The organism is Micromonospora sp. NPDC049004 (genome assembly GCF_040649315.1).
GTDB lineage: Bacteria > Actinomycetota > Actinomycetes > Mycobacteriales > Micromonosporaceae > Micromonospora.
In genome coordinates, this window is record NZ_JBEZFG010000005.1 from 325877 (window position 1) to 383547 (window position 57671).

Below are 57671 nucleotides of genomic sequence, written 5' to 3' on the forward strand. Positions count from 1 at the left end.
CCTGGAACGCCCAGGCCAACGAGGCGATGCTCAAGGTCAACGCGGAGCTGGGCTACCGGCCCGACCGGGACTGGTGCGAATACAGCGTCGACGTCGCCGAGCTGGTGCACCGCATCGACCCGCCGCGCTGAGGAATTCACGAAACTGTCCGGTGGGGGATGGACGATGGACGGTTACGCACCTTAACGTGCGTTGACTCCCATCCACCCATCGTGGAGGCCCTATGCGCCCGCGCCGCACGACAGCCGCGCTCGCGATCGCCACCGCCGCAGTGACCGTCACGGCTCTCGGCGTCACACCCACCGCGGCCAGCGCCGCGCCCACCGACCTGTTCATCTCGGAGTACGTCGAAGGCTCGTCGAACAACAAGGCGATCGAGCTGTTCAACGGCACCGGCGCCGCCGTCGACCTCACCGCGGGCGGCTACCAGCTCCAGCTCTACTTCAACGGCTCCACCACCCCGACGAGCATCGCGCTGGCCGGGACCGTGGCCGCCGGGGACGCGTTCGTGTTCGCCAGCGCCTCGGCCGGGGCGGCCATCCTCGCCCAGGCCGACCAGACCACCGGCGCGAGCCTGTTCAACGGCGACGACGCGATAGTGCTGCGCCGGGGCGTTACGGTGCTCGACTCGATCGGCCAGGTGGGCGTCGACCCGGGCGCCGAGTGGGGCACAGGCGCGACCAGTACGGCGGACAACACGCTGCGCCGGCTGCCCACGGTGACGTCGGGCGACACCGACCCGTCGGACGCGTTCGACCCGGCCGCGCAGTGGACCGGTCTGCCCGTCGACACCTTCGACGGGCTCGGCTCGCACACCGTGGACGGCGGCGGCCCGGTCGATGCGCCGGCCACACTGACCTGTGGTGGGCCGCTGGTCACCGCCGCCGGGACGGCCGCGAGCCGCGAGGTGACCGCCGCCGACCCCGACGACACGATCGTCGACCTGGCGGTGACCGCGATCAGCCCGAGCCCCGCCTCCGGCTCGATCACCCGTACCGCGTTCACCCCGGCCGATCAGGTGGGCGGCACCGCCCGCGCCACGATCAGCGCGAGCGCCGACCTCACCGCCGGGGCGTACACCGTCACCGTGACCACTACCGACGCGGGCGGTGGCACCGCCACCTGCGCGCTGGCCGTGCAGGTCACCCGGGAGCTGACCGTCGGCGAGGTGCAGGGTCCGACCACCGACGCCGAGTCCGGCCCCGCCGACCGGTCACCGCTCGCACCGGCGAGCGGCAACGGCACCAGCAGCACGATGTACGACGTCCGGGGCGTGATCACCCAGTTGACGCTCGCCCGGACGGCGGCCGGTGCGGAGCAGAACGGGTTCTTCCTGCAGAGCCGCAGCGGTGACACCGACGGTGACCCGACGAGCTCCGACGGCGTCTTCGTGTTCATGGGCACGTTCACCTCGCTGATCGGCGGCTACGTGCCGACGGTCGGCGACGAGGTGGTGCTCCGGGCCCGCGTGTCGGAGTACTACAACCTCACCCAGCTCTCCGGCGCGTCGCTGGTCCGCCGGATCGCCACCGGCCTGGACGTGGACACGACTGTCGCGGTGACCGACGCGGTGCCACCGGTCGAGCTGACCGAGGCGCAGCGCTGGTGGGAGCGGCACGAGGGCGCCCGGCTGCGCGTACGCGCGGGCAGCGGCGCGGTGAGTGGTCGGGATGTCTTCTCGTCCACGGCGGACGCGGAGCTGTGGGTCGTCGACCGGGACGACCCGCTGCTCGACCGCGCCGACCCGTACGCCCGACGCGTCTTTCGGGACTCCCACCCGCTGGACAACGACCCGAGCCGCCGCTTTGACGACGGCAACGGTCAGCGCGTGCTGCTCGGCAGCATGGGCGTGAAGGGCACCGCCGGGGACAGCACCGCGCTGCTCCCGCCGGCGCACACCTTCGACACCCTGCGCGCGGACGCGGTGGGCGGCGTCTACTACTCGTTCGAGAAGTACGGCGTGCAGGTCGAGCGGGCCGAGTTCGACGCCGGGGCCGACCCGTCGAAGAACAACCCGCCGAAGCCGGCCGACCGTTCCCAGGAGGTAGCGGTCGCCACGTACAACGTGGAGAACCTGTACGACTACCGCGACGACCCGTTCGACGGCTGCGACTTCGCCGGCAACTCCGGCTGCCCGGGCGTCAGCCCGCCGTTCGACTACGTGCCGAGCAGCGAGGCGGACTACCGGGAGCACCTGACGTCGCTCGCCGACCAGATCGTCTCCGATCTGCACGCGCCGGATCTGATCCTGGTGCAGGAGGCCGAGGACCAGGACATCTGCACGGTCTCCGGTGCGGCGCTGGCCTGCGGCGACACCAACAACGCCGACGGTGCTCCGGACAGCATCCAGGAGTTGGCGCTCGCGGTGGCGTCGGCCGGCGGGCCGGCGTACGCCGCGACCTATGACCGGACCGGCGCGGACGCCCGCGGTATCACCGCCGCGTTCCTGTACCGCACGGACCGGCTGTCGTTGGCGGCGGCGACGGCGAACGACCCGCTGCTCGGCTCGGCACCGACCGTCCAGTACCGGGCCCCCGGACTGCCGGGCAACGCCGACGTGCAGAACCCGAAGGCCCTCAACGCGGTACTGCCGGCCGATGTGGACACCTCCACCGGCAAGGACGGCAACAACGTCTTCACCCGGGCACCCCAGCTGGGCAAGTTCACGGTCGCCGCGGCGCCCGGTGCGGCCGAGCGGTTCACCCTGTACGCGCTGAGCAACCACTACTCCTCCGGCCCGGACGGCCGGATCGGGCAGCGGCGGGAGCAGGCGACCTACGGCGCGGCGATCGTCACCGCGATCGAGGCGTCCGATCGGAGCGCCCGGGTGGTCTACGGCGGCGACCTGAACGTCTTCCCCCGCCCGGACGATCCCATCGCCACCGCCGCGCAGCCGACGCCGTCGGACCAGCTCGCCCCGCTCTACGAGGCCGGCCTGCACAACCTGTGGGACACCCTCGTCGCGCAGGTGCCCGCGTCGGCCTACTCGTACAGCTTCGAGGGGCAGGCGCAGACGCTCGACCACCTGTTCGTCAACGACGCGCTCTACGGTGACCTGGTGCAGGTGCGGGCGGCGCACGTCAACGCCGACTGGCCGGCGGAGTTCACTGGTGACGGGTCACGGGGCTCCAGCGACCACGACCCGCAGGTGGCCCGTTTCCGGTCCCGGGCGTCGTTGACCGTCGCCGACACGTCGGTGGTCGAGGGCGACCAGGGCACCCGTCAGCTCACCTTCACGGCGACCGTGTCCCGCCCGCTGTCCCAGCCGGTGCTGCTCTGCGCCGCGACCGTCGGCCTCACGGCGCAGGCGGGCTCGGACTTCGAGCCGTACGCCGGCTGCAAGGTGCTGGCCGCCGGTGACACCTCGGTGGCTTTCCCGGTCACCGTGCGGGGTGACCGGCGGCGCGAGTCGGACGAGAAGTTGACCCTGCTGGTGGCCGGGGTGCCCGGCCTGCGGCTGGCCGACCCCCTGGCGACCGGCACGATCACCAACGACGACTGAACGACGGCACTGACGGCCCACCCTCCGGTTTCCCCGGAGGGTGGGCCGTTCGCGGTGTCAGTAGTATTCATCGATGATCGGGGGCGGTGGCAGGTGCCGATGCTGCGCGACCCGCACCTCCCACTGGCTGCGTCGGCGCCGCGCCTCGCGGTCCGCCGAGCTGCGGTGGTAGGTCTCCGGTGGCCGTGCCAGGCCGTAGATGTCCCCCCACCACTCCCCCGGCTCAGGATCGAGGATCGTATCGAGGTGGGCGGGGTAGCGGCGTCCGGCGCCGTCGTGAACGTCGTCGCGGTCGACCATCGGTTGAATCACCCGGCCCTCCTGGTCCACCACCACCAGATAGAGCCCGGCCGCGCCGAGTAGGCGCTCCAGCACCGCCAGACTCGGTATCAGGCTGCCGGCCTCGACCTTGCCCACGGTCGACGGTGAGACCTTGGCGAAGCGGGCCATCTGGCGTTGCCCCAACCCCTTCATCCGACGGGCTCGCCGGACCAGGCCGGTGATGGGAAACCGCCCGACGGTCGGGCCGGGTGGCGAAGGAGGAACGAGTGCGGAGGCCATCCGACAACCATTCTCGGCCGAGACCTGCCTCTCAACCCCTGTGGATAACCCTGTGGAAAGCTGGCCGGCTCAGGGACTCGCCGCACCCCGCACGCATCCTTTGCTCTGCTTCAACGGAGGCGACAGTGGGAGGCTCTCAGTGTTGCCTCCGCTGAAGCAGAGCAAAGGACCTCAAGGTGGGCCGTGGGCCGTGGGCCTTGCCGTGGGGCCGTGGGCCGTGGGCCTTGCCGTGGGCGGTGGGCCGTGGGCCTTGCCGTGGGCCTTGGGCCCGTGCCGGTGAGCTGCTCGCCGCCGTCATCCGGATGGCCGTGGTTGACCAGCCGGGGCACCTGCCCTGATCGTCAGGGCGCGCGGACGACGATCAGCGGACTGCGGACTGCGGACTGCGGACTGCGGACTGCGGACGGTCGAGGTCAGAGGTCGCAGAGGCGGCGGCCGGAGCCGATGTCGTCCAGTGCCGCGTGCAGGTCGCGGATGCGCCGCTCGGCCTCGGCGGTCAGCCGATCGTGCAGGCCCTGCCAGTCGGCCAGTTGGGGGTCGGGTGGCAGGGCCGCGAGCAGGTCGCGGATCTCGTTGACGGTCAGGCCGACGCGCTGGGCCACCCGCGCCACCCTGATCCGGCAGGCCGCGTCGGCGTCGAAGCGCCGCTGGTTGCCGCCGGTGCGGGCAGCCGTGATCAGGCCCTGCCGCTCGTAGAACCGCACGGCGGAACCGCTGACCCCGCTGTCGCGGGCCACCTCGCCGACCGTCAACGTGCCCATCGCCACTCCCCCGCCGCCATTGACTTCACCATTAGTTCAAGTCCTAGCGTCCGAGTCATGACTACGCAAGAGGACACCGCACCGCCGACCGTCGCCGTGCTCGTCGGGAGCGTCCGGCAACCTCGGGTGGGCCGCTCGATCGCCGACTGGTTCGTCGCCCACGGGAGCCGCCGTACGGACCTCGACCTGGACCTCGTGGACCTCGCCGAGGTGGCGCTGCCCTTCGCCGACACCCCTCCCGGGGGCAATTCGGCCAGCCCGATCAGTGCCCGGTTGGCTGCCGCCGACGCGTTCGTCGTGGTGACACCCGAGTACAACCACAGCTTCCCGGCCGCCCTGAAGAACGCCATCGACTGGCACTACCGGGAGTGGGCCCGCAAGCCGGTGGCCTTCGTGTCGTACGGCGCGGGCTCCGGCGGCATCCGCGCGGTCGAGCAGCTCCGGCTGGTCTTCGCCGAGGTGCAGGCCGCCACGACCCGCTCCGGGGTGGTGCTCCGGGCTCCCTGGGAGCGACTCGACGTCGCCGGTCGGCTGGTCGACGACGAGCCGCTGCGGCAGGCTGCCGACGCCACGCTGAGCGAGCTGGCCTGGTGGGCCGAGGCGCTGCGCGCCGCCCGCCAGGTCCGGCCCTGAGCCGCCGACATGGATGCGTCCGCGCGACGGCTCGGCTGGTACCTGACCCTGGGTGGTCTGCTCGCGGTGATCGACACCACGGTCACCGTGGTGGCCCTGCCGAGACTGGTCGACGACTTCGACACCGACCTCACCACGATCGGCTGGGTCACCAGCGGCTATGCGCTCGCCCTGGTCGCGGTGATGCCCACCGCCGCCTGGGCGATCGGCCGCTTCGGCGCCCGCCGCACCTACCTGACCGCGCTGCTGCTGTTCACCCTCGGCTCCGTGCTGGCCGGTGCCGCCTGGAGCGTCGGGTCGCTCATCGCGTTCCGGGTGCTCCAGGGGCTCGGCGGCGGACTGCTCAACCCGGTCGGGATGGCCGTCGCGCTCGCCGCGGTGCCGCCGGGGCGGCGCGGACGGATGATGAGCCTGCTCGGCCTTCCGGTGCTGGTCGGGCCCCTGATCGGGCCGGTGCTGGGTGGGCTGCTGCTCGATCACGCGTCCTGGCGGTGGATCTTCTGGATCAACCTGCCGGTGGGACTGTTGGCGATGGTGCTCGGCCGGTCGGTACTGCCGGTCGCCGACCCGCGACGAGCACCGGTCCGGCTGGACGTCCTCGGGCTGCTGCTGCTCTGCCCCGGTCTGGCACTGGCGGTGTACGGGCTCAGCGTCACCGGCGAGCGGGGCGGGGTCGTCACCGCGTCCGTGCTGCTGCCGCTCGTGCTCGGCGCGACGCTGGTGGTCACCTTCGCCTGGCGGGCCGGCCGGGTACGGCAGCCGCTGCTGCGCCTGGCCGTGCTGCGCGCGCCGGGGATGACCCCCGGCGCGGCGACTGTGGCGTTCTTCGCCGCCGGATACTTCGGCTCGTTCCTGATCATCCCGGCCTACGTGCAGGTGGTACGCGGTGACTCGGCCACCCTGGCCGGGGTGATCGGCATCCCGCAGGCGCTGACCACCGGTCTGATGCTCCAGGTCGCGACCCGGCTCGTCGATCGCGTCTCGGCGCGGCGGGTCGTCGGGCTCGGCATCGCCACCGCGGTGGCCGGCACTGTGGCCCGGGTGCTGGTGCTCGACGCCGACACGTCGTACCCGCTGCTGGCCACGCTGGGTGCGGTCATCGGCCTGGGCATGGGTGCGACCCTGATGCCGACGATGACAGCGGCCAGCCGGTCGCTTCCGCCCGACGACCTGCCGTCCGGCTCCACGCTGCTCACCACCGTGTCGCACACCTCGGTCGCGGCCGGCACGGCACTGATCGCCGCCGCCCTGTCCTGGCTGGCGGACCGGCTCGCCCCGAGCCTGGGCGGCGGGGGCATCACGGCAGCCAACCGGCTCGGCCCGGCCAGCCGGCTCGACCTCGCGCCGGAACTGGCGCAGGCCACCCGGCTCGCGCTTGCGGTGTCGGCCGTGCTGTTGGCGCTCGCCTGGCTGACCAGCCGGAGGCTCCCGGCCGCCGTCGCGGGCGCCGACGAGGTGGCCACCCCGACGGGACCCCCGGACCCGGTCAGTAGCGCTGGCGGAGCAGACCGGCGGCTTCGACCGCCCAGTAGGTGAGGATGATCTGCGCGCCGGCCCGCTTGATCGAGGTGAGCGTCTCCAGCATGACCCGCTCCCGGTCGATCCAGCCGTTCGCGGCGGCTGCCTCGACCATCGCGTACTCCCCGGAGACCTGGTAGGCGGCGACCGGGACGTCCACCGCGGCCCGCACCGCCGACACCACGTCGAGGTAGGGCAGCGCCGGCTTGACCATCACCAGGTCGGCGCCCTCGGCGACGTCGAGCGCCACCTCGCGCAGCGACTCGCGCAGGTTGGCCGGATCCTGCTGGTAGGTGCGCCGGTCGCCCTCCAGCGCGGACTCCACCGCCTCCCGGAACGGGCCGTAGAACGCCGAGGCGTACTTCGCGGCGTACGCCAGCACCGCCACATCCTGGTGGCCGGCGGCGTCGAGCGCCCGGCGGGCCACGCCGACCTGGCCGTCCATCATCCCGGACGGCCCGACCATGTGCACCCCGGCTTCGGCCTGGGCAACAGCCATCTTGGCGTACGCGGCCAGGGTCGCGTCGTTGTCCACCTCACCGTCCGCGGTGAGCACGCCGCAGTGCCCGTGCGAGGTGAACTCGTCCAGGCACAGGTCGCTCATCACGACAGTGCTGTCGCCCACCTCGGACACCACGTCGCGGATGGCGACGTTCAGGATGCCGTTCGGGTCGAGGCCACCGGACCCGGTCGGGTCACGCTGCTCCGGCACCCCGAAGAGCATGATCCCGCCGGCGCCGGCCTGGACCGCCTCGGTGGCCGCCTTGCGCAGGGAGTCCCGGGAGTGCTGAAGCACCCCCGGGAGCGACCCGATTGCGCGCGGCTCGGTCAGCCCTTCCTTGACGAACATCGGCACGACCAGCTCGGCCGGGTCGACCCTGGTCTCGGACACCAGCCGGCGGATCGCCGGGGTGCGGCGCAGGCGGCGGGGCCGGATCTCGGGGTACGACATGAAAGGGCCCTCCTGGAGACGACTACCGGAAGCGGAGGGCGGTCGGCCCCTGCACCTTCGAGCCACGGCGCTGCTTGGCCGGCATGGCGGCCAGCTTCTCGCGCAACTCGACGGCGTAGGCGGCGAGCGCCTCCACCAGGTCGGGCACCGAGGCGTGCGGTGGCTGGACGTCGACCCGAAGGCCGAACTCCGTCGCGGTCTCCGCCGTCTTGGGCCCAATCACGGCAACAACCGTCCGCGCGTGCGGCTTCCCGGCGATGCCGACCAGGTTCCGCACAGTGGAAGAAGACGTGAAGAGGACCGCGTCGAACCCGCCCGACTTGATCGCGTCGCGGATCTCGGCGGGCGGCGGCGCGGCCCGCACCGTCCGGTACGCGGTCACGTCGTCGACCTCCCAGCCGCGCTCGGTGAGCCCGGCGGCGAGCGTCTCGGTGGCGATGTCGGCGCGCGGCAGCAGCACCCGACCGACCGGGTCGAGGATCTCGTCGTGCGGCGAGAACTCGGCAAGCAGCCCCTCGGAGGACTGCTCCCCGGCGGGGATCAGCTCCGGCTGGATGCCGAACGCGCGGACCGCGTCAGCGGTCGCCTCGCCGATGCAGGCGATCTTGACGCCGCCGAAGTGCCGGGCGTCCAGGCCGTGCTCGGCGAACTTCTCCCAGACCGCGCGGACCGCGTTCACCGAGGTGAAGATCACCCAGGCGTACCGGCCGTCGACCAGGCCCTTGACGGCCCGCTCCATCTGGGCCGGGGTGCGCGGCGGCTCGACAGCGATGGTCGGCACCTCGCACGGGATCGCCCCGTACGCCCGCAGCCGGGCGCTCATCGCGCCGGCCTGCTCCTTGGTGCGGGGCACCAACACCTTCCAGCCGTACAGCGGGCGGTTCTCCCACCAGCTCATCTTGTCGCGCTGGCCCACACCCGCGCCGATGGTGAGCACCACCCGGCCGGTGAAGCCGAGCGCGGCGGCCACGAAGCTGTCCACGGTCGACGTGGTCGTGTACTGGGTCTCGCCGGTGCCGTCGCCGGTCACCCCGACGCCTGTGGTGCCGTCGACCCCGGCGGCCAGCAGGCCGTCCCGGACGGCGGCGAGGTCACCGGCGTCCACCGCGAGCGCGAGCGAACCCCGGCCGACGGCCGCGGCCAGCGCCTCGAAGTCCAGCGTGCTGACGTCCTCGACGTCGGCGGCGGTACGCACACCCGGCAGCGGGACCCCCGCGTAGGTGGCGACGCCCTCTGCCTGGCCGACACCCGGCACCACCTCGAAGTGGGCGGCGGTGCGGGCCACCGCCTGCACCTCCTTGACCACCGAGTCGTGGCCGAACGGGTCACCGGCAACCAGGTGCACCGCGTTCAGCCCGGACCGGGCGGCGGAGATCAGCACCTTCGCCACGTCCCCCGGCGCACCTTCGGCCGGGGTGAACTCGGCGTCCTCTCTGGCCTCGGCGCGGACGACGGCGAGCAGCGACTCGGGGACTCCCCGGTCGTAGATCACCTGGTCGGCGTCGACCAGGGCGTCGTGCGCCCGACGGGTCAGCAGGCCCGGGTCACCGGGGCCAGCCCCGACGAACGCGATACGGCCGACGGGCTTACGGGTGCGGGTCATTCTGTGCTCCCAAATTGCTGGGTCCCCGGGCCGGTGTGTCCTTCGTGGCCGAGGATCGAGTCGGCGCCGAGTTCGAGGAGTTCGGCGGCGAGTGCCTTACCGATCTCCGCAGCGTCGGCGGGCGTTCCGGTGCGGGACAGCCGGAGGTCACGAGTGCCGTCCGGGCTGATCACCGCCCCGCGCAGGTAGATCTCATCGCCGGCGTCACCTTCGGCGAGTTCCGCATAGGCGGCGACGGGTGCGCTGCACCCGGCCTCCAGGGTTGCCAGCAACGCGCGCTCCGCGGTGACCGCGGCGCGCGACGGTGCGTGGTCGAGCGTCCCGAGCAGCTCGACCAGTTCCTGGTCGTCGACCCGGCACTCCACGGCCAGCGCGCCCTGGGCGGGCGCGGGCAGCATGAGCATCGGGTCGAGCGTCTCGGTGATCGCGTCGGTCCGGCCGATCCGGGCCAGTCCGGCCCGGGCCAGCACGATCGCGTCGAGGTCGGCCTCGGGGCCGAGCACCCGCGCCAGGCGGGTGTCGATGTTGCCGCGGATCGGGGTGACCTCCAGTTGCAGCCCGAGGGCGTGCAGCTGGGCGATGCGGCGCAGTGCGCCGGTGCCAACTGTGGCGCCGGGCGGCAGCTCGGCGAGCGTCCGCCCGCCCTGGGCGATCAGCGCGTCGCGCGGGTCCTGTCGGGCCGGCACGGCGGCGATGTGCAGCCCGGCGGCGCCGGCCGTGGGCAGGTCCTTGTAGGAGTGCACGGCGAAGTCGATCGTCCGGGCGGTCAGCGCGTCCCGCAGCGCGGAGACGAACACCCCGACGCCGAGCCGGTGCACCGGAGCGCTGGAGCGGTCGCCGGCGGTGACCACCTCGACGAGCTCGACCGGGCGGCCGGTGGCGGCGGTCAACGCCTCGGCGACGTGGCCGGACTGGGCCATCGCCAGGGCGCTGCCCCGGGTGCCGAGGCGCAGGGGGGCGGTCATCGCGCACCTCCGGTGGGCGGGATCTGCTCGGTGGCGTCGGTGCCGGTCACCGGGGCGTTGGTGGGGGTCAGCACGTCGGGGACGGTGTCCACCGGCGAGGTCTGCGGCACCTGGAGGTCGAACAGCTCGCGCAGCAGAGCCGCGTACTGGTCGCCACCGGGCTCGGCCGCGAGCTGGCGGACCTTGACGGTGGGCTGGTGCAGCAGCCGCTGCACCACGCGGTGCACCGTACGGGCCACCTCGGCCCGCAGGTCGTCGCCGAGGTCGGGACGGCGCTGGGCCAGCCGACGCAGCTCAGCGGTGACGACGTCGTCGGCACGCCCGCGCAGCGCCGCCACGGTGGGCGCCACGTCGGCGCCGCGCAGCCAGGTGAGGAAGCCCTCCACCTCGCCGAGCACGATCCGCTCGACGGCGGCGGCGTCCGCCGCGGCCGGACCGTCGGCGAGCAGCGTCGCCATCCGGTCGATGTCGATCACCTCGACGCCGGGCAGGTCGGCGACGCCCTCCTCGACATCGCGCGGGACGGCCAGGTCGAGCAGGACCAGCGGGCCCCGCGCGGGGCTCCGCTCGGCGAGCGCGGCACCGACCACCGCGCGGGTGAGGACCGGTTCAGTGGACGCGGTGGCGGCCACTACGATGTCCACTGTGGAGAGCGTGGCGGCCAGCTCGGTCATCGGCGCGGCGTCCGCCCCGTACGACTCGGCGAGCCGGACGGCCCGGTCGATGCCCCGGTTGGTGACCGTGAGCGGCCCGGCGCCCTGCCGGGACAGCGTGGCCACCCCGAGCGACCCCATCGCGCCGGCCCCGATCACCAGGGCCGGGTGGCCGGCGAGGTTGCCGTCGAGGTGCCCGGCGGCCAGCTCAAGCGCGGCGGTGACGACGCTCTGGCCGGCCCGGTCGATGCCGGTCTCGGCGTGGGCCCGCTTGCCGACGCGCAGCGCCTGCTGCATCAGCTCGTGCAGCAGGCGGCCGGCCGAGTCGGCCCCGGTGGCCCAGTGGTACGCGTCACGCAGCTGGCCGAGGATCTGCGCTTCGCCCACGACCATCGAGTCCAGTCCGCTGGCGACCCGGAAGACGTGGTCCACGGCGGCGGTGTCGTAGTGCACGTAGAGGTGGCTGGCGAGCGCCGCCGGCGAGCTGTCGGCCTGCTCGGCCAGGACGGCGCAGATGTCACCGAGCCCGCCGTGGAATCCGGACACGGCGGCGTAGACCTCCACCCGGTTGCAGGTGGAGACGAGCACCGCCTCGCTCACGTACGGCTGGGCGACCAGGCGGTCCAGGGTGCGGGTGAGGTCGGCGGGGGGCACGGCCAGCTGCTCCAGCGTGGCGACCGGGGCGGTCCGGTAGGACGCGCCGACGACGAGCAGTTTCACGTGCCGATCGCCTCCTGGGTGTCGGTGGCCGCGAGCCCGCCGGGCAGGGCCGTGAGAGCGGACCCGCCGGTGGCGGGCAGCGCGGTCAGCGACGCCTTGCGGTGCTCGTGGAAGGACAGAATCTGCAGCTCGATGGCGAGGTCGACCTTGCGCACGTCGACCCCCTCCGGAACAGAGAGTACGCACGGCGCGAAGTTGAGGATGCTCGTCACGCCGACCGCGACCAGCTGATCGGCGACCCGCTGGGCTGCAGCGGCCGGAGTGGCGATCACGCCGATCGCGATGGATTCCTCCGTGGCGACCGCCGGCAACTCGTCGACATGCCGGACAACCAGGCCGTTGATCTCTTCGCCGACCCGGGAGGGATCGGCGTCCAGCAGTGCGGCGATCCGGAAGCCGCGGCTGGCGAAGCCGTCGTAGCCGGCCAGAGCGTGACCGAGATTACCCACGCCGACCAGGGCGACAGCGCGACGCTGAGTGAGCCCGAGCACGTACTCGATCTGCTCGATCAGCAACGCGACGTCGTAGCCGACGCCACGGGTGCCGTACGAGCCGAGGTGGGAGAGGTCCTTGCGGAGCTTGGCGGAGTTGACCCCGGCGGCGGCCGAGAGACCCTCGCTGGAGATCGTCTCGTGCCCGGCGTCGGCGAGGTTGTGCAGCGCGCGCAGGTATTCCGGGAGCCGAGCGACGGTCGCCTCGGGAAGATCCGGGAGCGCCGGTACGGCACCGGCGCGGCCGGGCGCACCTGGGTGACGGTGCTGACTCATGAGACTCCGTGCGGTGCGATCCTCGGCCAACTCCGCTGGTCGGCCGCTTATGGACTCCCGCTGGCGACCGAGGTTGCCGGCTGTGCTAGCAGGGCGCGTCGGAACTACAGAGTAGGCGCTTGTGAAGACGTGCACAAATCGCGATCTTGTCGCTCCGGGACGCGACCCCACCAGCCCCTCCATTCCACAAGATCGATTGAGCGGCCCTGCGCGCCCGCCACCCCTGGCGATTATTGCTCAATCCCGACTTCTCTGACCAATCCCGCGTCGGCCGGTCCCGGCGGTGGTAGGGCCTGGTCACAGGGGCGGCGGTAGGGACAGCACTACGGGGGAGAGGCGGGGCTTCGGGATGGGGACGCCGAGCCCCCATGCCTAGCCTTTGGGCTATGACCGCCGTTGCCGCCAGCGACCATCCGACGCTGGCACCGAGCATCCCCCGCCAGCTCTTCGTCGACTCCGGGTACGTGCTGCTCGGCCTCCCCCTCGCGGTGGCCAGCTTCGTCGTCCTCCTCGCGGGCCTCGTGGCCGGTGTCGGCCTGGTGGTCACCGTGATCGGCCTGCCGATCCTCAGCGGCACCCTGTACGCGGCCCGGGGGCTTGCCGACATTGAACGACTGCGGCTGCCCGCCGTGCTGGGACAACCCCGGATCCGGCCGCACTACCGGATGCCGGAGGCGGGCGCGAACGCCTGGCGGCGGATCTTCCTGCCGATGCGCGACGCCCAGTCCTGGCTCGATCTGGCACACGGCATCCTGCGGATGATCGTGGCGCTGGTCACCTTCGTGCTGGCGGTGGCCTGGTGGATCGCCGCAGCCGCCGGCTCCCTCTACTGGGTGTACGACTGGACGCTGCCGCACGGCGCGGACGACAGCGACCTGGCCCAACTGCTCGGCCTGGGCGACTCGACCACGGCCCGGATCGGGGTGACCACCGCGATCGGGGTGTTCTTCCTGATCACGCTGCCGATCGTGGTCCGGGGCTGCGCGCTGCTCCAGGCCAGCTTCGCCAAGGCCCTGCTGACCGGGGTGGCCGAGATGCGGGACCGGATCACCGTGCTGGAGGAGCAGAAGCGGGCCGCCGTGTCCGCCGAGGCGTCCGCGCTGCGCCGGCTCGAACGCGACATCCACGACGGCCCCCAGCAGCGCCTCGTCCGGCTCGCGATGGACCTCAGCCGGGCCCGGATGCAGCTCGCCTCCGACCCGGAGGCCGCCGGGCGGACCATCGACGAGGCGGTGACCCAGACCCGGGAGACGCTGGCCGAGCTGCGGGCGCTGTCCCGGGGCATCGCCCCGCCGATCCTGGTCGACAGGGGCCTGCCCAGCGCCCTGGCCGCGCTCGCCGGGCGCGGGCTCATCCCGATCGAGCTTCAGGTGGACCGGCAGCTCGGCACGCCGGGCGGACGGCTCGATCCGGCGGTGGAGAACACCGCGTACTTCGTGGTGGCCGAGGCGTTGACCAACATCGCCAAGCACAGCCGGGCCACCGAGGCAGTGGTCGCCGTGACCCGCCAGGACACCCAGCTCCAGGTGCGGGTGGGCGACGACGGGCAGGGCGGCGCCCACATCGCCAAGGGCCACGGGCTGGCCGGCATCGCCGACCGGGTCCGGGCGGCAGGCGGGGAGCTGGCGGTGGTGAGCCCGAGCGGCGGGCCCACCGAGATCCGTGCGGAGCTTCCGCTGTGAACCAACGGGAACGGGGCCGGACGTGGTAGACACCACAGCCATGCGCATCGTGATCGCGGACGACGCCGTCCTGCTCCGGGAGGGGCTGGTGCGGCTGCTGACCGAGAGCGGACACCAGGTGGTGGCCGCCGTCGGGGACGGCGACGCGCTGGTCGAGGCGGTGGTGGAGCACCGGCCGGACGTGTCGATCGTCGACGTCCGGATGCCGCCGTCGCACACCGACGAGGGTCTGCGGGCGGCGGTGGAGGCACGCCGGCTGGTGCCGCGTACGCCGATCCTGGTGCTCTCCCAGTACGTCGAGGTCTCGTACGCCGATGATCTGCTGGCCACCACCGGCGGCGCCGGCGGTGGTATCGGCTACCTGCTCAAGGACCGGGTCGCCGCGATCGACGAGTTCCTGGACGCGCTGCGCAGGGTGGCGGCCGGCGGCACGGTGCTCGACCCGGACGTGGTCGGCCAGCTCTTCGCCCGACGCCGCCGCGACGACCCGCTCAGTGAGCTGACCCCCCGCGAGCGCGAGGTGCTCGCCCTGATGGCCGAGGGCCGGTCGAACACGGCCATCGCCCGCGCCCTGGTGGTCAGCGACGGCGCGGTGGAGAAGCACGTGCGCAACATCTTCACCAAGCTCACGCTCCCGCCGGACACCGAGCAGCACCGGCGGGTGCTGGCCGTCCTCACCTACCTGCGGAACTGACCTCCCGGGCGGCCAGGGCCACCGCGTCGGTGAGGGTGTCGGCGACCGGGTGGCCGGAGGCGCGCAGCCGGGCCGGGTCGGTGAAGCCGCCGGTGTAGAGCACCGCCCGGCCGCCCACCGCGAGGGCCGCGTCCGCGTCGTCGATGGAGTCGCCGATCAGCACCACCGCGCTGCCGTCCACGCCCAGCTCGGCCAGGTGCCGCTGAAGCGACTCGGCCTTGCGGTCGCCGCCGACAGTGGCCCGCAGGCCGTCGACGCGGGTGAAGTGGCCGGTCAGGCCGTAGGTGTGCACGGTGGGCACCAGCTCCTCGTGGAACCACATGGACAGCAGACTCTGACTGCCCTCCCAGGCGGCCATCGCGGACTGCGCGTCGGCCGCCAGCTCGCAGGTCGTCAGGCCGCTGCGGTACGCGTCGTGGAAGATCCGGTCGAGGCGACCGAACGCGTCGTCGTCGACAGCCTGACCGAGCACCTCGGCGTAGTAGTCGGCGATCGGCCGGCGGAACCGCGTCCGGTGCTCGTCGAGGGTGACCGTCGGCCCGCCCACACTGGCGAACGCGGCGTTGGTGGCGGCCACCACCAGGCTGAGGTCGTTGAGCAGGGTGCCGTTCCAGTCCCAGACCAGGTGGGAGCGCGCAGGGGTCATCACAGCACCATAGGTGCCACTCAGAGCTGCGGGGTGGTCAGGTCCCGCAGCAGCCGGTCCTCCTCCACCCGCCAGTAGCCGTGCTCCTTGCCGTCGAGCAGCACCACCGGCAGGCGGTCGCCGTACTCCCGTTCCAGCCCCTCGTCGCCGGTGACGTCCCACTCGACCCACTTGTCGCCGGTCACCGCGACCACCCGGTCGAGCGCCGCCTTGGCGTCGTCGCACAGGTGGCAGCCGGGTCGGGTGATCAGGGCGAGTCGGGCGTCACTGGCCATCGGTTACCTCCGTGCGGTCGGTCGGCGTCGCCGACCGGAGCTGGGTCTTGCGTACCTTGCCGATCGCCGAGTGCGGCAGGGTGTCGACGAACTCGACAGCGGTCGGGCACTTGAACCGGGCCAGGTTGCGCGCGCAGTGGGCGAGCAACTCCTCGCTGGTCACCGGTCGGCCCTGCACCGGCACCACGTACGCCCGCACAGTCTCGCCGGTCCGCGGGTGCGGCACACCCAGTACCGCCGACTCGACCACCCCGGGGTGCCCGGCGAGCACCAGCTCGACCTCGTGGGGATACACGTTGAACCCGTTGACCAGGATCAACTCCCCGAGCCGGTCGACCAGGAAGAGGTCACCGTCGGAGTCGGCGTACGCGATGTCGCCGGTGCCCCACCAGCCGTCGTCGTCCGGGCCGTCGCGGCCGTCGGGCCAGTAGCCGTCGAAGAGATTGGGCCCGCGAACGACGATCTGCCCCGGGTCGGTGCCCGGGGCGACGTCGGAGATGTCCAGCTCGTCCGGGTCGTCGTCGGGGACCGCCTGGCCGTCGCGCCACAGGTCCTCCCCGGTCGCGCCGACCAGGCGCAGCTGCAGGCCGGGCAGCGGCCGGCCGATCGAGCCGGGCTTGACCACCGGACCGACCAGGGTGGAGGTGAGCACCGGCGCGGTCTCGGTGAGGCCGTACCCGACGTGCACCTGCTGGCCGGTGGCCTCGGTGAAGCGGGCCGCGACAGCGGGCTCCAGCGGCGCCGCGCCGCACACCGCCACCCGCACCGACGCGGTCGCCGCGCGGACCGCGTCGGCGCCGGCCCAGGCCAGGAACATCGACGGTACGCCGACCAGCACGCTGACCCGGTGCCGCGCGATCTCGGCGAGCCCCGCCGTGGGCCCCGGCTCGTCGAGCAGCACGCCGGTGGCGCCGTGGTGGACGACGGCGCCGAGCACCGAGTTGAGCCCGTACGCGTGGAACAGCGGCAACCCGAGCAGAACAGTGTCCGTCGGCCCGACGACCGGCGGCTCGATCTCCGCGACCTGTTCGTGGTTGGCCAGCAGCGCACGGTGGGAGAGCATCGCGCCCTTCGGACGGCCCTCGGTGCCGGACGTGTAGAGCAGTACGGCCAGGTCGTCGCCGCCTCGGCGCGGGCGGGGGCGTGGATCGGGCAACTCGGCGGTCGGCGGCGTGTCGTGCACGGCGGTGAGCGCGGGCAGGTCGGCGGCCACCTCGGCGACCAGGCGGCGGACCCGCTCGGTGCCGATGAGCAGCGACGCGCCCGAGTCGGCCAGTACGTGCCGCAGCTCCGGGGCGGTGAAGCCGGGGTTGACCGGGACGGCGACCAGACCGGCCCGCAGCGCCCCGAGCCAGCCGATCACGAAGTCGGGGGTGTTGTGCAGCGCGATCGCGACCCGCGGCGGCGTGCCACCCGGGTCGGTGGCCGGCGCGGCGGCGGCCAGGCCGTGCGCGGCGGCGGTCACGGCGGCGTCCAGTTCGGACCAGGTGACGCGCCCGTCCCGCCAGTACAGCGCGGGCCGGTCACCGTTGTCGAGAGCCGCCCGCTGGACCCGGTCGGCGAGGTTCGGCGCGGGGTCTGCCGAGAAGTCCTGCACGGTGGTCGAGTCTGGCACAGCGGCGATCGACAGGCCACGCCCGACGGTCGGGCCCCCAGGATCGCCGAGCGTCCCGTCAACGGGACACTCACCGTGCCGTCGATGCTCCGATCGAGTCCGGCCGATGGGACGGGCGACGGGTCGGACGGATGCCTCGACCCGGCCCACGCGGCGACCGGCCGGGGCGGCGCAGCCGACCGGCCACATTGCCCCCGACCTGGGGATCCACCCAGGACCACCGGCCCGGGCCAAAGTCAAACGCACACGACGGACAACCGGTCCGCCATCGGTGCGACACAGCGGGAAATACTTCCGCCCTGTGTAACGGACTTGCCACGCGCGGGTGACGTTGGCCCTATTATCACTCGGGTCGGCTCACCCCATTTGCCGTGAGTCGACACCCCTCAGCCCGAGGAGGCCCCCGTGCCTGTGAGCGCATTGGACCAGCACCTCAAGGGGAACTGCCGCCCGTCGGCACACCCCGGAACCGTCCTGCCCGACCGGTTGCCCGGTCGGTCCGCACCAACGACCCGTAAACCGGCCCGGCCGGCTACCAGCGGGACGGGGGCGGCGCGGTGACCACCTTCGGATACGCGGAACGCCCGGTCGGCCTGACTGGCCAGACGCCCCGCTCCCCGCTCAACGAACGACAGGCGGCCCGCGCGCCGCTGGGCGACCCGCACGCCGCGATGCGCGGCGACAACGCGGCCCAGCGGACCCGCAACCGCCCGCACACCAACGAGCCACCACCGAGACCGGCGGCCCCGGGTGCCAACGCGATGCCGACCGGTGGCCGTGTCGCCGCACCAGCCCGACCGACAATGCCCTCGCAGGGCCGTCGGGTCGGCGACGCGCCGGCGGCGGCCACCGATCCGACGGCTGGCGAGACGGCGGTGATCCCGGCGGTCCCGGCCGCCGCCACCTCGACCACCCCGACCGGTTTCCCCAGCCGCCCGGACCCGTCCGACCCGGCCACCGAGGTCTGGACCCTGGTCGAGCGGGCGCAGGCTGGCGAGTCCGAGGCGTTCGGCCTGATCTACGACAGGTACGTCGACACCGTCTTCCGGTTCGTCTACTTCCGGGTCGGCAACCGCCAGCTCGCCGAGGACCTCACCTCGGACACGTTCCTGCGCGCTCTCAAGCGGATCGGCAGCTTCACCTGGCAGGGCCGCGATCTCGGCGCCTGGCTGGTGACGATCGCCCGCAACCTGGTCGCGGACCACTTCAAGTCCGGCCGGTACCGCCTGGAGGTCACCACCGGCGACGTGCTCGACGCCGACCGCGAGGACCGGGGCCCGGAGGGCAGCCCGGAAGCCGCGGTGGTCGAACACATCACCAACGTCGCCCTGCTCACCGCCGTCAAGCAGCTCAACCCGGAGCAGCAGGAGTGCATCGTGCTCCGGTTCCTCCAGGGCTTCTCGGTCGCCGAGACCGCCCGCGCGATGGGCAAGAACGAGGGTGCCATCAAGGCCCTGCAGTACCGGGCCGTTCGCGCGCTGGCACGGCTGCTGCCCGACGGCTTCCAGCCGTGATTCTCGGCGGCGGGGCCGACCGGCGTCGATCAATGTCTCAGCAGCTCAGGGCTGCCGAGACCCGGTGATGGCGATCACTTTCTGTGATTTCGGCCCCGCCAGGCCCGTAACCCGTGCCCGGTCCGCCGCGTTTCTCCGGGTGCGACCGGTGGTTGTCCCGGCAGGCCCGGGGCACCGAGGTCCGACCGGCACGCCGGACGGCACCTCACCTCCGTGGTGTCACTTTGCCGCCCGGTCGCTGGCAACGATGGCGGCCGACCGGCCGTGACCAGCGAGAGGAGGTGCCTGCGGTGGACGACATCCTCTTCTCCCGCCGGCGTGCCGAGCGCTTCGCGCAGCTTCTCGACGAGGCCAACGGCGGCCGGCGGCACCACGTGCGGTCCCGAGTGGACAGCCAACTGGCTCCGCTCGTCGCAGTGGGCCAGCGACTCAGCGTCGATCCCCCCACCGCCGAGGTGAACCCCGACTTCCGCACCGGCCTGCGAGCGATGCTGCTCGCCACCGCCGAGCGCGAGGGGATGGGCACCCCGCCGGCGACCACCGAGCCGGCTGCCCCACGGGCTGCGGCGACGAGCCGCGGCTCCCTGCTGCCCGCCGTCACCGCCCGGCGGGCCCGCGCCCGGGGCGCGATCCTGGTCGGCATCGCCGCCGGCGCCATCGCCGTCTCCGGGATCTCCGCCGCCAGCGAGAACGCCGTTCCCGGCGACGCGCTGTACGGCATGAAGCGCTCCACCGAGCGGGCCCAGCTCGCCCTGGCCAGCTCGGACATCAGCCGCGGCCAACTGTTCCTGGACTTCGCCCGGACCAGACTCGGCGAGGCAGCCGAGCTGCGCGGCGACCGCATCGGCTACAGCGCCGTCCTCGACGACATGGACGCCGACACCCGGCAGGGCATTCGCCTGCTCACCGCCGCCGCAGTGCAGCGGGCCGAGCCGGCCAGCCTGGACACCGTCAACACGTTCGTCGCCAGCCAGCGCCGGGCGGTGACCAACCTGCTCGACGGCGCCAGCCGGGCCGACCGCGAACGGACCCGGAGGTCGCTGGCCCTGCTGGACAGCATCCGTGAGCGCTCGGACTCGGTACGCGCGGCGATCGCCTGCGGCCTGCCGGCACCGACCGGCAGCGACGCGCTCGGGCCCACCCCGACCACCTGCCCCGGCGAGCGCTGACCCGCCAGCCCCGGCACCGCCATACCGCACGTCCGACCGGCCGGGCCACAGTTCCCTGTGGTCCGGCCGGTCGACCGTGCGCTCCGGCTACCCTCGCTGGAGGCATCAGTCGTACCTGGTCAGGAGGGAGTCCCGTGGCGCGCAGCCGTAAGGTGACGGTCAGCACCGACGCCGACGGTCACACCGCCGGGTGGGCGGAGACCGCGCTGGCGCCGGTGACCCCACCCGCACCGGACCCGGGTGCCGCCGCGTTCTTCGACGTCGACAACACGATGATGCAGGGCGCGTCGATCTACTGGTTCGCCCGCGGGCTCGCCGCCCGGAACTACTTCACGACCGCCGACCTGGCCCGCTTCGCCTGGCAGCAGCTCCGGTTCCGGCTGCTCGCCCGCGAGCACGCCGGGGACATGTCCCAGGCGAAGGAGGCCGCGCTCGCCTTCGTCGAGGGGTGGCGGGTGGACGACGTGGAGCGCCTCTCGGAGGAGATCTTCGACGAGCTGATGGCACCCCGGATCTGGGCCGGCACCCGGCAGCTCGCCCAACGCCACCTGGACGCCGGCCAGCGCGTGTGGCTGGTCAGCGCCGCCCCGGTGGAGATCGGCCGGGTGATCGCCACCCGCCTTGGCCTGACGGGCGCGATCGGCACGGTGGCCGAGGTGCGGGCCGGGGCGTACACCGGGCGGTTGGTGGGCGATCTCATGCACGGGCCGGCGAAGGCCGAGGCGGTCACCCAGCTCGCCGCCGTGGAAGGGCTCGACCTGAGCCGCTGCGCGGCCTACAGCGACTCGGCCAACGACCTGCCGCTGCTCAGCTCGGTGGGCCGGGCGGTCGCGGTAAACCCCGACGGCACCCTGCTGCGGCAGGCCCGGCAGCACGGCTGGGAGGTGCGGGACTTCCGCACCGGCCGCCGAGCCGTCAAGATCGCCGTACCGTCGACGGCGGCAGCCGGCCTGGTCGCCGGCGCGGTCACCGCCGGCCTGGCGTTGCAGCGCCGCCGTCGCGCCGGCTGACTCAGGGGCCGAAGGGGTCGGGTCGCCGTTCCAGCAGCGAGTGCAGGGTCTGCTGGATGGTCTCGCGCACCTGGTCGGCGAGGTTGAAGACCACCAGCGGATCGTCCGCCGAGTCGGTCAGGTGCGCGGTGGGGATCGGCGGGCAGAACTGGATCAGCCACTTGCTGGGCAACGGCACCATGCCGAGCGGCCCGAGCCAGGGGAAGGTCGGCGTGACCGGGAAATACGGCAGCTTCAGCAGCCGCGCGAGGGGCTTGATGTCGGCGAGCATCGGGTAGATCTCCTCGCCGCCGACGATGGCGACCGGAACGATTGGCGTGCCGGTGCGCAGCGCCGCCGAGACGAAGCCGCCCCGGCCGAACCGTTGCAGCTTGTAGCGGTCGGCGTAGAGCTTGCCGATGCCCTTGAACCCCTCGGGGAACACACCGACCAGGTCACCGCCGCCGAGCAGCCGCTCGGCGTCCGGGTTGCAGGCCACCGTGCCGCCGGTCTTGCGGGCGATCTCCGACACCACAGGCATGCGGAAGACCAGGTCGGCGCCGAGCAGGCGCAGGTAGCGGTGGGCGGGGTGCTTGTCGTGCAACGCCGCCGAGAGGATCAGCGCGTCCAGGGCCACGGTGCCGGAGTGGTTGCCGACCACCAGGGCGGGCCCGTCGACGGGGACGTGCTCGACCCCGCTGACCTCGGTTCGGAACCAGTCCCGGTAGAGCAGCCGCAGCAGCGGGTGGAAGACCGCGTCGGTCAGCTCCGGGTCGAACCCGAACTCGTCGACCTCGTAGTCGCCGGCCAGCCGCCGCCGCAGGAACGCCAGCCCGTTCGCGACCCTGCGGTCCCACTGGTCGCCAGGCCGATCCGGAACCGCCGAACCGGTGCCGCCCGCCCCGCCTCCGGTGGGCGCGACGCCCCCGCTCGCCGGCTCGTCGGTCGCGGTGTCGACCTCGTCGCCGGCAGGGCTGTCGCTCGGCGTCGCCGGGTCGTCGGTCGCCGGGTCGACCTCGTCGCCAGGCGTCCCGGCCGGCGCGAGTCGACTCGTCGGCCGGTGACCGTTGCGCCGCGCCGGCTCCGCGTCCGGCACGGGCGGCCCCGGCGGTACGTCGAACGGCCCCATGCCCGCCGGCTCGCGGCCCTGCGCCGGCCCGGTCATGACCGCTCCCGCACCGCGGCACGGACCTGCCGGATGCCGTCCAGGACCAACTGCTCGGCGGCGGCCAACTGACCCCGGCTGAGGACCGCCCCACCGTGGTGGGCGCGGATGAAGTCGTCGAACGCGGCGGCGGTGGAGCGGGGTGTGAAGCCGTACTCCTGCTCAAGGCGCGTGGTGTCGACGACCCGCCCGTGCACGAAAAGATCGACCTGGTCCAGGCCGTAGCGGCCGAACCCCATGGTGCGGGCCAGCGCCGCGGCGCCCGAGAGCCCTGGCTCCAGCACCGGCACGGCCACCCGACCGGCCCGCCGGATCGCCTGGGACAGCGACAGCACCCCCGGACCGGCGACGTTGTAGGTGCCCGGGTGATCCTCCACGATCGACCGGTGCAGCACCTCCAACGCGTCGTCGAAGTGCAGGAACTGCAGTCGGGGATCGCGGCCGAAGACGGTTGGCACGAACGGCTGCGCGAAGTAGCGCGTCAACGTCGTGTCGGCTGTCGAACCGATGAACGGAGCGAAGCGCAGCACCGTCGCGGTCACGTCGGGCCGGCGGCGGCGGAAGCCGCGAACGTACCCCTCGACGTCGAGGATGTCGCGGCCGAAACCGCCGCGTGGCACCTCGCGCGGCTCGGTCTCCTCGGTGAACACCGCCGGATCGCGGAACGACACCCCGTACGCGGCGGTCGACGACCGGACCACGAGCTTGCGCAGACGGGGCGCCCGTTGGCAGGCGGCGAGCAGTTGCATGGTGCCGATGACGTTCTGGTCCTTCATGGCCGACCGGCCGCCGTGCTGCTGGTCGGGGGCGCTGACCAACGCGAGGTGGACCACCGCGTCGACGTCCAGGTCGGCGAGGAGCCCGCCGAGCGACCCCGGGTCGACGCGAATCCGCTCGACCCGGTCCAGCAGGTCGGTGAACTCGGCGCCCGGCTCCGGGGCGTCCACGCCGATGACCCGCTCGATGCGGGGGTCGGCGGCCAGCCGGGCCGCCACGTGCGCGCCCAGGTACCTACCGACCCCGGTGACGACGACGACCCCCGGAGCACCTGAAGTGCTTCCGGGGGTCATCTGACGCACCTACGCCGACAGGAGGGACCGAGCCGGGACGACCACGGCCTGATCACCTGAGCCTCCGGGGGTCGACAGTTTGGCAAGTGAGGCCGAACGCCGGGCTCAGCGCCCGGCGACGATCACTTGCCGAGACGGCGACGCTGGACGCGGGTCTTGCGCAGCAGCTTGCGGTGCTTCTTCTTAGCCATGCGCTTACGGCGCTTCTTGACCACCGAGCCCATACGACAGCCTTTCGATACAACGTGCGGGGCGGACCGGATGACACCACGCAGGTGGCGACGGCGACCGCATGCGGACAACGGACCGGACCAGTCTGGGCGGCGGGGCGCACCGGTGGGGTCTCGGTCGGGCTCCAGGGTAGCCGGAGAGCGTCAGCAGGACCAACGCGCCCCCGTCCAAGCCGCCTACGTGGCACTCGATCGGCGGACCGGTGGCTCAGGCGGTCTCCTGAAACGCGCCCCGCAGATATTCGTGCACCGCGTGCTCGGGCACCCGGAACGACCGCCCCACCCGGACGGCGGTGAGCTCACCGCTGTGCACGAGGCGATAGACAGTCATCTTCGACACCCGCATGACCGTCGCCACCTCCGCGACGGTCAGGAACTTGACCTCCGACAGCCGTCCATCGGACTGCGACCCGGCCATGGCTCACCGACCCATCCCATGCCCGGCGCGTGCCAACCCGACGGATGCTCCGGGCCGGGCGGCGACGCGCGTGTTACCAGTACGGTAGCGGGGCGGCTGTGACCGGCGCGATCCCTTCGTACAACTGATCATGCCTGGATCGTCGGTTCACCCGATCCGGCCTGCCGTTATCTCCCCGGCTGCGTCCACCGTCCGGTTGGTCACTCGGCGCGCAGCGCCACCACCGGGTCGAGTCGGCCGGCGCGCTGCGCGGGAACGACCCCGAAGACGATCCCCACCGCCGCCGACACCCCGAAGGCGAGCGCCAACGACCACCAGGTGATCGCCGCCGGGATCGGCGACAACGCGTCCACCAGCAGGGCCGTACCCACGCCCAGCGCCATCCCGGTCAGCCCGCCGATGGTGGTGAGCAGCACCGCCTCCAGCAGGAACTGCACGCCGATGTCACGGGGTCGGGCGCCGACGGCCTTGCGCAGCCCGATCTCCCGGGTCCGCTCCCGGACGCTCACCAGCATGATGTTGGAGACGCCGACGCCGCCGACGAGCAGCGAGATGCCGGCGATGGCGGCGAGTACGCCGGTGAGGACGCCGAGGATGTCGCCGAGCACACCGAGGATCTGCTGCTGCGTGACCGCGCTGAACTCGGTGTCCGGGTGGCGGCGGTTCAGCTCGGCGACGATGCGCTCACCCAGCTCGTCGATGCGCTCCCGATCGGGCGCCTTCACCGCAATGCCGTCCACCCGCTGGGTGCCCCACAGGCGCTGCGCCGCGGTGACCGGCACGTGCACCTCGTCGTCCCGGTCGACGCCGAGGCTCTGCCCGAGGGGCGCGAAGACGCCGATGACCCGGAACCGCACCCCGGCGAGGGTCACCTGCTGACCCAGGGGATCCCGGTCGGGGAACAACGCGCGTGCCACCGAGTCACCGAGGACCGCGACCCGCCGGCTGGTGTCCACGTCCGTGCCGGTGAGGTAGCGACCTCGGGCCAGCGACCGGGTGAACACCGCAGGGGTGGTCTCCAGCACGCCCTGGACGGTCGTGAAGTCGGAGCGGGCACCCGCGCGTGCGGTGGCACCGGAGGCGACGGTGACCGCGACCCGCTCGGGATCGCCGACGACCCGGGAGACCGCGTCCACGTCCTTGAGCGTCAACGGCGACACGACCGGCGCGGTGCCCACCTCGATCTTGCCGGGGACGACAAGCAGCAGGTTGGAGCCGAGCCCTTCGACCTGCTGCTCGACCTTCTGCTTGGTGCCGGTGCCGATGGCGACCAGCAGCACCACCGAGGCCACCCCGATGATCACGCCGAGCATGGTGAGCGAGCTGCGCAGCCGGTTGGCCCGGAGCGCGTCAAGCGCGACCCGCCACGCCTCGGCGACCCTCACGCCGCACCGTCCGCGGGCTCGCCCGGGCCGGCCTCACGCGGGCCGGCTTCGGCGCGGCGCGGGCCGGGCTCGCGCATGTCGGTCCCCCCGCGGCGCGGGCCGGGCTCGCGCGGAAGGCGCCCGGTGGCTCCGGCGGCGCCACCAGAGCCACCGGACGGGTGCCCCGGGCCGCTTCCGGACACGGACCGGGGCTCCGCGCTGGGAGCGGGGACCAGTGTCTCAGGTCGACCGTGATCGACGGACAGCGGTCGATCATGAGGTGCGGTGGCGCTGTCCGCCACCACCACACCGTCGCGCATGGTGATCCGGCGGGTGGCTCGCGCGGCCACCTCCTGGTCGTGGGTGACCATCACCAGCGCCACCCCGGACTCGGCGTTCAGTTGCTCCAGCAGTTCCAGCACCGCCGCGCCGGTGACGCTGTCCAGGTTGCCGGTCGGCTCGTCAGCCAGCAGCACCGTCGGCTCGGTGACCAGGGCGCGGGCGATGGCCACACGCTGCTGCTCGCCACCGGACATCTGGTTGGGCCGGTGGTCCAGCCGGTGCCCGAGACCGACCCGGCCCAGCATCGCCGCCGCCCGCTCCCGGCGCTGCCGGGCCGACACGCCCCGGTAGACCAGGGGCAACGCCACGTTCTCCACCGCCGAGGTACGCGGCAGCAAATGGAACGCCTGGAAGACGAACCCGATCGTCTCGTTGCGCAGGGCGGCCATCTCCGGCGGGGTGAGGGCGTTGACGTCCCGCCCGCCGATGACCAACCGGCCGCCGGTCGGTCGGTCGAGCCCGCCCAACAGGTGCATGAGCGTCGACTTGCCGGAGCCGGACGGCCCGACCAGCGCCACGTAGTCACCGGGCTGCACGGTCAGCGACACCCCGCGCAGCGCCTCCACCGACACCCCGTCCAGCTGGTACGTCCGCGACACGTCCACCGCCTCGATGGCCGGCGGGGTGTCGGTCACCGGACCTCCTGGCCGTCGCGCACCTGGTCGGTGCCGCGCACCACGATCCGGTCGCCGGCCTGGACGCCGTTGAGGATCTGCACCAGGTCGGCCCCCTGGACGCCCACGGTCACCGGCGCCCGGTCGGCCTTGCCGTCGCGGACCACCCAGACCGTGTCCCGCCCGTCGGCGGAGAAGACCGCCGAAGCGGGGACGGTCACCGCGTCGGCGGCCTCGCGTACGCGCAGGTGCACTATCGCGTTCATGCCGGGGCGGGGCGTCGGGGCCGGCGCGTCCTCGGCCAGCTTCCCGGGACCCAGCGTGAGGCGTACCCGATAGGTGACGCCGCCCTGCGCGGAGCTGGTGGGGAGCACGTCGACCGAGCGGACCGTGGCGTCGTAGTTGGCGCCGGCGACGGCGTCCAACTCGACGGTGGCGGTCACCCCGGCCTTGACCAGCAGCACGTCGGTCTCGTCCACCTCGGCGAGCAGTCCGAGCTGCCCGGTGTCCACCACGGTGAGCACCGGCGTGCCGGCGGTGACCTGACCGCCGACCGCCACCGCGTCGTCCACTCCGGCCGGCGGGCCGGCCTGCGCGGGGGCCAGCGCGGACGGGTCGAGACCGGCCCCACCGGCCTGCTCCAGCAGCCCGGCCAAGCCGCCGTTGGCGCCGCCGCCGGCCCGGGTGCCACCGGGCTGCACCACCCCGGCGACCGGGGCGCGCAGGGTCAGTGCGTCGACTGTCGCCTTCGCCAGGTCGTACGCCTGCTGGGCCTGGAGCCGTTGCGCCGCGGAGAGCGAGCCGACGGCGGAGTTCAACCCGCTGATCCCCCGCTGTACGGCGCGCACGGCCTGATCGGCGCTGCGCGCGGCGGCCGCGTACTGCTCCTGAGCGGAGGTCACCTGGGCCAGCAGCGCGTCCCGCAGTTGTTGGTCGGCGATCTTGTCGGCGGCCTCGCGGGCTTCGTCGAAAGCCTTGTCGGCAGCCTTGTCGGTGGCACGCCGGCTGCCGGTCAGGCTGCCGGTGGAGACACCCCGACCGGCGCGCTTGGCGGCGGCCAACGCCTCCTTGGCCTGGCGCAGCCGGGCCTGGGCCGACGGGGACGCGACCACGGCGAGCACCTGGCCGCGCTTCACCCGCTGTCCAGGCTGGACACGAAGGCTGGCGAGGGTGCCGTCGGCGGGCGCGGTCAGGGTCGCGGCGGCCCGCGCAGTCACCGTCGCCGGGGCGTCGATCACCTCGGTGACGGGGTTGCGGGCGGCAGATGCCAGCGCGAGGTCAGGGTCTTTGTCGCCGCAGGACGCGGCGGTGGTGGCGGTGAGGACGGCGACGGCGGTCAGGGCGGTGAGCAGGCGGGGCCGCGTGGCGCTTGCGGGCCGCGGCAACTGGGGGCGGCGCACCCATCGATCGTACGGGGCCAAATTGCTGGCACCTACTGCGGCACCAACAGGGAATGTTGCGGAGTGGGCGCGAAGTGGCGACGGGCTGAGCAGTATTGACTGGGCGCTAAATCAGGTGGGCGAACCTGCGGTGCCGCAGTACAACGACACCGCAGGCTCACGAACTATTCGGCTTCGTGCCGTTCGCCCCAAAGCGCTACCTCACCGCCAGGCATGCACGTCACTCGCCTTTCTTTCGGCCCCACAAGACCCCAAGCCTCGTATTCGGCATCCGGAGAGACGGTCAATTCCGCTCCGCCCTCGAACGTTACTAGTAAATCGCCACCGCTTCCCACTTCAGCAAGGGTGACTCTATCGCCCACCAGGCCCACCAGGTGGATTACGGCTATAGCCGGAGACTCCGGGTCGAATCGCACAGTTTCACCAGACGGCGTCCTAATGACCGATTCGGTCTCTACGCGAAACTCGCAATCCCCACTAGTAAGAATCGTGAGAGCAGCATCGAAGCAGACACGGGTTACCGATTGACCTGCAACGTTCAAATTCACTTCTACCATCCAGCCGGGAGTGAATACGTGCCGTCGGGATTCATTGGTATGTGGGTGTCGGCCCTTGAACCTGGCTTCCCGTTGAGCCCGATCGGCTGGCCATGCGCGTTATGAAAGCGAACATACCCATTCGGATACATGGCCGTCGGGTTCATAGTGCGAACCATCTTCGCGTTTCCTGTTGCCCCGGGAGCCTGCCAAACAGTTCCCTTACCATTATCAGCGGTTCTCGCCGTCCAGTCGTCGCCGACCCCAGCAGGACGATGAGGACCGAGCGGCTTCCCGGCCGTCGAAGGGTCCGGAACGTCACAGGCGCCACCCGTGTTATGCACCAGGACCGAGGCGCTGCCGGCAAGCACATAGTACGTGTGGATGCCGTCAACAGTGAGGTTGTAGGCAAGGTCTGCGTGGACAGTGTTCGGACGGACGCCAACGACGGATCGGGTGCGGCCGTCCGCCGACAGCACGAGATCGCCCGCGTCAAGCTTGTCGGCCGGCTGCCATTCCTGGTCGGTCTGGTTCCAGAACGGATGATCCTCGGTCGTCGTGATTGCGGCGTCAACGAGTTGGAGTTCGATGAGGTCGTCTTGGTGGACCCACACATGAGTGATGACTCGGGGACCCTGCTCGCCAGTCTCCGGGTCCGAGGCCATGACCTCATCCCCAGCCTTCAACTCGTCGATGGCCTTGGTGGTTCCGTCCGCCATCAAAACCTGGGTATCACCGCTGAAGCTCTTGCAGCCACCGGGGGCGGCGGGACGCCCACCGGGTGCCGCCACACGTCCCGCAGTGCCCAAGGCACCGAGCGCACCGCTCTGGAACATCTCGTCCGCCGGCAGGTTGGCCGCCATGAAGTCGAAGTGGCCGCTCCAGAGCTGTTCGATCCACTCGTTGCAGCCGCCCGGCCGTCCCATCTCGTGACAGATGTTCATGGCGAGTTCGCGTTCGTCGTTCCGCACCAGCTCGTCGTTGGAGAATGCTGACGCGCCGAACTTCGCGGCACGCTGTTCGTTCCAGAGGCGGGTGAACTCCTCCAGCGGCACTGTTTCGGGCACCACGATCACATGTCCGAGGACTCGGGGATGCTCCCGCTTCCGGTTCCTGGTGGTCGACTTGCCGTTCTTCTTGCCCCAGTCCTTGTTCGCCTCGGTGCCACAGCCGCCCGGGCAACCACCGGCACCACGGCCGTCGCCATCCTTGAGGGGCCGCGAATCATAGCCGTAGCAGTCGTACTCCATGCAGTCGGCCGGGATCAGGCCGTCCGGGTCGCTCATCGTGACCGGGGAGTTGTTCGCGTAGGAGTAGCCGTTCCACTGCTGGGGATCGGCCGGGTCCTGCAACGGATCCACCGAGACGAACCGACCGATGGTCGGGTCGTAGTTCCGTGCGCTGACCTGGGTCAAGCCGGTGTTCGTGTTGAGTGGCTGGTTGAGGAAGCCACGGTTGTCCGGTGCCGTCACGGTGGCGCCGCGGGGCGCGCCGTACGGGGTGTACTGCCGCCAGGTGGGCATCTGTGCCGTGTTGTTCAGGTACAGGCTGGGCGTGCCCTGGTGGTCCGGAATGGTGAACCCGTAAGCGCTGCCACTGCCCGTGCGGTAGGCCATCGCGCCGCTCGGCAGCGGGTAGTAGCGGGTGCCGCTCAACGCCTGGGTGCTGGTGTTGAGGGTGATCTGCTGACCGGGCAGGTAGAGGGTGGTGACCCCCGGGTCCTTCTGGATCAGCAGGTTGCCGTCGGCGTCGTACAGGAACGAGCTGTTCCCGTCCGTGCCACCGGTCACCGACGTCAACTCGCCGGTGTCGTCCCAGTTCAGGGTCTGGGTGCCCTGCCCGGCCTTGCGGGTGGTCATGTTGCCCGCGTCGTCGTAGGCGTACGAGGTGGTGCCGGTGAGGCCACCGGAGGTGGTCGTACCCGTCAACGTGTGCGGCTGACCCTTGCCGTTGCCGTCGTAGGCGTAGGTGGTGGTGGTGTCGGTCCCACCGGTCGGCGAGTACTGCGTCTGGCTCTTCCGGTTGCCGAGCGAGTCGACGTCCCACTCGGTCCAGTAGGCGCTGGTGGCGCCGATGCCGCTGCCGACCATGGCCCGGTTACCGACGGTCGGAGTGACCGCGCAGTCGTCCTTCGCCGTCCATGCCTTGGTCAGCCGCCGCAGCGCGTCGTACCGGTAGCACTCCGTCTCGGACACCGTCGACGGCTCGTAGCGGGTGTTGACCGTCTTGGTGATGTTGCCGTACAGGTCGTACTCGTAGTCCTGCTTGTCGACGTTCGTCGTGGTGGTCGTCGTCTTGGTCACCAGTTGTTGCTTGCGTCGCCCGTCGTGGTCGTCGTAGACGTTGACGATCGAGGCCAGGCTCGTCGGGGAGCCGACGACGTTGCGGGTGATCCGGCCCCAGGCGTCGTAGTCGGCGGACTGGCTGTAGCCGGCGAGGCCGCCGACGGTGGTCGGCAGGTCCAGCACTCCGGTGTAGCCACGCAACACGGTTTCGGCAGGCAGGTTTCCCCGGGCCGGGTAGGTGTCGGCGAGAGGGATTCCGATGGTGGCCGAGTAGGTGTGCCCGAAGCCGTACGTGTTGCCGAGCGCCCCCTCTGCGGCGGGGATGGTGATCGTCTCGCCCTTGGAGTTGCCGAAGGCGTCGAAGCCGGTCCACTGGGTGCTGTACGCGGCGCCGTTGCGGAAGGCGGTCGCCGTGGTCAGCTTGCCGACCGGGTTCGTCATCGCCACGGCGGTGTTGTCGTTGTCGTACACCCAGGCGCCCAGCTGGTTGCTGGCCGACTGCGCCGTGACCGCGGCGGCGAAGCTGCCGGTACGACGATTGATCTTGTCGAAGGTGTACGACACGGTCTTGCCCCGGCCGTCCGTCGACTCGACGACGTTGCCCGCACCGTCGTAGCGGGTGGTGCTGGTCCCGGCGTCCGGGTCATCCTTGCTGACCACCTGTCCCAGCAGGTTGAACCCGCTGGTCCAGACGTTGCCCGCGGTGTCGGTCAGGGTGGACTGGTTGTCGTGGCTGTCGTAGCCGTACCTGGTGGCCACCGTGGTGCCGCCGGTCAGGCGGTAGACGCCGGTGAACGGGTTGCTCGGCGAGACAAGCGTCGGGGCCGCGATGTACTGGAGCTGCTCCTCCAACCGGCCCATCGGGTCGCTGACCGTCGCGGTGACGGTGCCGCCGGTCGGCGGGATGACCGTCGTGCGGTCGCCGTTGTACACCGTCCTGGTCGACGACTTGACCACCCCGTCGCGGGCGTTCTCGGCCAGGATGACCCGGCCGAGCCCGTCGTAGGTGTTGAAGGTCTGGTTCAGGGCCTTCTTCACAAGGCTGTCGGTGTAGACCGGAGTGGTGTTCGGCGTGGTGGCGGCATCCCACCAGCCGTTGTAGGTCGCGCGCACCCATCCCCGGCTGTCGTAGAACGAGTCGGTGACCATCCGGCCACCCGTGTTCGTGACCGACTGGGTCTGCCGCACCCGGTACTGGGCGTCGTAGATGGTGGTCGAGGTGCGGTACCCGTTGTTCTTGTTGAGCGTCTCGGTCGTCGTGGCGGTCGGCCCGGTCTTGGACACCGTGTAGCTGTGCTTCACGTTCGCCGGAGCGCTGGTGGGCCGGGACGCCACCCACGCCGCCGTCAGGCGGCCGAGCGCGTCGTACTGGGTGCTGGTGACCACGCCGTTGGCGTCGGTGCTGCTCCTGGGCAGATTCCGTAGCGTGGTCATGGTCGTGGTGGTGGCGTGGCCCTCGGCGTTCTGCAGGGTCATGCCGGTGGTCAGACCGGTGGCGTTGTCCGTGTAGGTGGTGGTGGCCTTGTTGCCGTTACCGTCCCAGCTGCCGGTGGCGCGGCCGTACGCGTCGAACTCGGCCCGGTCCGTCGTCTGGTAGGTGTAGCCGCCGGAGGCCCAGTCGGACGCCTTGCGGACCATTGTCACGTTGCCCCTGGTCGGGGCGGCCTGCGGAAACGTGGTCGCGAAGGTCGTGTCGTCGTAGAAGGTGCGGACGTGTGACACCACCTGCGCAGGCCGGTTGACCGTGGCCGGGGCGCTCAGCGTGTTGGTGCTGCCCGGCACCGAGGTCGGCGAGCCGGCGGTGAAGCCACCGCAGGCCACCGACACGGTCTCCACCTGGCTGGTCAGGCCGACCAGGTTGAGACCGGTGTTCACCGGGGCGTAGCTGGTGCTGGTGCAGCGGTCGTACTTCGGGTCCGCCGGAACGGTGTGGTCGTACGAGTGCTGCAACAGCCCGAACGTCGGGGAGCTCGTCGACGCGTCGTACGACATGTCGGTCTGGCTGTACCGCCAGGTGGTGGTGGCGCCGGTGGTGACCGCCTGACGCCGCCAGGTCTGCACCGGCGCGGCGAACGTCGCGGTCAGAGCCGGCAGCCCGGTGCGGGTGCGGGTCGCGGTCGCGCCGGAAACCCAGTAGGACGTGACGGTCGAGCTGTCGACCGGGCCGCCGTCGCCCAGGTAGGTGGTGGCCTCCAGCGGGCGGCCGGCGAGCTGGTCGACATCCTCGTGCGTGCCACCGGCGCTGTCGGTGACGTTGACGACGGTGGTGTTGTTGTTCCTGCTCATGCCGCGGTAGTAGGTCGTGTCCGCCAGCGTGCGCGGGTCGTTGACGCCGTCACCGTTGCGGACCCGGACCTTGCCGTAGCCACGGAACTGTCCGTAGGTTCGGTACTTGGCCTTGACCACCTCGTTGTCGTCGTAGTGCCATGCGGCGTTGCCGACGTACTCGTAACTGGTCGAGGTGGCCGGCGCACCCCCGGTGGGGTCGGTGGCGGTGACCCGGGTGACCGCGTACTTGTGGAACCAGTCCAGGATCTGGTTCGGCACCCCCTCCGGCGTCCAGTAGACGGGGTAGCAGGACTTGCCGTTGGACGCGGGGCTGACCGTCACCGGCGCGCTGCAGGGCTGCGGCAGCTCGTAGCTGGGTGAGATCACCGAGCCGGTCTCGGTGGTGATCGTCGCGATGCGCTGCCGGTAGAACGAGGGGTAGCCGCCGGTGACGTCGACGCGGTTGGGCAGCTTGATGCCGGTGAACGACACCGAGGGCAGGGCGATGGCGCTGGTGGAGCCGCCCGAGGTGGTGTCGTACCCGGTGCGGGTGATCGAGGTCAGCCACAGCGTCGGCGCGGTGCCGTCCCCGGTCGCCGGCATGGTGTGGGTCAGGGCGTAGGAGTCGACCTTCTTGTACGGGGTGCTGCTGGTGTCGTACTGCTGGGTCTCGATGGAGGTCAGCCGCACGGTGGAGAAGAAGGACGGGCTCCAGGCCTTGCAGTCCGTACCGGAGTTGCAGACGAGGTCGAACGGCACGTCCGGCCAGTTGGCCTTGGTCGAGTCGTTCAGCGGCTTGCAGGTGCCGGACAGGCAGCGGTCGTCGCTGTTGAAGACCACCTGGTTGGGGATCACGCCGTACGCGCCGTTGTCGCGGAAGCCGTAGTCGATCCGGGCGAGGTTGCTGTCCCGGATGTACGGCACATCGGTGGCGCCCTCGTTGCGGCCGTAGTAGTTGGTGGCCTGGTTGTAGTAGTAGGCCATCGCGTTGCCGTGGACGTCCTTGACGTAGTCGAGGTTCCACCGGTACGCCATGGTGCAGACCGAGGAGCTGAAGCCCGCCGAGTTGTAGCAGGGGTCCCCGGAGTGCGCCGAGTAGACCGGAACGTAGTCGACCGACTTGGTCTCCGGCTTGTTGGTCGTCCACCCCGGCAGACGGTTGCGGCCGAACTCGTAGACCGTGCCGTCCCGCTCGGTGACCCGCCAGTAGTCGGTGTCCTTGGTGCCACTGCCGTTACCCGAGTTCATCACCCGGGTGACCACGGCGCCGGTGTCGTTCTGCACCTTCCAGGTGTCCTTGCCGGAGTCCCAGATGAGCGAACTCGACGATCCGTTCAGGGCGATGGTGAGGATCGGACCGGCGTAGCAACGGTCGTTCGTCTTGACCGGGGATGGACTACCGCCCGGGTCGTCGGAGCAGGAGACGAAGGTCTGCTCGACGTACGACTTCGGGGTGGTCCAGCCGTCGCCCACCCAGGACGCCTGCGCGTTGGTCGCCGAGGTCTGACCATCGACCCCCGCGGAGTCGTAGGAGAGGGCCAGTTGCGGCACGAGCTTCGACCGAGTCGGCGGCACGGCAAGGGGGTACGAGTAGCTGAACGAGCCGGTGCTACCGCCCGCGGTCCAGGAGCCGGACGGCTTCAGGTCGGTCGCGGCGTAGGTGCCACCCTTGCCACCCTCATCGCCGACACCGGCGACGGTGGCGAGCACCATCGCCGACCCGGTCGACCGGCTGTCGGCGGCGGCGGTCGTCAGCGGGACCTCCGCCGACACCGAGTTGGCCGCCGCGTCGTTGGTTGAGGCCAGCGGGATGGGCGTCCGGCAGGCGGCGAGCCCCGGTGTGGTGAGCGCGCACGCCGGCAGCTGCACGAGTCGCAGGCGGGAACCGTAGTTGCCGCCGTACGCCTCCGCGAACTCGGCGTAGTCGACGCCGACCCGTACCGCGCCGGTGGCGCGTCCGGTCGACGACGGCGTCACCGAGAGCAGGACGCCGTCCACGCCGGCCGCCTCGGTGGCAGCGCGGTCCGCGATCCCCACCCGCATCTGCTGCGGACCGGCGTAGCGGCCGCCCTTGGCGACCGGTGTCACCCAGATCGGGGTACCCGCGGCGCGTGCCTTCGCCGGCGCGGCGGCGCGGGCCGCGGAGGTCGTCGCGGTCAGCTCGACCGTTGCCGACGCGGCCTTCGGCCACGCCGTGCGCGACGGCCGGTAGGTCGACTTCGCCTGGTCGGGTGGTGTCACGAAGCTCGTGGGCAGTGGCTTGACGCCGGTCACCGATCGCCCGGGCGACATGGGCGGCAGCTTGGACACCCCGCCGTCTTCCGGTTTCGCCGCCGCCGGCGCCCCGGCCAACAGGCTCGCCACCAGGGACGCCGCCGTGGCCAGTGCCACCAGACGTCTGGGACGTGTGTGCAGTCGTAATCCCCCGTACCCGACCATTCGATCCTCACCTCTGCGCGTTGCCAGAAAAGCCACGCAGGGTGTTCGGTCGCACACCCCCGTGGCGCGATCAATGTTTCACGTTGGATCGACCCGAAGGTAACGAGACGATAACGATGACCTCTGATGGCGGTCGGCAAATCCATCGCAGTGAGTTCGAAAAGGACAACCCCATGTGACAACCGGCGTTCCACGAAGGCCGGAAGTGCTGCTTCACTGTTGCCGCCCAACGGACGTGTTCCGCGACCGCCGGCCAGACTCACGGGGGAGTAAGCGCATCATGCTCAAAATCGGTCCTCCACCGAGGACACCTACCGCCAGACGCAGGCTCACGACAGGCGTCGCGGCCAGCATGGTCCTGGCCACCACGGCCGCCATCCTGCCCGCCGCACCGGCAGCCGCCGCGCCAGGCAAACCCGCACCTGCGCCTGCCAGCGGATCACTCAGCGTCGATCGGGCGCTGGTCGAGGCGAGGCGGACCGGCAAGCCGGTCGAGGCCACCGGCGCCGGCACGTCGACCGCCACCTTCACCGCCCGCCCGGACGGGACGATGGAGCTGACCCAGTCCGCCGTACCCACCCGGACCAGGGTGAACGGCGCCTGGAAGGACCTCGATCCGACGCTGGTCCGCAACGCTGACGGCAGCATCAGCGCCGCCGTCACCACCAATCCGATCCGTGTCTCCGCTGGCGGCACTGGCCCGCTCGCGGAGATGACCAGCGGCGACCGCGCACTGTCGGTGACCGCCCCGCTGACCCTGCCGGCGCCGACCCTGTCCGGGCCCACCGCCACCTACGCCGAGGTGCTGCCCGGGGTCGACCTGACCGTCCGGGTCAGCGGTGAGGGCTCCTTCTCGCACGTCTTCGTGGTCAAGAACCGACAGGCGGCCGCAGACCCTCGGCTCGCCGCACTCGACCTCGCCACCGTGACGAAGGGCGTCACCCTGGCGGCCGACCCAGTCGGCAACATCACCGGCCGGGACCGGGGTGGCCGCACGGTGCTCACCGCTTCCGCCCCGGCCATGTGGGACTCCGCCCCGGGCGCGAACGCCAAGACGGGTACGAACGAGCGGGCTGCCGCGTCGACCCCCGGCGGACCGGGCCGTGGTGCGCGGACGGCCCCGATCGGTGTGCGGATCGCCGCCGGGAACCTGCGGCTCACCCCCGACCGGGCGTTGCTGACCGACCCGACCGCGGTCTATCCGCTCTACATCGACCCCACGTTCAACTGGACGCCCGTCGGCCCCAAGATGAGCGGCTGGGCCTCGATCTCCTATCAGCACCAGTCGACCAACTACTGGAAGAACACCCCGGACCCCATCGGCCGGATGCAGGTCGGCAACTCGGGCAGCCAGCGGTCGAACACCCTGATCAACTTCCCGGTGCCCTACAGCACCCTGGCCGGTGCCGAGATCGCGGACGCCGTCTTCAAGATTACGAACACCCGCTCGTGGAGCTGCACCGACAAGACGGTCAACATCTACGGTCCCAGCACCACACTGACCTCTGGCAACGCCACCTGGAACTACTGGGAGGGGGTGAGCAAGGGCAGCGCCATCGCGAGCAAGAGCTTCGCGTACGGCTACAGCGGCTGCGACGCCGCCGGCGTCTCCTTCGACATCACCAACCAGATCAGGGCCGACGTCAGCGCCAAGAAGTCGACGCGCACCCTGTGGATGGTCGCCGCCAACGAGGCCAGCGACGCCCAGAGCTGGAAGGAATTCCTCGAGACCAGCCCCACCCTGACTATCCGGTACAACCACGCGCCCGCCGCGCCGACCGGCCTCAGCACCTCCCCGACCACCGCGTGCACCGCCGCCAACCCCACGGTGGTCGGTGACACGGCGGTGTCGCTGTACGCGCCGGTCTCGGATGTCGACAAGGGCACCCTCGGGGTCACCTTCAAGGTGTGGAAGGACGGCGATCCCGCTCAGACGGCCATCGCCAGCACCAACCCGAGCCTGCTCACGTACTCCTCCGGCACCACGGCGGTGTTCATCGTGCCCCGAGCCACACTGGCGGCCGTCGCGGGTACGAGCAAGTTCGCGACCTTCGCCTGGAAAGTGCAGACGACCGACTTCCGCACCGCCAGCAACTGGTCGACCACCTGCCGGTTCGCCTTCGACGCCACCCGGGCCGGGCCGCCCAACATCCCCGAACTGACCCAACCGGCGACCATCGGGCAGCCGATCACCATCCCGGTCAAGGCGCCGTCCAGCGGCACCGCCCCCACCAGCTACGTCTACCAGCTCAATGCGGCACCCCCGCAGGCCGTCACCCCCGACGCGAGTGGCAACGCCAACATCCAGGTCACGCCCACCCGCTTCACCAACACGATCTCCGTGACCAGCGTGACCGCGGCAGGCAAGAACTTCGGCGAGACCGCGACGCTGCCGTTCAACGCCGACCCGCCGACCACCATCGCACCGGACGGCGACCTGACCGGTGACGGCTGGGCCGACCTGCTCACCGTCGGCTCGGTCAACAACCTCACGGCCGGCCTGTGGCTGGCGGAGAACAGCGGTTCAGCCGGGCTCAACCCGAGCATCAGCAACATGGGCGCGCGAGGTAACGGCGTCACCGGCAACAACTCACCCGCCGACTTCAACGGAGGCCAGGTCATCACCGGTCGATTCACCGGCGGCGGCCTCCAGGACGTGCTGGTCTACTACCCCACGGGGACCAACGCCGGCGGCGGGGGCATCTTCGCCGGCAACGGCGACGGTTCCGTCCTGATGCCGGAGCGCGGCGGCGTTCAGACCAGCCTGATGAGCGAGTACCTCCTCGACGAGTACGGCCGGTCGCCGATCCAGCTGGCCAACGCCGGTGAGGCTCGGGGCACCGGGTCGGGCTTCCCGGACCTGATCGGTACCAGTGGGGACGCCACCAACGGCTACCAGCTCACCTACTACCCCAGCTTCCCGGGGACCAGCCTGTTCTTCGGAGCGACCTCGACCGGTGCGGCGACCCCGACCGGCGGCGCGGACTGGAACAACTGGACCATCGCCACCGCCCAGACCGGTACCGGCACGGCGATGTTCCTCCGGAACCGGACCACCGGCGCGCTCTACCTGTGGTCCGACCTGGCCTACAACGAGGACACCGGCCAGCTCACCTACACCGCGCGTACCCTCGCGGCCGGCGGCTGGAACACCGGTGTCGCGCTCAGCCTGCGCGCCGGGGACATCAACCGTGACGGCACCCCCGACCTGTGGACCGTCGGTGCCGGTGCGGCCACCACGGCCTGGCTGGTCACCAACCTCCAGGCCGGCAGCGCCACCATCACCGCCCAGCCCAAGCAGACGCTGATCACCTCCGATCACACCTGGCAGTTCGACGACAAGTTCGACGAGGCGGGAGACGGGGTGCTCAGCACGGCCACCGACATCTCCGGCGGCAAGTCGCTCGGGGTCGAGGTGACCGAACCTTCGCCGACCAAGCCCGGCGTGAGCGCGAAGTGGCGTCAGGGTGAGCTGTTCCCGCAGGTCGTCGTGCTGAACACCGACTCCACCGCGACCCAGGTCGATTACACCAACAAGACGGCACTGACCAGTCCCGAGCGGCTGATCGACACGAGCAAGTCGTTCACCCTCTCGGTCTGGGCCAAGCCGACGGCGGCCGGTGGCGTCATCGCCAGCGAGGACGGAGCGAACGCGTCGCGCTTCCTGCTCTGGAACAACGCGAGCGACAACACCTGGCGGTTCGGCCTGGGCAACGCGGACAGCGGTTGGTCGTACACCCAGGTGGTGACGCCGGCCGGGACGGCGTTGGGTGTGTGGACGCACCTGGTGGCCAGCTACAACGCCGACACGAGGATCATCTCGCTTTATGTCAACGGGGTCCTGAAGGGCAACGCCCAGTACACCGCGACGCCCACGTGGCCGAGCACCGGCAAGTTCGTGGTCGGCCGCTACAAGTACCAGGGCGTGGCGACCGCGCACTACGCCGGGATGCTCAGCAACCTCCAGGTGTGGAAGCGGGCGCTCACCCCCACCCAGATCGGGGCGAGCAACAGCGCCAAGAACGGCTCCCTCACGCCGGTCGGGGCGACCACGTGGACCCCACCCGGCACCGGTCAGTTGGAAACCGAGATCTACGCCAGCGATGTGGACGGCAACCTGTGGAAGTACCGGAAGCTGACCCCGCCGAACGATGGCTCCCCGCCGCGCTCCGAGCAGCTGTCCAAGCCGCGCCTGGTCTCGAACGGGTGGAACCAGTTCACCGCCTTCGGCATCGCCGACTGGGACCATGACGGGTACCAGGACATCGTGGCCAGGGACAACGTCAGTTGCGAGCTCAAGGTCTTCCTGGGGACGGCGGACGACCTGAGTCCCACCCCCACCTTCCTGGGGATCCAGTGGTGCAACTACCGCCCGTTCGGCGTGGGCGACTACAACCGGGACGGCTACCAGGACATCTTCACCGCTGGGTCGACGAACGACCTGTGGGTCTACCCGGGTGACCTCAAGGGCGGCGGTGGCACGCGAGCGGACATCGGCAACGGCTGGAGCACCGACTTCACCGGGTTCGGCGTCGCCAACGTCGTCGGGGACGCCACGCCGGACATCTACGCTCGGCAGGCGAGCACAGGCCTGCTGAAGCTCTACGACTTGGGACCGGACACGATCACCCAGGTCGGTATCGGCTGGGCCGGCTACACCTCCTTCGGTCTGACCGACTTCAACCGGGACGGCAAGGCGGACGTGATCGCCCGGGAGAACTCGACCGGGATCCTGTGGATGTATCCGGGAATCGCGGGTGGCATGCTCGGCGCCCGTAGCCAGATCTCCTCCGCCTGGTGAGCTGAGCACGGCGGCGGGCGGCTCCTCCGGGGCCCGCCCGCCGCCGTCCGGGCGCCCAGCCGCCCGCCAGTCCCCGGGAACAGGTCAGCCGGGCACGCCGCGCCACGTGCTGGTGACCGGGTCCCAGGCCACCGGCAGCCTTTCAGGCGCTGGTGGCGCGGACGTACGCGACGCACTCGTCGTGCAGTGTCGACCACTGCTCGCCGAACGCCTGCTCGGCGGCGACGTCGGCGGTCTTGCGCTCGTGCACCACAGCCTTGAAGAAGGCGAGCAGCCGCTCCGGTCCGAACCTGTCGACGAGGTGGCGGACGGCGAGGTAGCCGACGCCGTAGCTGCCGCCGACCCGTTCGGCGGGCGCGTCGTCGGCGGGCGTGACGCCCTCCAGCCGGCCGTCCCAACCGCCCCGGACCAGCTTGCGCACCTCGGCGAGCCCCTCGTACCTGTCGACCGGCTGGCCGCCCGAGCCGGCGAACTCGGCCAGCCCCTCGACGAGCCACCAGGTCGTCTTGCCCGGGTAGCCGCGCTCCGGCAGCGAGGCGGCGTGGGTCAGCTCGTGCCGGAGCAGGTCGTCGGTGCCGCTGCTGGTCAGCCCGTCGGCGTTGAGCACCACCTCGTGGTGGCCGCCGCCCACGGTCACCGCGTAGCCGCCGGTCCACTGTGGGCGTCCGCCGCCGTACCAGCGCTGCCACTCCGTCCGACCGGCGTAGAAGATCCGGTAGCGGTCCGGCGGCGAGCCGGTCACCGCGTAGGTGTCGGCGACCGCGGCGGCCGCCTCCGCCTGGGTCAGCAGGCCGGCCAGTTTGCCGCGCAGCGCCGGCGTGGTGGCGACGATGGTCCGGGCGCCGACCGCCACGGCCAGCTCGCTGATCTCCCATGGTCGGGTGCCGGTCTCGGCGGACTTCGACTCCTCCAGCGCGATCAGTCGGGGCTGGTCGCCGTTCTCCCGCCAGCGGGTGCCGATCAGCACCGGGCTCGGTCGGCAGCCGGGTGCCACGAAGCAGTACTGGAAGCGCACCAGCAGCCGCCACTCGCCGGCCCTGCCGATGACGGGTACGGGCAGGCCGCTCGGCTCGGCCCTCCACACGGTCACCTTCAGGGCGCGCAGCGCGGCGAAGCGACGGCGCAGGTCGGAATGCGTGCCGGGATCGGCGACGGCGAGGAAGCCGGCCCGGTCGCCGCCGAGCAGCGCCGTGGACTGTCGCTGGAGCTGCGCTGTCATCCGATCGGACAGAGCGCGGGCGACGGCGGTGGCCGGGTCGTCCGTCGCTGTGGCGCCGGCCCGGCTGAGCGTGGCCCGGCCGCCGGCCTCGCGGACCGCGCCGACGACCAGTGCCGCCGGAAGGCCGCAGCCCAGCAGCAGGACAACCACGACGAGCACGGTCCACAGCGGCCAGAGCCGCCGCGGTGCTGGCTGCTGCACCCCGTCAGTCACCCGCCGAAGGGTACGACCAAAGGCCGGATCGGGCGAGGCCGACCCGGGCCGACCGGACCGGGTCAGGCGCCGCGAGCCGGCCAGGAGCGGAATGCGACGTCCAGGCCGGCGACCAACTGCTGGTACGAGCGGTCGACATCGCGCGGCAGGCCGAAGCCACCTGCGGCCTCCAGGGCGACGAACCCGTGCAGGGCGCTGCGCAGCGCCCTGGTCGCGTCCACCGCGTCGTCGTCGGTGAGCCCGTAGCCGCGCAGCACCGCGAAGATGGCGCCCACCGCGCGTTCGCCCGCCTCGACGTGTTCCGGGTCGGACGGGTCGGGCACCCGCTGGGTGGCGGGGTAGCGCCCGGGGTGCCGGTGGGCGTACGCGCGGTAGGCGTCCGCCATCGCCCGCAGCGCGTCCCCACCCGAGCGGCCGGCGGCCGCCGTGGTCAGCTCGGTGGCCAGCTCGGCGCTGGCCAGCGCGGCGAGCTTCTGGCTCAGCGCGTCCGCCCCTTTGATGTGCTTGTAGAGGCTGGGCAGCGCGACTCCGAGCCGGCTGGCGAGCGCGGCGAGGGTGAGCTGGTGGTAGCCGACCTCGTCGGCCAGCCGGGCGGCCTCGCGCACCACTGTCTGCTGGTTGAGCCCGGCCCTAGGCACCGGCACACACCGCCAGGAAGCCCACCAGCTCGTCGGCGGTGGCCCGCGGCCGGTCGGCGTGCGGGTAGTGCCCGGCCTCCTCGATCATCCGGGCCTCGGCGACGCGGAACAGCCGGCGGGCCGCCCTCGCCTCGGCCCCCGGGTCGGGGAAGTCCGGGTCCTTCGCGCCCATCAGCACCAGCACCGGTTGGCGTACCTGCGGCGCGCGGACGGTCCAGTGCGGCTCGACCGGCGCGATCACACCGCGGGTCGCGGCCATCCGGCCGGGCTCGCGCAGGTTGGCCACCATCGACCGGCGGTACGCGGCGTCGTCGGCCGGCCGGTGCACGGGGAAGAGCGTGTTGTGGAACATCCCGAACAGTCGTGGACTGCGCAGCACGGCTCCCATCGCCAGCCGCAGCAGCGGGTTGAGTTTGGGCTGACCGACGAACGCGCCGATCTGCACGATGCCGGAGACCAGCTCGGGCGCGTCGGTCGCGGCGAAGACCACCGCCGCGGCGGCGGACGAGCTGCCGACCAGCACGGCCGGCCCGGCGTCGAGGTCACGGACGACGGCCAGCAGGTCGGCGCCGACCTCCGCCGGGGCGTACGTGGGCCAGCCGACGCTGGACTCCCCGTGCCCGCGTACGTCGACTGAGGCGACCCGGTGACCGGCGGCCACGAGCAGCGGCACGAGGTGTCGGAAGCTCGCCCTGTTCTCGCCCATGCCGTTAGCGAGGACGACGAGTGGGCCGTCGCCGTGCACCTCGTACGCGATGTGTCCGCCGTCGCGCCGCACCTGGCTAACTGTCATAGCTTGAAGCTAAGGCAATTAGCCAAGCGCGTCAAGCGGCTCCTACTTCTTGGAGATCAGGGCCCGGCCGAAGAAGACCAGGTTCGCCGGACGCTCGGCGAGCCGACGCATCAGGTAGCCGTACCACTCGTCGCCGTACGGCACGTAGGTGCGCACCGTGTAGCCCTCGCCGGCCAGCCGGGCCTGCTCCTCGGGCCGGATACCGTAGAGCATCTGGAACTCGAAGCGATCGGGCCCCCGGTCGAACCAGCGCGCCCGGTCCTCGCCGATCGCGATCATCCGCGGATCGTGGGTCGCCAGCATCGGGTAGCCGTCGCCGGACATCAGGATGTTGAGGCAGCGGACGTAGGACTTGTCCACCTCGCGGGCCGACTGGTACGCCACCGACTCCGGCTCCCGGTACGCGCCCTTGCACAGACGCACCCGCGACCCGGCGGAGGACAACTCCCGGCAGTCCGACTCGGTCCGCCGCAGGTACGCCTGGAGCACCGCGCCTGTCGACGGGAAGTCCTTGCGCAGCTTGGCCAGCACCTCCAACGTCGAGTCGGTGGTGGTGTGGTCCTCCATGTCCAGGGTGACGGTGGTGCCCGCCGCGTCGGCGGCCGCACAGATGGCCCGCACGTTGTCGTACGCCAACTGCTCGTCGAACATCTGGCCGAGCGCGGAGAGCTTCACGCTCACCTCGGCGGCCGGCGTCAGCCCGGCCCCGGAGAGCATCTTCAGCAGCTTCAGATACTCGTCCCGGGTGGCCGTGGCCTGCTCGGGGGTGACGGTGTCCTCGCCCAGATGGTCGAGGGTGACGGCCAGACCGTCGTCGACGAGCCCGCGGGTCGCGCGCAACGCGTCGTCGGTGGCGGCGCCGGCGACGAACCGGCGAACGACGTCCCGGGTGTACGGGGCGGTCGCGACGAGCCGCTCGACCTGGGATGACCGGGAGGCGGCGAGGATGACGGAACGGAGCATGAGCCGAGCGTATCGCCCCTGCCAGGACCCCCGCCGAGGGGCGGCCGGGGCTGCGGTACTGGCGTCGATCGACTACAACGATGCCGTGGACCAACGCCCCCGCCGCCGACTCCGGTCGGCCTCCGTGCAGCTCGGCGCGCTCACCGCTCTCGCGCTCGCCCTCTCCGGCTGCAACATGACCTCGGACGACGACGATGACGACTGCGCCCTCGGGCCGGTCGGCGGCGGAGACACGGTCGCGCTGGCGATGCGGGTCACCGCGCCCGCCGCGGGGCGGACCGCCGGGGAGCCGACGACGGCCGCCCTGCCCGAGCGCGGCGGATTCGGCACCCACCTCGCCTCCTGCGGAGGCTGACGTGCGCCGCGAATCCGTGCCACCCCGGCCCGACTGGGACGCCACCATCCGCGCGCAGGGGCTGGTCTACGTCGACACCGAGCTGCCCGACGGCGGGATCATGTCGTACTGGGACGAGACCGCCGCGTACGCCTTCGACCTCGACGAGGTGCTGCGGCTGGAGGAGGCCACGGAGGAGCTGCACCGGATGTCGGTGGCCGCCGCCGAGCACGTGGTGGCGCAGCGCCGGTACGCCGAGTTCGGCATTCCCGCCTGGGCGGCCGACGCGGTGGCCCGGTCGCTGCGCGAGGCGCCACCCACCCTCTACGGGCGCTTCGACCTGGCGTACGACGGCACCTGGCCGCCGAAGATGCTGGAGTACAACGCCGACACACCTACGGCGCTCGTCGAGGCGAGCATCATCCAGTGGTACTGGCTGGAGCAGACCCGCCCCGAGCTGGACCAGTGGAACAGCCTGCACGAGCGACTGGTCGGTGCCTGGGCCAAGATCGGCGCTGGGCTGCACGACCCAGTGGTGCACGTGCTCTGGTCGAACGAGGAGGAGTCGGGCGAGGACCACATGACGGCCGGCTACCTCGCCGAGACCGCCCGGCAGGCCGGCCTGAGCGTCGAGCTGCAACCCATCCAGGAGATCGGCTGGGACGGCCGGCGCTTCGTCGACGCCGCCGACCGCCCGGTGACCACCTGCTTCAAGCTCTACCCCTGGGAGTGGATGCTGGCCGAGCCGTACGGGCCGCCCGCCCTGGCACCGGGCACCCCGACCACCTGGATCGAGCCGGCGTGGAAGCTGCTCCTGTCCAACAAGGCGCTGCTCGCGATCCTCTGGGAGCTGTACCCCGACCACGAGTACCTGCTCCCGGCGTACCTCGACTCGCCGCGGGGCATGCCCGAGTACGTGGCCAAGCCGCTGCTCGGCCGGGAGGGCGGCTCGGTACGCATCGTGACCGCCGCCGAGGAGATCACCAATCCGGGGATCTACGGCGACGAGGGCTGGTGCTACCAGGAGTTCCGGGCGCTGGCGCAGTTCGCCGGCAATCGGGTGGTGCTGGGCAGCTGGATCGTCGACGGCGAGTCGGCCGGGGTGGGCGTCCGGGAGAGCGCGAGTCTGATCACCGACGGTTACGCGCGGTTCCTGCCGCACTACATCGACGCGGCGCGCACCCCGTGAGTCGTCTACCGTTGGGGGCGTGAACTTCGACGCGTACGCCCGGACCGGCGTTGACCTGGTCAACGCCCGCCTGGACGACCTCGACGACCTGCGGGCCCTCTTCCCCGACGACAACGCCTGGATGCGCGACGAGGTCGCCGATCGTGACGTCGCGATCTTCCGGCGGGCGCAGAAGCGGCTCCGCGACGTCTTCGAGTACGGCACCTCGGGGCGCGACGCCCAGGCGGTGACCGAGCTGAACGCGCTGCTCGAGGCGTTCCCGGTCCAGCCGCGCATCTCCGGGCACGACTCCAGCGACTGGCACATGCACGTGACCAGCCGGGGCGCGTCGGTCAGCGCCGAATACCTGGCCGGCGCGGTCTGGGGGCTGTCGGTCTGGCTCTGCGAGTACGGCAGCGCCCGCTTCGGGGTGTGCGCCGACGAGCGGTGCGGCAACGTCTACCTGGACACGTCGTCCAACTGCTGCCGGCGGTTCTGCTCGGAGCGCTGCGCCACCCGCTCGCACGTGGCGGCACACCGGGCCCGCAAGCGGGCCGCCATCGGTGAGCAGCTGCCGGTCGCCCCGCAGCCGACCTCGACCACCGAGTCGCTGACCCCGGTCAGCTGACGCCCGGCCCCGGGCGGGGTCAGACGTCGACAGGTGACTGGGCGGGCAGGTGCTGGCGGGCGAACTCCAGCGCGGCGCGCAGGTCCGCCTCGCGCACCGCGCGGCTCTTCGCGCCCCGGGTCGCCACCTCGACGGCCACCGAGCCGGTGAAGCCCCGCGCCGCCAGCGAGGAGAGCAGTTCCCCGCAGGGCTGGGTGCCGCGTCCGGGCACCAGATGCTCGTCGCGGCCCTCGCCGGTGCCGTCGCCGAGGTGCACGTGGGCCAGGCCCGCGCCCATCCGGTCGGCCATCTCCAGCGGGTCGCTGTGCGAGGCCGCGCAGTGCGACAGATCCAGCGTGTACGACGGGTAGCCGGTGTCGGTGGGATCCCACCCGGGGACGTACGGGACGAACTGCCGACCCGCCATCCGCACCGGGTACATGTTCTCCACCGCGAAGCGCAGGCCGTTGAACCGGTCCGCGACAGTGGCCAGCCCCTCGGCGAAGTTGCGCGCGTAGTCCCGCTGCCAGGAGAACGGCGGGTGCACCACCACCGTCGGCGCTCCCAGCGTCTCGGCCAGCTCGGCGGCCCGGCGCAGTCGCTGCCACGGGTCGGGGCTCCACACCCGCTGGGTGACCAGCAGGCAGGGCGCGTGCACCGACAGCACCGGCACGTCGTAGTGCGCCGACAGGCCGCGCAGCGCGCCCGCGTCCTGGCTGACGACGTCGGTCCAGACCATCACCTCGACGCCGTCGTAGCCGAGCGCCGCGGCCAGTTGGAACGCCGCCGCGGTCGGCTCGGGGAAGACCGACGAGCTGGACAGGAGCACCGGAACGCGGGAAGTCACATCAGCCAGCGTAGCCCGGCTGTCGCGGGGCCATCAGGACGAGCACTGGCAAACCACTCGTAACCCGGCACCCTGGTCAGATCGGCTCCAGTTGATCGAGTCGACGGAGGATGACCCCCTCCCGCAGGGCCCACGGGCAGATGTCCAGCGTGTCCAGGTCGAGCCGGCGCATCACCGCCTCGGCGACCACCGCGCCCGCCAGCAACTGGTGGGCCCGACCGGCGCTGACCCCCTCCAGCTCCATCAACTGGGTCGGTGGAATGTGCCGGATGAAGCCGATGACCTGCCGCAGACCGCCACGGGTCAGGCTGCGCCGCGTCCAGAGCCCGGCACCGGACGGCGCCGCGCCGGCCAGTCGGGCCAGGGTGCGGAACGTCTTCGAGGTGGCCACCGCCCGACCCCAGCCCACCTCGGTCAGCTGGTCGACGACCTTGTCCAGCCGCCCGTCCACGTACTCCCGCAGCTTGTCGACGGTCTCGGCGGACGGCGGCGTCGCGCTGTCCGGGTCGACCCGCAGCCGCTCCCGGGTCAGCCGGCCGGCGCCGAGCGGCAGCGAGATCGCGACGTCCGGGTCCTCGTCGATCCCGGCGGCGATCTCCAGGGAGCCGCCACCGATGTCGAGCACCAGCAGACGCCCCGCCGACCAGCCGAACCAGCGCCGCACCGCCAGGAACGTCATCCGCGCCTCGTCCGCGCCGGAGAGCACCTCCAGGCGTACGCCTGTCTCGTCGCGGACCCGGGCGAGCACGTCGGCCGCGTTGGTGGCGTCGCGGACGGCGGACGTGGCGAACGCGATCAGGTCGTCCGCCTCCAACCCGGTGGCCGCCGCCTTGGCCATGCCGACCGCCTTGACCAGGCTGTCCGAGCCGGCCTCGGTCAACGCGCCGTCCGGGCCGATCTGCTCGGCGAGACGCAGGACGACCTTCTCCGAGTGCGCCGGCCAGGGGTGCGCGCCGTGGTGCGCGTCGACCACCAGCAGGTGCACCGTGTTGGATCCGACGTCGAGGACACCCAGTCGCATGGTGAAGACCCTAGGTGCAACACGTTCGTGCGGCTCGTCGGCCCACGGACGGCACCGCGCGTACGCTGGTCCGAGTGACGATGGAGCTCCGCGTGCTGGTGGACGACCCGGGCGACCCGCGCAGCCGCGAGGTGCCGCTGGACTTTCCCCGGGAGTGGATCGAGTTCGCCGACCCGGCCGACGAGACCCACCTGATCCGGGCCGACCTGACCTGGCTGCTCTCCCGCTGGACCTGCATCTTCGGTCGCGGTTGCCACGGCATCATCGCCGGCCGGTCCGCCGACGGCTGCTGCTCGCACGGGGCGTTCTTCACCGACTCGGACGACGAGAAGCGTGTCCGCAACGCCGTCAAACAGCTCACCCCGTCGACCTGGCAGCACTACCGGCGCGGTTTCAAGAACTGGACCGACGAGGACACGATCGACGGCAAGAACCCGGCACGCCGCACCGCCACCCAGGGCGCCGACGGGCCGTGCGTCTTCCTCAACGACGCCGACTTCGCCGGCGGTGGAGGGTGCGCGCTGCACGCCCAGGCGCTGCGCGACGGGGTGCACCCGCTGGAATACAAGCCGGACGTCTGCTGGCAGCTGCCGATCCGGCGGGACCAGGACTGGGTCAAGCGACCCGACAACTCCAAGGTGCTGGTCTCCACGCTGTCCGAGTTCGACAGGCGCGGCTGGGGTGCCGGCGGGCACGATCTGGACTGGTGGTGCACCTCCTCGACGGACGCCCACGTGGGCGCCGAGCCGATGTACCTGTCGTACGGGCCGGAGCTGACCGCGCTGATCGGCGCCGCCGCGTACGAGCGGCTGGCCGAGCTGTGCGCGGCCCGGGTGCAGCAGGGCCTGGTCGCCCCGCACCCCGCCGACAATCTCTAGCCGATCTTGGTAGCACACTTGCTACCATCTGAGCATGGCGATGACCCTCCGGCTGGACGACGAACGCGAACGTCGACTCCGTCTTGTCGCGGACGAGGAAGCCCGATCCATGCACGCCGTCGTGGTAACCGCCATCGACGACTACCTCGCACGGCGGAACGCCAAGGAGTTCGGCGACCTGGCCGACGAGATCATTGAACGTCACGCCACACTGCTCGCCCGCCTGGCGGAGTGATGACGGTCCGCTATCCCACCCTCGCCGACGTGGCCGCCATCGCCCGCAAGCTCGGTGTCGGGATCAGGGACGCCGGCCTGGTGGAGTCGGCGGTGGCTCGACCGAAGACCAGTGTGTTCGGCGAGGACGCCTACCCCGACCCGTGGACCAAGGCGGCGGCGCTGCTGCACTCGCTGGCCAACAACCATCCGTTCGTGGACGGCAACAAGCGGATCAGTTGGATCGTGACGATCGCCTTCCTGCTCCAGAACCGCGCCGTCACCATCGCCCAGCTCGACGAGACCGACCAGGACATCGCGTACGACCTGGTCATCAGCGTGGCGGAGAGCCGCCTGACCGAGGTGGCCGACATCGCGACGGCGCTGCGCAAGCTGTTCTGAGCTGAGCGCCCGTCAGCGCAGTGCCGCGTCGACGAGGGTGCGGGCGCTGCGGCGGGCCGCGTCGGCGATCGCCGGGTCGCCGTCCAGCACACCACTGGCGAGCCCGCCGTCGAGCAGCAGGGTGAGCTGCCGGGCGAGCAGGTCCGGCTCGGCCGCGCCGGCCTGCCGGGCCAGCTCCGTCACCCAGGCCCGGACCACCGTCTTGTGCTCGACCGTCCGGGCGTGCACCGGGCCGCCGGCCGGCGACTCGGCGGCCGTGTTGATGAACGCGCAACCGTGGTAGCCGTCCCGCCGGCAGGCGCTGGCGAGCGCGTCGAACATCCCGACCAACTGGTCGCGCGGCTCGTCGCCGGCATCCCGGGCGGCGGCGCGCAGCGCACCGAACCACGCCTGGTCGACGCGGTCGAGGTACGCCAGCACCAGGTCGTCCTTGCGCGGGAAGTGCTTGTAGAGCGTCGCCTTCGCCACGCCCGACTCGGCGATGACCGTGTCCACCCCCACACCGCGCGGACCATGGGCGTAGAAGAGCCGGAACGCGGTCTCCAGGATCCGGTCCCGGGCCGAGCCGGCCGGCGTGCGGTGGGCAGGCATCGGCACTCCCTCGACGTGCTGGTGACGGCCGATTCTACAGACAGCTCCGTCTGCTGCCGCACGTCGTCCCGCGGCAGGGCCCGGTGGTGTCGTCGACTCCTGTCGAGCTGCCCCATGTGCGGGGCGGCGCCAATGGGAGGAGCCGTCGGAGTGAGCCACCGGTGCCGCGCCGCGTTCGCCCCCGCGCCCGGCCTCGCGTCCGGCCCTCGCCCAGCCCGCGTCCGGCCCCCGCCCAGCCCACGTTCGGCCCGCGCCCGGCCGCGCCCGGCCCCCCGCCCAGCCCACGTTCGGCCGCGCCCGGCCGCCCCATTTCTGGGGCAGCTCTACAGGCAATGAGAGACACCTGCCCTGTCGCCTCCCGAGGGGCAGCAGTAGACAGACCTGTCTGTTAGCCTACCGGCAGTCGGCGCGAGGCCACCGCGCCCGAGTGGAGGATCGATCGACATGCGCATAGCAGTTCTCGGCACCGGCTCGGTCGGCAGGACCATCAGCGCCCGCGCGGCGGAGCTGGGCCACCAGGTCACCATCGGCACCCGCGACGTCGCGACCACCCTGGCCGGCGACTACGCCGCCTGGACCGCCGAGCACCCCGAGGTGGGCCTGGCGACCCACGCGGATGCGGCCGCGGACGCCGAACTGGTGGTCAACGCCACCAGTGGCAGCGGCTCCCTGCCGGCGCTCACCGCGGCCGGCGCGGCGAACCTGTCCGGCAAGGTCCTGCTCGACATCGCCAACCCGCTCGACTTCAGTGCGGGCTTCCCACCCACCCTGACGGTGCAGGACACCGACTCCCTCGCCGAGCAGATCCAGCGGGAGTTCCCGCAGGCCAGGGTGGTCAAGTCGCTCAACACGCTGACCGCCGAGCTGATGGTGCGCCCGCGCCAGCTCGCCGACGGCGCGCACACGGTCTTCGTCTCCGGCGACGACGCGGAGGCCAAGCGGATCGTCACCGGGCTGCTCGTCAGTTTCGGCCACACCGACGTGATCGACCTCGGCGACCTCTCCACCGCCCGGGGCACCGAGATGCTCATGCCGCTCTGGTTGCGGCTCTACGGCCGGCTCGACACCGCCAACTTCAACATCAAGATCGTCCGCTGAACGGACCCGGACCTGCCGAAGGGGGCCCACGCCGAGCGTGGACCCCCTTCGGGTCGGCCGATCACGGCTCGAACTTGTACCCCAGGCCCCGCACCGTGACGATGAAGCGCGGCGCCGACGGCTCCGGCTCGATCTTGGAGCGCAGCCGCTTGACGTGCACGTCAAGCGTCTTGGTGTCGCCCACGTAGTCGGCGCCCCAGACCCGGTCGATGAGCTGACCGCGGGTCAGCACCCGGCCCGCGTTGCGCAGCAGCAGCTCCAGCAACTCGAACTCCTTGAGCGGCAGCTGCACGGCCCCGCCCTCGACGGTCACCACGTGCCGCTCGATGTCCATCCGGACCGGGCCGGCGGCCAGCGTCGGGGCGCCCGCCTCGGCCACCTCCGGGCTCTGCCGGCGCAGCACCGCGCGGATCCGCGCGACCAGCTCCCGGGGAGAGTACGGCTTGGTGACGTAGTCGTCGGCGCCGATCTCCAGGCCGACCACCTTGTCGATCTCGCTGTCCCGCGCGGTGACCATGATGATCGGCACGGCCGAGCGCTGCCGGAGCTGCCGGCACACCTCGGTCCCGGACATCTCGGGCAACATCAGGTCGAGCAGCACGATGTCGGCGCCGGTTCGGTCGAACTCGGTGAGGGCATCGGTACCGGTCGCGGCGACCGAAACCTCGAAGCCCTCCTTACGGAGCATGTACGACAGGGCGTCGGAGAACGACTCCTCGTCCTCGACCACCAGAACGCGGCTCAACGGGGATTTCCTTTCCATTGCTGTCAGACCTGCCGTAGCTCGGCCGGACCGGCCTCGATCCCAACCGGCGGCAGTGTCGCCAGCAGGTCGTCAGGTGGACTGGCGGGCAACCGTAGGGTGAACGTCGATCCACCCCCAAGAGTGCTCGACACCTCCACCCGACCGCCATGGTTGCTCGCGATGTGTTTCACGATGGCCAGGCCGAGCCCGGTGCCACCTGTCGAACGCGAGCGGGCCTGGTCGGCCCGGTAGAACCGCTCGAAGATCCGGTCCACGTCCGTCGGGGCGATGCCGATGCCCTGGTCAGCGACCGCGACCTCGACATGTTCGCCGTCACCGCGGAGGGTGACCCGCACCGTGGTGTCCTCGCCCGAGTAGTTGATGGCGTTCTCCACCAGGTTCGCCACCGCCGTGGCGAGCTGACTGTCGCTGCCGTACGCGGTGAGACCCCGCTCGCCGTCGACAGTCACCTCGACCCCCCGGGCGGAAGCCGTGGTGCGGGTGCGGTCGACCACCTCGGCGATCACCCAGTCGAGCGCGACGGGCTCCGGTGGCGGCTGCGGTTCGGCGCCCTGCAGCCGGGTCAGCTCCAGCAACTCCTGCACCAGCCGGCCCAGCCGGGTCGACTCGTGCTGGATCCGTTCGGCGAACCGGCGGGCGGCGACCAGATCCTCGGAGAGGTCGGGCACCGCGGCGTCGGCCGGCTCGGTGGCGTCCAGCAGCGCCTCGGCGAGCAGTTGGAGCGCGCCGATCGGGGTCTTGAGCTCGTGGCTCACGTTCGCCACGAAGTCACGTCGGACCCGGGTCAGCCGGTGCGACTCGGTCACGTCGACCGCCTCCACGGCGATGAAGCCGTTCCCGAGGCCCATGGCCCGCAGGTGCACGCCCAGCGGGTTCTCCCCCGCGCTGTCGCGACCCCGCGGCAGGTCCAGCTCGATCTCGCGCCGCACGCCGGTGCGCCGCACCTGGCCGGCGAGCGTACGGATCAACGGGTGCGCGGCGATCGAGCCCGGGGTGCTGCCGGTACGCAGCAGACCCATCGCACGGGCGGCCGGGTTGATCAGCACGGGGACGTCGTCGTCGTCCAGTACCACGACACCGGCCCGGAGCGAATCGATCGTCCGGCGGCCGAGCCCGGCCTGCTGCTCGTCGGCTATCGCGGGCCTCCCCCTGCTCCAGCGGGAGCTCACGCTGCCCGTCGACGTGGAGCGACCGCGCGCCGGCAGGAACCGGGGCAGCAGGAGGCCGACGACCAGTCCGGTCGCCAACGCCACGGCCACCACGACCGCCACCGCCCACTCCACCCGGCGATCGTAGGGTCATTGTTAACCTGGCTACCACACAGAACGGGACGAACCACCCGCACTTCGGAAAGTGTTCACCCCCACGTCTGGCGTCGTTCACCGTCGTTCATCCGGGATCCGTTCAGCCGCCCTACCGTTGGCGTCGCACCTGCTCAACCCCTGCGCCGGCACCCGCCGGCGGCGACCGACCACAGGACGTGATGATGCGCGACGAGTTCCGGGCCGACCTCCAGATCGTCAGCCAACTGCTGGTGGACATGGCGGAGGGCGTCCGCGCTGCCATGCGCCAGGCCACCCGGGCCCTGCTCACCGCCGACCGGCAGGCCGCCGAGACGGTCATCGAGCGGGACGCCGAGATCGACGACCTCTACCGGCACGTCGAGGAGCGGGTGTGTGACCTGCTCGCCCGGCAGGCGCCGGTCGCCTCCGACCTGCGTGCCATGATCACCGCGCTGCACGTGGCGGCCGACCTGGAACGAATGGGCGACCTGGCCGACCACGTGGCGAAGACGGCGCTGCGGCGGCACCCCTCGCCCGCCGTACCTGCCGAGCTGCGGTCGATCTTCACCGAGATGGCCGACATCGCCGACCGGATGGCGGTGAAGATCGGTTCGGTGCTGGCCAAGCCCGACGTCGACCTGGCCGGCGAGTTGGACCGGGACGACGACGCCATGGACGAGCTGCACAAGAGCCTGTTCTCGGTGCTGCTCGGCGACGACTGGCCCTACGGGGTGGAGACCGCCATCGACGCCACCCTGCTGGGCCGCTTCTACGAGCGTTTCGCCGACCACGCGGTGAACGCCGGCGAGCACGTGATCTACCTGATCACGGGGGAGAACAGCCCGGCCGCCAGCTGACGTACACGAAAAGGGGCCCCCGCACCGCGCGGGGGCCCCTTTTCCTGTGCTCAGCGGCCCTGGTTGGCGACCGCGGCGGCGGCTTCCTTCGCTGCCGTCGGGTCGAGGTAGGTGCCGCCCAGGGTGAGCGGGCGCAGCTGCGGGTCGAGGTCGTAGCGCAGCGGGATGCCGGTCGGGATGTTCAGCTTGGCGATCGCCTCGTCGGAGATCTGGTCGAGGTGCTTGACCAGGGCGCGCAGCGAGTTGCCGTGCGCCGCCACCAGCACCGTCCGGCCGGCCAGGATGTCCGGCACGATCGAGTCGTACCAGTAGGGCAGCATCCGCTCGACGACGTCCTTGAGGCACTCGGTACGCGGCATCAGCTCGGTCGGCAGCAGCGCGTAGCGCGGGTCGCCCACCTGCGACCACTCGTCGTCGTCCGCGATCGGCGGCGGCGGCGTGTCGTACGAGCGGCGCCAGAGCATGAACTGCTCCTCGCCGTACTCGTCAAGGGTCTGCTTCTTGTTCTTGCCCTGTAGGGCGCCGTAGTGCCGCTCGTTGAGCCGCCACGACCGGCGCACCGCGATCCAGTGCCGGTCGGCGGCGTTCAGCGCCAACTCGGCGGTGCGGATCGCCCGGCGCATCACGCTGGTGTGCACGACGTCCGGCAGCAGGCTGTGCTCGCGCAGCAGCTCGCCGCCGCGCCGCGCCTCGCCCTCGCCCTTCTCGGTCAGGTCGACGTCCACCCAGCCGGTGAAGAGGTTCTTGGCGTTCCAGTCACTTTCGCCGTGCCGCAGCAGGACCAGCGTCCCGACGGTGGGCCCCTCGCTCGCAGTCATGCCGATCATCCTGCCTCAACCCCGTACCGGACACGCGGGCACCCGTCGTGACGACCACCACGTGAAAAAGCGGATGACCTGCGAATCCGGCCGCCACTAGGGTTGTAAGGCGCTGTAGTCACATCGGTCATTACTTGCAAGCGGGGGCACCACGTGCGGACGATGCGGAGCTGGTTCCGGGACACCACCGGCGGCCTGCCGGCCACCTTCTGGTACCTGTGGTCGGGCACCCTGATCAACCGGCTCGGCTCGTTCGTCCTCGTCTTCCTCGCCATCTACCTGACCCAGGAACGCGGCTTCTCCCCCTCCCAGGCCGGCCTGGTGCTCGGCCTGTGGGGTGTCGGCGGCGCGGTCGGCACCACCGCCGGCGGCACCCTGGCCGACCGGTGGGGTCGCCGACCGACGCTGCTCACCGCGCATGTCGGCGCGGCGGCCATGATGCTCGCCCTCGGGCTGGCCCGTGACCTCTGGGCGGTGGCGCTGGGTGCGCTGCTGCTGGGCATGTTCGCCGAGGCGGCCCGGCCGGCGTTCGGCGCCATGATGATCGACGTGGTGCCGGCCAAGGACCGCCTGCGCGCCTTCTCGCTCAACTACTGGGCCATCAACCTGGGCTTCGCCTGCGCCGCCATCCTCGCCGGTCTCGCCGCTCAGGCCGACTACCTGCTGCTGTTCGTGGTCGACGCGGGCACGATGCTGATCACCGCGCTGATCATCTTCGTCCGGGTGCCGGAGACGCGCCACGGCGGATTCACCGTCGCGGCGACCACGGCCCCGCGCGGCGCGCTGCGCACCATCCTCAGCGACCGGGTCTACCTCGGCTTCGTGGCTCTGAACCTGTTCGCCGCGATGGTCTTCCTCCAGCACATCTCGATGCTGCCGATCGCCATGGGGGACTCCGGCCTGAGCCCGGCCACCTACGGCTCGGTGATCGCGCTCAACGGCCTGCTCATCGTCGTCGGCCAACTCTTCGTGCCCCGACTGATCCGGGGTCGGAACCGTTCGCAGGTGCTCGCCCTCGCCGCCGTGGTGATGGGTGTCGGGTTCGGACTGACCGCGTTCGCCGGCAGCGCCTGGTTCTACGGGCTGACGGTGCTGATCTGGACGGTCGGCGAGATGCTGAACTCGCCCTCCAACTCCACGCTGATCGCCGAGCTCTCCCCGGCCGAGCTGCGCGGTCGCTACCAGGGCGTGTTCGGGCTCTCCTGGCAGATCGCCGGGGCGAGCGCGCCGATCCTCGGCGGCCTGGTGCGCGAGCACGTCGGCAACGCCGCGCTCTGGTTCGGCTGCGCCGTGATCGGCGTGCTGACGGCGGTGGCCCACCTCGCGTCCGGTCCCGCCCGGGAGCGGCGTGCCGTCGCGCTACGCCACGCCGCCGAAGCGTCCACGCCGGTCGGCACCCGCGCCGCAACGGCGCAGCCCGCCGAGGCGACAGCCTGAGCCCCTGCGCGAACGCCGAGGCGACAGCCTGAGCCCGGTGTGACCGCTGAGACGAACGGCTCATGATCAGGAAACCGACTGGCGCAACCCGGCCCGACTTCCTACCGTCCAGGAGAAACGGTTAAGAAACTGAACTGTCGGGAGGTCGGATGCACGCCCTGCGGCGCTGGTGGCACGACACCGCGGGCGGCCTACCCGCCACCTTCTGGTACCTCTGGGCGGGATTGCTGATCAACCGTGCCGGCGCGTTCGCCATGCTCTTCCTGTCGCTCTACCTCACCGCCGCCCGGGGAGCCAGCGAATCGGTGGCCGGCACCGTGGTCGGGGCGTACGGGGCCGGCGGGGCGGCCGGCGCGCTGCTCGGCGGGGTACTGGCCGACCGGTGGGGTCGCCGGGCCACCCTGCTCGCCGCCCACCTGGCCACCGCCGCCCTGATGGTGGCACTGGCCTTCAGCCGGCCCCTGCTGCTGATCGCGGCGCTCTCCGCGCTGGTCGGCGTGGTGCACTCGATGCCCAGCCCCGCCTTCGTGGCGGCGATCGTCGACGTGGTGCCCGCGCAGCGCCGCTCACGCGCGTTCAACCTCCAGTTCTGGGCGTTCAACCTGGGCATGGCCGTCGCGTCGCTGCTCGCCGGGGTGCTTGCCGAGGCGAGCTTCACCGCGCTGTTCCTGGTCGACGCCGGCGCCACGCTGACCGCTGCCGCCGTCATCGCCTGGAAGGTGCCGGAGACCCTGCGCCGGGCCGGCCCGGCCGCGCCCCTCCCACCCGCTGACCAGCAGGGGGTCGGCCGCTCGCGTCGACAGGGGCTGCACACCGCGCTCACCGACCGGAACTTCCTGATCTTCGTCGGGCTCACCTTCGTGCTGGCCGTCCTCACCCTGCAGACCTCGACGATCATGCCGCTGGCGATGCGCGCCGACGGTCTGGGACCGTCCGCGTACGGGGTGGTGGTGGCACTCGGGGGCGCGCTGATCGTGCTGGGGCAACTGTTCGTGCCCCGACTGATCGACAGGCACCGCAAGGACGTCGTACTGGCCGTCTCCACGGCCCTGCTGGCGGTCGGCTTCGGTGTGCTCACCGTCGCCGACGGCCTGGGCGTCTACCTCGGCGCGGCGGTGGTCTGGACGGTCGGTTCGATGCTCGCCGCGCCGCCCAACGCGCAGATCAACGCGGACCTGGCACCACCGCAGCTGCGCGCGCGGTACCAGTCGGTCTTCTACCTGACGTTCCCGGCCGCGGCGTTCGTCGCACCCACACTGGGCGGGGTGAGCTTGCAGCACCTCGGCGACCGGCACTGGCTGATCGTGGGCGGGCTGGGCCTGCTGGCCGCGCTGGGGCACCTGCTGGCCGGGCCGCCCCGCGACCGGCACGTCG

At 71.6% G+C, this 57671-nt stretch carries 48 protein-coding genes and 1 pseudogene (2 of these 49 running past the window's edge); 20 read left to right on the forward strand and 29 right to left on the reverse strand.

Going from position 1 to position 57671, the window contains the following annotated elements; genetic code table 11:
• Positions 1 to 131, forward strand: the 3' end of a protein-coding gene (locus AB0B97_RS17750) for a GNAT family N-acetyltransferase (protein ID WP_357494966.1). 886 nt of this gene lie to the left of the window's left edge; only the last 131 of its 1017 coding nucleotides appear in the window; the start codon falls outside the window, past its left edge; the stop codon is at positions 129 to 131.
• 92 nt (positions 132 to 223) lie between these two features.
• Positions 224 to 3502: a lamin tail domain-containing protein gene (locus AB0B97_RS17755; protein WP_357494659.1), complete on the forward strand. Its 3279-nt coding sequence runs from the start codon at positions 224 to 226 to the stop codon at positions 3500 to 3502.
• Between the two features lie 57 nt (positions 3503 to 3559).
• Here AB0B97_RS17755 and AB0B97_RS17760 read toward each other — a convergent pair whose 3' ends face one another.
• On the reverse strand, positions 3560 to 4063 hold the full coding sequence (locus AB0B97_RS17760; RefSeq protein WP_234582383.1) for a helix-turn-helix transcriptional regulator: 504 nt from the start codon (positions 4061 to 4063) through the stop codon (positions 3560 to 3562).
• A 413-nt stretch (positions 4064 to 4476) separates the two neighbouring features.
• Positions 4477 to 4824 carry a MerR family transcriptional regulator gene (locus tag AB0B97_RS17765; RefSeq protein WP_234582382.1) on the reverse strand — a complete coding sequence of 116 codons (348 nt, stop codon included), beginning with the start codon at positions 4822 to 4824 and terminating at the stop codon, positions 4477 to 4479.
• A 57-nt stretch (positions 4825 to 4881) separates the two neighbouring features.
• On the opposite strand from AB0B97_RS17765, the gene AB0B97_RS17770 reads away from it, so the two are divergent.
• Positions 4882 to 5457 (forward strand): NAD(P)H-dependent oxidoreductase, encoded by a 576-nt coding sequence (locus AB0B97_RS17770; protein ID WP_234582381.1) that lies wholly within the window; start codon positions 4882 to 4884, stop codon positions 5455 to 5457.
• Between the two features lie 9 nt (positions 5458 to 5466).
• A complete protein-coding gene (locus AB0B97_RS17775; protein WP_357494662.1) occupies positions 5467 to 6993 on the forward strand; it encodes a DHA2 family efflux MFS transporter permease subunit in 1527 nt (508 codons plus the stop codon).
• Here AB0B97_RS17775 and hemB read toward each other — a convergent pair.
• From hemB to AB0B97_RS17800, 5 genes are read right to left on the reverse strand one after another with little or no spacing between them, the layout of a single operon-like run.
• The gene (gene hemB / locus AB0B97_RS17780) at positions 6944 to 7927 is read right to left on the reverse strand and encodes a porphobilinogen synthase (RefSeq protein WP_357494664.1); all 984 of its coding nucleotides are present in this window, start codon (positions 7925 to 7927) and stop codon (positions 6944 to 6946) included. The genes AB0B97_RS17775 and hemB overlap by 50 nt on opposite strands.
• A gap of 22 nt (positions 7928 to 7949) precedes the next feature.
• Positions 7950 to 9530, reverse strand: a complete 1581-nt coding sequence (locus AB0B97_RS17785; RefSeq protein WP_357494666.1) for a uroporphyrinogen-III synthase — start codon at positions 9528 to 9530, stop codon at positions 7950 to 7952.
• Positions 9527 to 10495: a hydroxymethylbilane synthase gene (gene hemC / locus AB0B97_RS17790; protein ID WP_234582377.1), complete on the reverse strand. Its 969-nt coding sequence runs from the start codon at positions 10493 to 10495 to the stop codon at positions 9527 to 9529. Before hemC ends, AB0B97_RS17785 begins: the two co-directional genes overlap by 4 nt.
• A complete protein-coding gene (locus AB0B97_RS17795; protein WP_234582376.1) occupies positions 10492 to 11868 on the reverse strand; it encodes a glutamyl-tRNA reductase in 1377 nt (458 codons plus the stop codon). The genes hemC and AB0B97_RS17795 overlap by 4 nt, the downstream gene beginning before the upstream one ends.
• Entirely contained in the window at positions 11865 to 12635 is a 771-nt protein-coding gene (locus tag AB0B97_RS17800; RefSeq protein ID WP_234582375.1) for a redox-sensing transcriptional repressor Rex, read from the reverse strand. The genes AB0B97_RS17795 and AB0B97_RS17800 overlap by 4 nt, the downstream gene beginning before the upstream one ends.
• Before the next feature lie 386 nt (positions 12636 to 13021).
• Here AB0B97_RS17800 and AB0B97_RS17805 point away from each other — a divergent pair, with 386 nt between their 5' ends.
• Positions 13022 to 14317: a sensor histidine kinase gene (locus AB0B97_RS17805; protein WP_357494669.1), complete on the forward strand. Its 1296-nt coding sequence runs from the start codon at positions 13022 to 13024 to the stop codon at positions 14315 to 14317.
• A gap of 40 nt (positions 14318 to 14357) precedes the next feature.
• Positions 14358 to 15011: a response regulator transcription factor gene (locus tag AB0B97_RS17810; protein WP_357494671.1), complete on the forward strand. Its 654-nt coding sequence runs from the start codon at positions 14358 to 14360 to the stop codon at positions 15009 to 15011.
• Here AB0B97_RS17810 and AB0B97_RS17815 read toward each other — a convergent pair.
• From AB0B97_RS17815 to AB0B97_RS17825, 3 genes are read right to left on the reverse strand one after another with little or no spacing between them, the layout of a single operon-like run.
• Positions 14992 to 15657: an HAD hydrolase-like protein gene (locus AB0B97_RS17815; RefSeq protein ID WP_357494673.1), complete on the reverse strand. Its 666-nt coding sequence runs from the start codon at positions 15655 to 15657 to the stop codon at positions 14992 to 14994. The genes AB0B97_RS17810 and AB0B97_RS17815 overlap by 20 nt on opposite strands.
• A 20-nt stretch (positions 15658 to 15677) precedes the next feature.
• Positions 15678 to 15932 (reverse strand): glutaredoxin family protein, encoded by a 255-nt coding sequence (locus AB0B97_RS17820; RefSeq protein ID WP_234582371.1) that lies wholly within the window; start codon positions 15930 to 15932, stop codon positions 15678 to 15680.
• Positions 15922 to 17529, reverse strand: coding sequence for an AMP-binding protein (locus AB0B97_RS17825; RefSeq protein WP_357494675.1), 1608 nt, complete (start codon positions 17527 to 17529; stop codon positions 15922 to 15924). Before AB0B97_RS17825 ends, AB0B97_RS17820 begins: the two co-directional genes overlap by 11 nt.
• A gap of 575 nt (positions 17530 to 18104) precedes the next feature.
• On the opposite strand from AB0B97_RS17825, the gene AB0B97_RS17830 reads away from it, so the two are divergent.
• The 3 genes from AB0B97_RS17830 (at position 18105) to AB0B97_RS17840 (ending at position 21240) form a co-directional block, all read left to right on the forward strand.
• Positions 18105 to 19061, forward strand: coding sequence for an ECF subfamily RNA polymerase sigma factor, BldN family (locus AB0B97_RS17830; RefSeq protein WP_357494677.1), 957 nt, complete (start codon positions 18105 to 18107; stop codon positions 19059 to 19061).
• A gap of 281 nt (positions 19062 to 19342) precedes the next feature.
• Positions 19343 to 20230: a DUF5667 domain-containing protein gene (locus tag AB0B97_RS17835; protein ID WP_234582368.1), complete on the forward strand. Its 888-nt coding sequence runs from the start codon at positions 19343 to 19345 to the stop codon at positions 20228 to 20230.
• A 134-nt stretch (positions 20231 to 20364) separates the two neighbouring features.
• A complete protein-coding gene (locus tag AB0B97_RS17840) occupies positions 20365 to 21240 on the forward strand; it encodes an HAD-IB family hydrolase (RefSeq protein ID WP_357494679.1) in 876 nt (291 codons plus the stop codon).
• 1 nt (position 21241) lies between these two features.
• On the opposite strand, the gene AB0B97_RS17845 is transcribed toward AB0B97_RS17840, so the two are convergent.
• From AB0B97_RS17845 to AB0B97_RS17885, 9 genes and pseudogenes are all read right to left on the reverse strand, one after another.
• Entirely contained in the window at positions 21242 to 22051 is an 810-nt protein-coding gene (locus tag AB0B97_RS17845) for a lysophospholipid acyltransferase family protein (RefSeq protein ID WP_255786582.1), read from the reverse strand.
• Positions 22052 to 22380: 329 nt separating this feature from the next.
• Positions 22381 to 23454 carry an NAD-dependent epimerase/dehydratase family protein gene (locus AB0B97_RS17850; protein ID WP_357494681.1) on the reverse strand — a complete coding sequence of 358 codons (1074 nt, stop codon included), beginning with the start codon at positions 23452 to 23454 and terminating at the stop codon, positions 22381 to 22383.
• 122 nt (positions 23455 to 23576) lie between these two features.
• On the reverse strand, positions 23577 to 23678 hold the full coding sequence (locus tag AB0B97_RS17855) for an AURKAIP1/COX24 domain-containing protein (protein WP_007465623.1): 102 nt from the start codon (positions 23676 to 23678) through the stop codon (positions 23577 to 23579).
• A 214-nt stretch (positions 23679 to 23892) separates the two neighbouring features.
• Positions 23893 to 24102: a helix-turn-helix domain-containing protein gene (locus AB0B97_RS17860; RefSeq protein ID WP_007465625.1), complete on the reverse strand. Its 210-nt coding sequence runs from the start codon at positions 24100 to 24102 to the stop codon at positions 23893 to 23895.
• A 200-nt stretch (positions 24103 to 24302) separates the two neighbouring features.
• A complete protein-coding gene (locus AB0B97_RS17865) occupies positions 24303 to 25487 on the reverse strand; it encodes an ABC transporter permease (RefSeq protein ID WP_357494683.1) in 1185 nt (394 codons plus the stop codon).
• A 116-nt stretch (positions 25488 to 25603) separates the two neighbouring features.
• Positions 25604 to 26443, reverse strand: a pseudogene (locus tag AB0B97_RS17870) (ABC transporter ATP-binding protein); the annotation flags it as partial.
• Entirely contained in the window at positions 26440 to 27822 is a 1383-nt protein-coding gene (locus AB0B97_RS17875) for an efflux RND transporter periplasmic adaptor subunit (protein WP_357494685.1), read from the reverse strand. The gene AB0B97_RS17875 and the pseudogene AB0B97_RS17870, both read right to left, overlap by 4 nt.
• 164 nt (positions 27823 to 27986) lie before the next feature.
• Positions 27987 to 28379 (reverse strand): DUF6188 family protein, encoded by a 393-nt coding sequence (locus AB0B97_RS17880; protein ID WP_357494687.1) that lies wholly within the window; start codon positions 28377 to 28379, stop codon positions 27987 to 27989.
• Complete coding sequence (locus tag AB0B97_RS17885) at positions 28373 to 35302, reverse strand: polymorphic toxin-type HINT domain-containing protein (protein ID WP_357494689.1); 6930 nt, start codon at positions 35300 to 35302, stop codon at positions 28373 to 28375. The genes AB0B97_RS17880 and AB0B97_RS17885 overlap by 7 nt, the downstream gene beginning before the upstream one ends.
• Positions 35303 to 35630: 328 nt before the next feature.
• Here AB0B97_RS17885 and AB0B97_RS17890 point away from each other — a divergent pair, with 328 nt between their 5' ends.
• A complete protein-coding gene (locus AB0B97_RS17890) occupies positions 35631 to 40151 on the forward strand; it encodes a LamG-like jellyroll fold domain-containing protein (protein ID WP_357494691.1) in 4521 nt (1506 codons plus the stop codon).
• Positions 40152 to 40293: 142 nt separating this feature from the next.
• On the opposite strand, the gene AB0B97_RS17895 is transcribed toward AB0B97_RS17890, so the two are convergent.
• From AB0B97_RS17895 to AB0B97_RS17910, 4 genes are all read right to left on the reverse strand, one after another.
• A complete protein-coding gene (locus AB0B97_RS17895; protein WP_357494693.1) occupies positions 40294 to 41583 on the reverse strand; it encodes a hypothetical protein in 1290 nt (429 codons plus the stop codon).
• Between the two features lie 62 nt (positions 41584 to 41645).
• Positions 41646 to 42221: a WHG domain-containing protein gene (locus AB0B97_RS17900; protein ID WP_357494695.1), complete on the reverse strand. Its 576-nt coding sequence runs from the start codon at positions 42219 to 42221 to the stop codon at positions 41646 to 41648.
• Positions 42214 to 43014 carry an alpha/beta hydrolase gene (locus AB0B97_RS17905; protein ID WP_357494697.1) on the reverse strand — a complete coding sequence of 267 codons (801 nt, stop codon included), beginning with the start codon at positions 43012 to 43014 and terminating at the stop codon, positions 42214 to 42216. Before AB0B97_RS17905 ends, AB0B97_RS17900 begins: the two co-directional genes overlap by 8 nt.
• A gap of 42 nt (positions 43015 to 43056) precedes the next feature.
• Positions 43057 to 43977 carry a proline dehydrogenase family protein gene (locus AB0B97_RS17910; protein WP_234582357.1) on the reverse strand — a complete coding sequence of 307 codons (921 nt, stop codon included), beginning with the start codon at positions 43975 to 43977 and terminating at the stop codon, positions 43057 to 43059.
• Between AB0B97_RS17910 and AB0B97_RS17915 the strand changes: the two genes are divergently transcribed.
• From AB0B97_RS17915 to AB0B97_RS17925, 3 genes are read left to right on the forward strand one after another with little or no spacing between them, the layout of a single operon-like run.
• Positions 43976 to 44332: a hypothetical protein gene (locus AB0B97_RS17915; protein ID WP_234582356.1), complete on the forward strand. Its 357-nt coding sequence runs from the start codon at positions 43976 to 43978 to the stop codon at positions 44330 to 44332. The genes AB0B97_RS17910 and AB0B97_RS17915 overlap by 2 nt on opposite strands.
• Position 44333: 1 nt before the next feature.
• Positions 44334 to 45500: a glutathionylspermidine synthase family protein gene (locus AB0B97_RS17920; protein ID WP_357494700.1), complete on the forward strand. Its 1167-nt coding sequence runs from the start codon at positions 44334 to 44336 to the stop codon at positions 45498 to 45500.
• 19 nt (positions 45501 to 45519) lie between these two features.
• Entirely contained in the window at positions 45520 to 46107 is a 588-nt protein-coding gene (locus tag AB0B97_RS17925) for a CGNR zinc finger domain-containing protein (protein ID WP_234582354.1), read from the forward strand.
• Positions 46108 to 46126: 19 nt separating this feature from the next.
• Here the strand turns inward: AB0B97_RS17925 and AB0B97_RS17930 are convergent, their stop codons facing one another.
• A complete protein-coding gene (locus tag AB0B97_RS17930) occupies positions 46127 to 46933 on the reverse strand; it encodes a sugar phosphate isomerase/epimerase (RefSeq protein WP_234582353.1) in 807 nt (268 codons plus the stop codon).
• A gap of 76 nt (positions 46934 to 47009) precedes the next feature.
• On the reverse strand, positions 47010 to 47954 hold the full coding sequence (locus AB0B97_RS17935; RefSeq protein WP_234582352.1) for a Ppx/GppA phosphatase family protein: 945 nt from the start codon (positions 47952 to 47954) through the stop codon (positions 47010 to 47012).
• Positions 47955 to 48034: 80 nt separating this feature from the next.
• Between AB0B97_RS17935 and AB0B97_RS17940 the strand changes: the two genes are divergently transcribed.
• Genes AB0B97_RS17940 through AB0B97_RS17950 form a run of 3 tightly spaced genes read left to right on the forward strand, consistent with a single transcriptional unit; the run spans position 48035 to position 49447 of the window.
• On the forward strand, positions 48035 to 48832 hold the full coding sequence (locus AB0B97_RS17940; RefSeq protein ID WP_357494969.1) for a hypothetical protein: 798 nt from the start codon (positions 48035 to 48037) through the stop codon (positions 48830 to 48832).
• Positions 48833 to 48866: 34 nt separating this feature from the next.
• Positions 48867 to 49067, forward strand: coding sequence for a hypothetical protein (locus tag AB0B97_RS17945; protein ID WP_074314830.1), 201 nt, complete (start codon positions 48867 to 48869; stop codon positions 49065 to 49067).
• Complete coding sequence (locus AB0B97_RS17950) at positions 49067 to 49447, forward strand: Fic family protein (RefSeq protein WP_357494703.1); 381 nt, start codon at positions 49067 to 49069, stop codon at positions 49445 to 49447. The genes AB0B97_RS17945 and AB0B97_RS17950 overlap by 1 nt, the downstream gene beginning before the upstream one ends.
• A 12-nt stretch (positions 49448 to 49459) precedes the next feature.
• Here the strand turns inward: AB0B97_RS17950 and AB0B97_RS17955 are convergent, their stop codons facing one another.
• A complete protein-coding gene (locus AB0B97_RS17955; protein WP_357494705.1) occupies positions 49460 to 50038 on the reverse strand; it encodes a TetR/AcrR family transcriptional regulator in 579 nt (192 codons plus the stop codon).
• A 444-nt stretch (positions 50039 to 50482) separates the two neighbouring features.
• Here AB0B97_RS17955 and AB0B97_RS17960 point away from each other — a divergent pair, with 444 nt between their 5' ends.
• Complete coding sequence (locus AB0B97_RS17960) at positions 50483 to 51136, forward strand: NAD(P)-binding domain-containing protein (RefSeq protein ID WP_357494707.1); 654 nt, start codon at positions 50483 to 50485, stop codon at positions 51134 to 51136.
• Between the two features lie 61 nt (positions 51137 to 51197).
• On the opposite strand, the gene AB0B97_RS17965 is transcribed toward AB0B97_RS17960, so the two are convergent.
• Positions 51198 to 51881, reverse strand: coding sequence for a response regulator transcription factor (locus AB0B97_RS17965; RefSeq protein WP_039906992.1), 684 nt, complete (start codon positions 51879 to 51881; stop codon positions 51198 to 51200).
• A 23-nt stretch (positions 51882 to 51904) separates the two neighbouring features.
• Positions 51905 to 53185 (reverse strand): ATP-binding protein, encoded by a 1281-nt coding sequence (locus tag AB0B97_RS17970; RefSeq protein ID WP_357494709.1) that lies wholly within the window; start codon positions 53183 to 53185, stop codon positions 51905 to 51907.
• 203 nt (positions 53186 to 53388) lie between these two features.
• Here AB0B97_RS17970 and phoU point away from each other — a divergent pair, with 203 nt between their 5' ends.
• Entirely contained in the window at positions 53389 to 54042 is a 654-nt protein-coding gene (phoU, locus tag AB0B97_RS17975) for a phosphate signaling complex protein PhoU (protein WP_234582346.1), read from the forward strand.
• 50 nt (positions 54043 to 54092) lie between these two features.
• On the opposite strand, the gene AB0B97_RS17980 is transcribed toward phoU, so the two are convergent.
• Positions 54093 to 54860, reverse strand: coding sequence for a phosphoglyceromutase (locus tag AB0B97_RS17980; protein WP_007465667.1), 768 nt, complete (start codon positions 54858 to 54860; stop codon positions 54093 to 54095).
• Between the two features lie 153 nt (positions 54861 to 55013).
• Between AB0B97_RS17980 and AB0B97_RS17985 the strand changes: the two genes are divergently transcribed.
• Positions 55014 to 56297 (forward strand): MFS transporter, encoded by a 1284-nt coding sequence (locus AB0B97_RS17985; RefSeq protein WP_357494712.1) that lies wholly within the window; start codon positions 55014 to 55016, stop codon positions 56295 to 56297.
• Between the two features lie 149 nt (positions 56298 to 56446).
• Positions 56447 to 57671 carry the 5' portion of an MFS transporter gene (locus tag AB0B97_RS17990; RefSeq protein ID WP_357494714.1) on the forward strand. It continues 65 nt past the right edge of the window, so 1225 of the gene's 1290 nt are visible here — the first part of the coding sequence; the start codon lies at positions 56447 to 56449; the stop codon falls past the right edge of the window.

Coding starts and splice junctions, on each gene's coding strand:
- AB0B97_RS17755 (WP_357494659.1), top strand. CDS start 224: ATGCGCCCGCGCCGCACGACAGCCGCGCTCGCGATCGCCACCGCCGCA.
- AB0B97_RS17760 (WP_234582383.1), bottom strand. CDS start 4,063: ATGGCCTCCGCACTCGTTCCTCCTTCGCCACCCGGCCCGACCGTCGGG.
- AB0B97_RS17765 (WP_234582382.1), bottom strand. CDS start 4,824: ATGGGCACGTTGACGGTCGGCGAGGTGGCCCGCGACAGCGGGGTCAGC.
- AB0B97_RS17770 (WP_234582381.1), top strand. CDS start 4,882: ATGACTACGCAAGAGGACACCGCACCGCCGACCGTCGCCGTGCTCGTC.
- AB0B97_RS17775 (WP_357494662.1), top strand. CDS start 5,467: ATGGATGCGTCCGCGCGACGGCTCGGCTGGTACCTGACCCTGGGTGGT.
- hemB (WP_357494664.1), bottom strand. CDS start 7,927: ATGTCGTACCCCGAGATCCGGCCCCGCCGCCTGCGCCGCACCCCGGCG.
- AB0B97_RS17785 (WP_357494666.1), bottom strand. CDS start 9,530: ATGACCCGCACCCGTAAGCCCGTCGGCCGTATCGCGTTCGTCGGGGCT.
- hemC (WP_234582377.1), bottom strand. CDS start 10,495: ATGACCGCCCCCCTGCGCCTCGGCACCCGGGGCAGCGCCCTGGCGATG.
- AB0B97_RS17800 (WP_234582375.1), bottom strand. CDS start 12,635: ATGAGTCAGCACCGTCACCCAGGTGCGCCCGGCCGCGCCGGTGCCGTA.
- AB0B97_RS17805 (WP_357494669.1), top strand. CDS start 13,022: ATGACCGCCGTTGCCGCCAGCGACCATCCGACGCTGGCACCGAGCATC.
- AB0B97_RS17810 (WP_357494671.1), top strand. CDS start 14,358: ATGCGCATCGTGATCGCGGACGACGCCGTCCTGCTCCGGGAGGGGCTG.
- AB0B97_RS17815 (WP_357494673.1), bottom strand. CDS start 15,657: ATGACCCCTGCGCGCTCCCACCTGGTCTGGGACTGGAACGGCACCCTG.
- AB0B97_RS17820 (WP_234582371.1), bottom strand. CDS start 15,932: ATGGCCAGTGACGCCCGACTCGCCCTGATCACCCGACCCGGCTGCCAC.
- AB0B97_RS17850 (WP_357494681.1), bottom strand. CDS start 23,454: ATGACCCCCGGAAGCACTTCAGGTGCTCCGGGGGTCGTCGTCGTCACC.
- AB0B97_RS17855 (WP_007465623.1), bottom strand. CDS start 23,678: ATGGGCTCGGTGGTCAAGAAGCGCCGTAAGCGCATGGCTAAGAAGAAG.
- AB0B97_RS17860 (WP_007465625.1), bottom strand. CDS start 24,102: ATGGCCGGGTCGCAGTCCGATGGACGGCTGTCGGAGGTCAAGTTCCTG.
- AB0B97_RS17880 (WP_357494687.1), bottom strand. CDS start 28,379: ATGGTAGAAGTGAATTTGAACGTTGCAGGTCAATCGGTAACCCGTGTC.
- AB0B97_RS17890 (WP_357494691.1), top strand. CDS start 35,631: ATGCTCAAAATCGGTCCTCCACCGAGGACACCTACCGCCAGACGCAGG.
- AB0B97_RS17905 (WP_357494697.1), bottom strand. CDS start 43,014: ATGACAGTTAGCCAGGTGCGGCGCGACGGCGGACACATCGCGTACGAG.
- AB0B97_RS17915 (WP_234582356.1), top strand. CDS start 43,976: ATGAGCCGAGCGTATCGCCCCTGCCAGGACCCCCGCCGAGGGGCGGCC.
- AB0B97_RS17910 (WP_234582357.1), bottom strand. CDS start 43,977: ATGCTCCGTTCCGTCATCCTCGCCGCCTCCCGGTCATCCCAGGTCGAG.
- AB0B97_RS17935 (WP_234582352.1), bottom strand. CDS start 47,954: ATGCGACTGGGTGTCCTCGACGTCGGATCCAACACGGTGCACCTGCTG.
- AB0B97_RS17940 (WP_357494969.1), top strand. CDS start 48,035: ATGGAGCTCCGCGTGCTGGTGGACGACCCGGGCGACCCGCGCAGCCGC.
- AB0B97_RS17945 (WP_074314830.1), top strand. CDS start 48,867: ATGGCGATGACCCTCCGGCTGGACGACGAACGCGAACGTCGACTCCGT.
- AB0B97_RS17950 (WP_357494703.1), top strand. CDS start 49,067: ATGACGGTCCGCTATCCCACCCTCGCCGACGTGGCCGCCATCGCCCGC.
- AB0B97_RS17955 (WP_357494705.1), bottom strand. CDS start 50,038: ATGCCTGCCCACCGCACGCCGGCCGGCTCGGCCCGGGACCGGATCCTG.
- AB0B97_RS17960 (WP_357494707.1), top strand. CDS start 50,483: ATGCGCATAGCAGTTCTCGGCACCGGCTCGGTCGGCAGGACCATCAGC.
- phoU (WP_234582346.1), top strand. CDS start 53,389: ATGCGCGACGAGTTCCGGGCCGACCTCCAGATCGTCAGCCAACTGCTG.
- AB0B97_RS17980 (WP_007465667.1), bottom strand. CDS start 54,860: ATGACTGCGAGCGAGGGGCCCACCGTCGGGACGCTGGTCCTGCTGCGG.